The sequence below is a fragment of the Falsochrobactrum ovis genome (assembly GCF_003259955.1).
Lineage (GTDB): Bacteria > Pseudomonadota > Alphaproteobacteria > Rhizobiales > Rhizobiaceae > Brucella > Brucella ovis_A.
Genome location: NZ_QLMK01000002.1, coordinates 344,841 through 402,511, shown reverse-complemented (window position 1 = coordinate 402,511; position 57,671 = coordinate 344,841). Strand labels below are relative to the sequence as shown.

Here is a 57,671-nt window from a genome sequence, read left to right as displayed (position 1 = left end):
CCAACTTCCGTCCAAGCAAGTCCAGTGACAACACCGATTTGATCTTCGCCGTCAATCTGACCGAACCGATAGCGTTCAACGCCGAGATAGTCGGAAAGATTTTCCTCAGTGATTTTTACTGATTTTTTCTTCGACTTGAGGATCTCTGTTACCGCCTTACGTGCCAACGTCATAAGCTCGCGTTCGAGATTACGTACACCTGCTTCCCGCGTATAAAGGCGGATAACATTGCGCAACGCTTCCTCGGTAACCGAGAACTCCTTCGGCTGCAACGCATGATCTTTAATCGCTTTCGGCAGCAAATGCCGCTTAGCAATCTCCAGCTTTTCATCTTCCGTGTAGCCAGCAATTCGTATGATTTCCATACGATCCAGCAATGGCCCCGGAATATTCATCGTGTTCGCTGTCGTGACGAACATGACATTGGACAGATCATACTCAACTTCGAGATAATGATCCATGAAGGTTGAATTCTGTTCCGGATCAAGAACCTCCAGCATAGCCGAAGACGGATCACCACGGAAATCCTGCCCCATCTTGTCGATCTCATCGAGCAAGAACAGAGGATTGGATTTCTTCGCTTTTTTCATCGACTGAATAACCTTACCGGGCATCGAGCCAATGTAAGTACGGCGGTGACCGCGAATTTCTGCTTCGTCGCGCACGCCGCCAAGCGACATACGGACATATTCACGCCCAGTCGCCTTGGCTATTGACCGCGCCAGCGATGTTTTACCTACTCCTGGAGGGCCAACAAGACAAAGGATTGGACCTTTAATTTTCGTGGAGCGCGCCTGCACAGCCAAATATTCTACGATGCGTTCTTTGACCTTTTCCAGGCCAAAATGTTCAGCATCGAGTATGCCTTCGGCAAAGTTCAAGTCATGCTTGACTTTCGACTTCCTTCCCCAAGGAATTGAAAGCAGCCAATCCAGATAATTGCGCACTACCGTTGCTTCGGCCGACATGGGGCTCATGCTACGGAGTTTTTTCAGCTCGGCTTGCGCCTTTTCACGCGCTTCCTTGGACAGTCTTGTCTTAGTAATGCGCTCTTCAATTTCGGCGACTTCATCCCGGCCGTCCTCACCGTCACCGAGCTCCTTCTGGATCGCTTTCATCTGCTCGTTGAGATAATACTCACGCTGCGTCTTTTCCATCTGACGTTTGACGCGGCTACGAATGCGCTTTTCGACCTGCAGAACCGAAATTTCCGCTTCCATAAAGGCAAGCGCTTTCTCAAGACGCTCCCTTACGGAGAGCAGCGAAAGCATTTCCTGCTTCTCGATAAGCTTGATCGCAAGATGAGATGCGACCGTATCGGCGAGCTTCGAATAATCGTCGATCTGGCTGGCCGAACCGACAACTTCCGGTGAAATTTTCTTATTCAGTTTGACGTAGTTTTCGAAATCCGCCACGACGGAACGTGCGAGTGCTTCGATTTCTACCGGGTCTTCCTCAGGCTCATTAAGCGTGACTGCATAAGCCTCGTGATAATCTTCCCGATCAGAAAACTTTGTGATTTCCGCGCGTGCAACCCCCTCAACCAACACCTTAACGGTGCCATCGGGCAGTTTAAGCAGCTGCAACACATTCGCAATCGTACCGATCTCATAGATCGCGTCGGCTGCTGGATCATCGTCGGCTGCGTTCTTTTGCGTTGCCAGCAAAATTTGTTTGTCTACCCCCATCACTTCTTCAAGCGCACGGATCGACTTTTCCCGCCCGACAAACAACGGCACAATCATATGAGGGAAAACAACAATATCGCGCAATGGTAAAACGGCATACAGCCCGTCTTCACCACCCGCCGGTGCCTTCGGTTCAATAACTGTCATTTCAAGTCCTTTCACAGGTCATTCGACCCGATTGCCACGCCTTCGTCCCCTAATTCAAAGGCAGATCATAAAGCGTGCTTCGGTCCATACTTGGAGAGTCGAATCCTTTAATTCAAGCGGTGCTGATAGAATCGTCAGCTATCCTGCGCTGTCCCGTCCATTTGTACAATAACAGCTTGTTGCGTTGAGGCAGTTGCACACGGCAATCTGATAGCATTGACGACATTGAACACACCTTGTGAATTAAACGCAGAAAAGGCCGCTTCCGCGGCCCCTCCGGCAACATTATGTCAAATCATGCTGACGCATTTTCTTTCTCATCCTGCCTTTCGGCATAGATATAGAGTGGCCGTGCGCTACCGTCTACCACATCGCCCGAAATCACAACTTCTTGAACGCCATCCAAAGTGGGCAGTTCAAACATTGTATCGAGAAGAATTTTCTCCATGATCGACCGAAGCCCACGCGCACCGGTTTTGCGTTCCACTGCCCTATTGGCAATTGCGCGCAAAGCTTCGTCATGGAAGCTCAGCTCAACATTTTCCATATCGAAAAGTCGCTGATATTGCTTCACGAGAGCATTCTTCGGCTCGGTCAGAATTCTCACCAGAGCATCGACATCCAGATCTTCAAGCGTGGCGATAACAGGCAAACGCCCCACAAATTCTGGGATAAGGCCAAATTTCAGCAGATCTTCCGGCTCAAGCTCGCGGAAAATATCTCCGATACGGCGTTCATCGACCGATTTCACCGTTGCGCCAAAGCCAATCGAAGTCTTTTCACCACGAGCGGAAATAATTTTATCCAGCCCCGCAAAAGCTCCACCACAAATGAACAGGATATTCGTAGTGTCCACCTGCAAAAATTCCTGCTGTGGATGCTTGCGACCACCCTGTGGCGGAACCGATGCTACGGTGCCTTCCATGATCTTCAGCAAAGCCTGCTGCACACCTTCACCGGAAACATCCCGTGTTATTGACGGATTGTCCGACTTGCGGCTGATTTTATCCACTTCGTCGATATAGACGATACCACGCTGTGCGCGCTCGACATTATAATCAGCCGACTGAAGTAGCTTCAGAATAATATTCTCGACATCCTCACCAACATAGCCCGCTTCGGTCAATGTGGTAGCGTCAGCCATCGTGAATGGCACATCAATGATGCGTGCCAGGGTCTGCGCGAGATATGTTTTACCGCAACCCGTCGGACCTACTAAGAGAATATTCGACTTGGCAAGTTCAATATCATTGCTCTTGCTCTGATGCGCCAGACGTTTGTAGTGATTGTGCACAGCCACCGAAAGAACACGCTTAGCGCCCTGCTGTCCGATGACGTAATCATCCAGAACAGTCATGATTTCTTGCGGCGTTGGGACACCTTCACGCGACTTTACCATCGAGGTTTTATTTTCCTCGCGGATAATGTCCATGCAAAGTTCGACACATTCATCACAGATAAATACGGTCGGGCCTGCAATCAGCTTACGAACTTCATGCTGGCTTTTGCCACAAAACGAGCAATAAAGCGTATTCTTTGCATCGCCGCCGTTGCTGACTTTGCTCATTGCAGTTTCCTTTCAATAAACCAGAATGAAGGTCGATTCCTCGTTGATTCATTCTGATCGTTTTTGGTTCGGGCTTCGTGTCGTCACCGAATCTTCCCGACCGAAGAAGATTATTTGGTGACTGTTGCAGAACCTACGGCGAGGAACAATCGTAAAACAACCTTCCCCGCCAATTCCGCTTGCTGGGGACAAATCTAACGCCCGAACCCCAACACTTACTTAACGATAGTCGTTAACATCCACGTACGACTAAGAAATAAGCCACTTTTGTGGCGATTCCTATTAAAAATCAGGAAATTTGAAAATGAGTCCTTACTCAGTCTCTTCAACACCTGATTCGCGCGATTCAATCACTTTATCAATAAGGCCGAATTCAAGTGCCTCTTGCGCTGTCATAAAATGATCACGATCGAGTGTACGCTCAATGGTTTCGTAATCCCGACCAGTGTGCTTCACATAAATCTCATTAAGGCGGCGTTTCAATTTGATAATATCTTGAGCATGGCGCTCAATATCTGAAGCCTGCCCTTGAAAACCTCCTGAAGGCTGATGGACCATGATACGCGCATTTGGAAGCGCATAACGCTGTCCAGTGGCACCAGCGGTCAACAATAACGAGCCCATCGATGCTGCCTGCCCCATGCAAAGCGTGGAAACCGGCGGTTTGATGAATTGCATCGTATCGTATATCGCCATTCCCGAAGTCACTATGCCGCCGGGCGAGTTGATATACATGTTGATCTCTTTTTTCGGATTTTCCGCTTCCAGAAACAACAGCTGCGCACAAACCAGCATCGACATTCCGTCTTCCACCGGGCCGTTTACAAAAATGATGCGCTCTTTTAGCAAGCGTGAGAAAATATCATAGGCCCGCTCACCACGGTTGGTCTGCTCAACCACCATAGGCACGAGGTTCATGACGGTTTCGATAGGGTCTCTCATTATGGCCTCTGGGTATTTATCGCGATAAGATGATTTGAATCGTCAAGTGTCCATACATAGGGCCTTGCGCCCCTATTCCGCAAGATGCTGTTCAACCTTCGTCCAATTCCGGACCGTCAGACTGGTTGCTTCGCATATCGTTAAGCATTCTTTGCGCATTTTCGGTGAGCGTAACTTGAATCCGAACCGCGCCATCCTCCAGATCGTCACGCCTTATGTCGCTGCCATGCTGATAAATCCAATCTAACAAATGCAGCTCAAACGGCGAAAGAACGAGTTCTGCTGTAATTAATTTCCCAGCGATACGCGTTTCGATCACGGCAAGCAACTTGTCAACACCTTCACCGGTTAATGCCGACACCGGAATTGGCCGGACCTCATCACTCCCGGCTGCTGCAAGTCGCAATGCGGTTTCGCGCCCGGATTCATCAAGATTATCAATTTTATTCCAAACCTCGATTAATCGCTTTTGATCATTTGCTTTGATCCCAAGGCTGCTCAGGATCGTTTCAACATCTTCCGATTGCGCAGCATTATCGGGATCCGATATGTCCCTCACATGTAAAATCAGATCGGCTTCCACAACTTCTTCCAACGTGGCCCGGAACGCCGCCACCAGATGGTGAGGAAGATTTGAAATGAAACCGACCGTATCTGATAAAATGACCATTTCACCATGCGGCAAACGGATGCGGCGCAATGTGGGGTCTAGCGTAGCAAACAGCATGTCTTCGGCCAGCACATCCGCGCCAGTCATCCGGTTAAACAAAGTTGATTTTCCGGCGTTGGTGTATCCAACCAAAGCTACGATAGGATGCGGCACTTTTCGGCGTTTCTGCCGATGCAGATTGCGGGTCCGCACGACCGTTTTAAGCTCCCGTTGGATGCGTAGAATTTTTTCCTGAATTATGCGCCGGTCAGCTTCAAGTTGAGTTTCACCGGGACCACCAAGAAAGCCACTACCACCGCGCTGACGCTCCAAGTGGGTCCAACTTCTAACCAAACGCCCCTTTTGATAGTTAAGATGGGCCAACTCCACCTGAAGCGTACCTTCCTTGGTACGCGCACGTTCACCGAATATTTCTAAGATAAGGCCAGTCCGGTCTATAACCTTGATGTTCCACTCTTTTTCTAGATTACGTTGCTGAACAGGGGTAAGCGAATGATCAACAATGACGAGCTCAATATCGCGCTCTTTGATCATCTCTGCTATTTCCTCAACCTTGCCGACGCCCAACAGGGTCGCAGGTCGAGGCATATTCACTATGATAGCTTCGGCAAATACAATATCTAAATTAATAGCTCGGGCCAGCCCCTTGGCTTCTTCAAGCCGAGCATCATTAGATCGTTCAAAACGGGGTTTGGTGGTTTCCTCGCCAGCGATATTTGAATTAAAGCGCTCAGGCAGTATCGGAACGACAACCGCTGCTTTTGTCAGCGGATTTTTCAAGCCGTTTGCATCTTTGGCCTGATGCGTGGACGGCGTATTATTATCCTCGAATTTGGACAAGCAAATTTACTCCGGGTGCAGGAAACTGAAATTGCAGATAGGGCGCTCTGCAAGATGTTTCAAACCAAAGTGACCCGAAGCTGCTATCGCGGCCATAAATCCGATCGAATTTCGGCCGCGATATGAAGCGAAACTGGATATCAGGCTTCTTCGCTTTCAAACATCTGCACAGGCTGACTGGGCATAATTGTAGAAATTGCGTGCTTATAAACTAGTTGCGAATGCCCATCTCGGCGCAAAAGAACGCAAAAATTGTCAAATGACGTGACAATTCCGGTTAGTTTCACGCCATTAATAAGAAAAATCGTCAGAGAAATTTTCTGTTTACGTACAGAATTTAGAAAGAGGTCTTGAAGATTTTGCGATCGTTCAGCCATTTTTTTTATTCCTTTTAATCGATCAGCAGTCGGCTCATCTTATTAGAAGATGAGCGTTCGCGCACATATAAATCAAGTTAGAGGAGCGCGCAAATCCTCAACCTGATGCGGTTGCTGTAGATATCAACTGCTTCGCTAGTTGAATCGGTTAACAGGCTGCCATTTTTAAAGCAACCGTGATTTGTATATCCACGCCCCGAAAAAGATCATTCAGGCTTCTATCAACGGGTTTATCCCATTTCGTATTGTTGATCCTGCTCGATAAGTTGCGATCGCGGTAAGCGATCAATCGCCCACTGATAAAAACTCCCCTGCTCTAACCGCACAACTTGCGGATGTTTCTTATGAATATGAAATCCGATAAAATCCGGATGGTTGAGCGGTTCTAACCCATAAGCCGGATCATAGATGCGCGTCGCTTCCTTACCCACCCAATAATAAAAATTTTCTTGCGGGGCCGCATCCTTGAAGATCGAGTATTTTCGGGCAAGCCTAGAAATTCCGTCATTACCGAACACGGTAATCCCAATCGCTGCGGGCGTGATCTCTTTGCCCGTTAAACGATAATAGAATGGGCTTAACCTGCCTCTCCGGATACCAAGCCAATCTGGTAAAGGGTCCGTGCCTCTCATATAGGCTTCAAATTCACCTATGATGGGATGATCATGCGGAAAATAAAGTGCCGAAACGCCAACGCGAGAACGATTTTCTCGTGCCAGATAAGGCTTTGTCGGATCAGGATGAAACTGTTTAACCAAATAGACATCGGTATCCAGCCACACACCTTGGCTATGTTTCATCAGCATAATACGAAATATATCGCTGAACTGGACGATGGTAATCCGGTTTTTGAAATTAGGATAAGAAGGATCCAACCGCTTAAATGCTGATCTCGGCAAAATGCGTGAAGCATCATGCAGTTCGACACCCTGCGGCACGTTTTCAATAGTATCGTAAGCGAAGAGTTTGACCTTCTGCCCGGTCATCACCATTGATGCAAGACAAATACGGTCAACCTCGCGCAATCGAGGCCCATACCAAAATGTGCATATATCCATTACTGCCCCCCAGAATCAGAAGAACTCGAGACTTACGCGGAACATCTGCTCTACATCTCTGATCGAATCCGATAGTGCAAAAATGACTACTCGGTCTTTGGGTCTGATGTGGGTATCCCCATTAGGCTGAATAACCTTCCCATCTCGAAGGATGGCACCAATCCGCAAACCTTTCGGCAGATCAAGTTCACGCAACGGACCACCGACAAGTGACGATGTTTCCAGAGCGTCAGCTTCGATGATTTCAGCGTTATCACGATAGACACTGTAAACAGCGCGAATACGCCCACGCCGTACATGTTGAAGAATTTTTGATATGGTGACTGCTTTGGGATTAATATAAGCATCAATGCCCACCATATGGGTAAAATCCTGATAGGCGACATTATTGATCAACGCCATATTTGCCTTACACCCAAGGCGCTTAGCCATGATGCTAGATAAAATATTTACCTGATCTTGGTTCGTCAGTGTCACCATAAGGTCAGCATCATCCACATCCGCCTCTAGCAACAAAGCCTGATCAAGAGCACTACCATGCAAAACCATGGTGTGGCTTAGCTGATCGGCAATCGCAAATGCGCGTTCCTGCTGGCTTTCGATTAATTTTACCCGCGTCGGCCATTTTCTTTCTTCAATGGCTTTTGCAACATAAAGCCCTACATTACCACCCCCAGCAATAACGATCCGCCTCGCCTCCGGCGTTTCATGTCCAAAAAGCGAAAGCGTGCGTCGTACTTGCTCCTGAGTGGTAATTACATAAGCCAAATCTCCCGCATGAAGCTCATCGGACGAACGCGGTATGAAAAGCCTATCTTTTCGCACCACACCAACAACGGTCGCAGACAGATCTGGAAATAGGTCAGATAATTGCTTAAGCGGCGTATTGATCACCGGGCATTCGTTGAGGCACTCAATAGCTAGGCCAATGATCTTTTCATCGGCAAAGCGCAAAACGTCGGAAGCACCTTGCAAAGCGATCCGACGCAAGACAACTTCAGCGACTTCAAGCTCAGGAGAAATTATGACGTCAATCGGAAGATTTTCGCGAAGAAATAGATCCTGATATTCCGGATGCAGATAAGAATGCGCACGGATGCGCGCAATTTTAGTCGGGACATGAAAAACCGAATGCGCGACCTGACAAGCCACCATGTTGACTTCGTCAGATAAGGTAACTGCAATCACCATATCCGCTTCATCCGCACCCGCTGCCGCGAGCACGTCTGGCTGGGATCCATGCCCCACATAACCGCGTACGTCGAGCGTATCTCGAACAACTTCAATATGCTTGGCCGAAGTATCAATGACTGAAACGTCATTTTCTTCGGCTGCAAGACGTTCGGCAATACCATACCCGACCTGTCCTGCACCACATACGATTACCCGCATGGTCGTTCCGCCTAACTTAGATTTTCAATCTCATTAAAATTATTGGCTACAGGCAGAAAGGGCACGGAATCTCTTAAACTCCAAGCGATTTAAGCTTGCGATGCAGTGCCGAGCGCTCCATGCCGACAAATTCCGCTGTTCGCGAAATATTGCCCCCGAAACGATTTATCTGGGCAATCAAATATTCCTTCTCAAAACGTTCTCTCGCTTCCCTTAACGGAAGCGCCATAATGTGCTGATCTGCTTCCGTGGGAGCCCGTGGCAATGTATCTCCGATTTCGGCAGGCAACAAATCAGCGGTAACCGGCTCATCCGGATTATCGCCGCGTGCAAGAATCATAAGGCGTTCAACATTGTTTCTTAGCTGTCGAATATTCCCAGGCCAACTATGTGCCTGCAAAACCGCCATCGCATCGGCACCAATTTGTCGCGGTTTAATGCCGGTTTGCTCAGCAATTTGAGCCATGAAATATTCGACCAGCGCGGGAATATCTTCACGTCGGGAAGCAAGCGGCGGGACATGCACAGGAACCACCGACAAACGATGATAGAGATCTTCCCGGAAAGTGCCCTCTGCAATCATCCCTTCCAGATTTTGCGCGGTAGATGAAATAATGCGGACATCAACTTTCACACGTTTCGTACCGCCCACCCGTTCAAACTGCTGATCCACCAAAACCCGAAGAATTTTATTCTGGGTTTCCCGCGGCATATCTGCAATTTCATCCAGATATAGAATACCGCCATGCGCTTCTTCCAGCGCACCGACTTTGCGTTCTCCTCCGTCCATTTCGGTACCGAACAGCTCTATTTCCATCCGCTCCGGTGTGATCGTTGCAGAATTCACCGTCACAAACGGACCATTCGCCCGGCTAGAACTCGCATGAATGACACGCGCCGCTAGTTCCTTCCCGGCTCCAGACGGCCCGGTAATCATGATGCGACTATTTGTTGGCGCGACCCGTTCAATTGTCTGCCGCAACTGATTGCATGCAAGCGAGGTTCCAATCAGGTCCAGATTGTGGCCACCACGTTTTCGCAAATTCGAAACTTCCCGTTTGAGCTTGGAAGTCTCTAACGCCCGTTCAGCGACAAGAATCAGCCGATCGGCCTTGAATGGCTTTTCGATAAAATCATATGCACCGCGCCTGATTGCGGATACTGCCGTTTCAATATTGCCGTGACCAGATATCATCACCACTGGCAAATCAGGGTGCTGTTTCTTGATCTCATCAAGCAGTGCCAGACCGTCTAGACGACTTCCTTGCAACCAAATATCCAAAAACACCAGACGGGGCACACGATCATCGATTGCGGCCAGCGCACTGTCCGCATCAAAAGCTGTTCGGGTTTCATACCCTTCATCGCTCAAGATACCAGCTACCAGTTCCCGAATATCGACTTCATCGTCAACGACAAGAATATCCGCTGCCATATCAAACCACCTGTCCACTCGTTCTGTTCGCCTGAACTTCCTCATCCGATTGGTCGGAGGGAGCTTCAGGAAAAATCATGCGTATCAATGCGCCGCGGCCACCAAAAAAGTCTTCTGGCGCATCGTGCAATTCTAAATAACCACCATGCTCTTCAACGATTTTTCGCACAATCGCGAGCCCCAATCCTGTGCCTTTTTCGCGAGTTGTCATATAAGGCTCTAAAAGTTTCTGCCGGTCGTCACCCGGCAATCCTTTGCCATTATCGATAATATCGACGGTCAAATGCCCGTTAGATTTATATGCTCTGACAAGAATATGCCCCTCACCGCGCTCTTCTTTCGGCACGGCATCAATCGCTTCGCTTGCATTCTTTATGACATTGCCGAACGCCTGTCCGAGCATACGACTGTCAAAAGTACCCAGAAGCTCGCAATCTTCAAACTCATTGGTAAATTGGATGTCCTGCCGGCTGACTTCAATCAGGAATGACGCCTCTCTTAACGCATCTCGCAAATCCATAATCCGCATATCGGGCTTTGGCATACGGGCGAAAGCAGAAAACTCGTCGACCATCCGACCAATATCGCCGACCTGACGGATAATCGTCTCCGTACACTGATCAAACACTTCGCGGTCTTCAGTAATTACCTTCCCATAACGCCGGCGAATACGCTCTGCAGAAAGCTGAATGGGTGTAAGCGGATTTTTGATCTCATGCGCAATACGCCGAGCGACATCTGCCCAAGCAGAAGATCGCTGCGCCTGCACAAGATCGGTAATATCGTCAACCGTTACAACATAAGAATGATCGTCTGTTTCAGCGTCTTCAACAGTCACCTGCACATTGAAGGTACGCGCCGCATTTGCGCGTGTCATTGTCACCTGTTCTCGATGCATGATGCGCCCGGCACTGCGGGCCAATTCAAAAGCCTGCCCTATCTCCGGTGCGATGCTGCTGAGATTTTTGCCAATTGCTTCCTGAGAACTGACGCCGAACATTTGCTCAGCTGAGCGATTGAGAATAGAGATCGACCCATCCGTTTCAATCCCGATCACACCCGCAGTTACGCCTGATAAAACTGCCTCGGAGAAGCGGCGCCGTTCATCAATCTGCGCATTGGCAAAAAGCAACTCGTTCCGCTGACTTTTGACCTCAGCAACCATATTGTTAAAAGTATCAGACAGCGCGCCCACATCTCCATCTGATGCACGTACGGGCACAAAAATATCAAGATTACCTGCGGAAACCTCATCTGCCGCACCGATCAACAATCGGATCGGGCGAACGAGCCTGTCTGCCACGGCGATCCCAGTCCAGATTGCCGAAAGTAGTACAATAAGCGTCAAGCCAAAATAAAGCAGTGCAAAGGCGATCTGGGTTGGAATGCGGTTCGCGTCCATTTCCTGATAGCGCTTTGTATTCGCCTCCATCAGATGCATCGCCTCCAGCACCTGCTGATCAACCGTGCGAACTGTATAAAGATATAGATCCGGTATTTCGCGCATCTTGATAACAGCGCCCACAAAATTACTGTTTCCGGGCGGGATAATTACCGGCTTTCCATCAACAGCTGTGGCAAGGGCATCTTCTGTAGGCGGCGGCAAACGCACCTGAATACCTATGTCGCTTCTTACGACAATGTCACCGTTTTGCCGTACGAGAAAAGCACCTAACAAACCCCGTCCAGCCGTCTGAAGTGACATAAAGCGCACAAATCCGCCGCGATCCAGACTGAACATGGTCCTTTGAGCATCAAGCTCCTGCAACATCGAATAGGATGTGCTTTGCAGATTAAGTGCAGTCTCTCTTATATAAGCGGATGACAGGCTTTGTGATGAGCTGACAATATCGCGTGTATTGGTATCAAACCACCGATCAAGCCCCAGATTAAGGGTCACTGACGCAACAATAGCTACAACAATCGCTGGCACTGCAGCAATCAGAGAAAAAAGCGCTACTATTCGGACATGAAGCCTTGATGCAGCCTTCCCCAGCCGCCGGGCGGTGATAATGCGATAAATTTCCCGACATATTAGCAGAATAAGAAAACAGATCAGCGCGACATTAATGATCACAAGCGCCAGCGTTACGCCACGATCAGGCGTTATGGGTGTAATCCCAATCAAAATTGCAAAAGAAATAGATGCTGTTATCAGCGCTGATACAACGGTAATAATGCCAGGCAGCGCGAGAAGCCTGCGCCCCTCCCCACCCGATTGTTGATCAGATTCATTAATATCCGTCATCAGATTCGCTGTTTTCATGTTAACCATGTTAACCAATTCCGTTGCATCTATGCAACATATTGTGGCGAAAATGCAACGATATTTTGAGAGACCTACAGTTTTGGGCTGCGATATATATTTACTCCTAATTCGCGAATTTTCTTGCGCAAAGTATTTCGGTTGAGCCCCAATATTTCCGCCGCTTTAATTTGATTTCCTCGCGTTGCGGTTAGACAGGCTAAAATTAACGGATATTCAAACTCGGCCAACACTCGATGATAAAGACCGGGCGGCGGCAATCCGTCTCCAAAAGAAGCAAAATAGCGTTGCATATTCTGCTCGACGACCTGTGAAATGGTCACCTGATCAAAATCAATCGATAACCCTACACCACTGTCCGGTTTTGATAAGTCATGCCGAAGTTCCGCTTCAATAATTTCGGGCGTAATTTCTTCTTGAGGATATAGCGCCGCCAGACGCCGGACCAAATTTTCCAACTCACGCACATTACCCGGCCAGCAATATTGCCGCATGATATCCAGTCCCGCGGCATTAACCCATTTTTCCGGCAACCCCTCTGTGGCCACTCGCTTGAAAAAATGCCTCACGAGATCTGGGACATCCTCGCTACGCTCGCGCAATGGAGGTAACCGCAATGGAACCACGTTCAGGCGATAGTATAAATCTTCGCGAAAAAGCCCCTGCGCAATCAGTTGTCGAAGATCTTTATTCGTGGCTGCCACAATGCGAACATCGGTTTTGACCGGGATTCGTCCCCCGATACTCGTAAATTCACCCTGCTGCAGGACACGAAGTAAGCGCGTCTGCGCATCCATTGGCATATCGCCAATTTCATCGAGGAATAAAGTTCCACCATTCGCCTGCTCAAAACGGCCTATGGCACGGTTTTGCGCACCCGTAAACGCACCTTTTTCATGCCCGAACAATTCCGCTTCAATCAATTCACGCGGGATAGCGGCCATGTTAATTGCAACAAACGGACCTTTGCGCCGGCGTCCATATTCATGCAGCGCACGCGCGACCAGTTCTTTCCCCGTGCCCGATTCACCTGTCACCATTACCGTCAGATCAGTCTGCATCATGCGCGCAAGCAAGCGATAGATTTCCTGCATGGCAGCCGAACGGCCAACCAGAGGCATATTCTCCATCTGGTCATCGCCATGATTTAACGCTGGGCGGGTTTTGGGTTCGGCCAAAGCGCGGCGGATAATGTTAATCAATTCCGTTAAATCAAACGGTTTTGGCAGATAATCATAGGCTCCCGCCTCTGAGGCCCGGATCGCCGTCATGAATGTATTCTGTGCGCTCATGACAATAACTGGCAAATCGGAACGCATCTTTTTAATGCGCGGCAGCAAATCAAAAGCATTTTCATCGGGCATCATAACATCGGTGATCACCAAGTCCCCGTCGCCCGCTGAAATCCATCGCCATAATGAGGACGCGTTCGAAGCAACTCGCACCTCATAGCCCGCACGTGAGAGCGCCTGATTAAGAACCGTACGGATTGCAGCATCGTCATCTGCAACAAGAATAGTGGCTTTCTCAGGCTTCGAAATCATTTTTAGGTCCTGACCGAGATAATTCAAATTCTTTTATTTCAATATCTTCTGTCAAATTCTTCCAACATGGCATAAGGATTTTGAACTTCGTCCGCAACGGATGAGCGTCACACTCAATCACCCCACCGTGATCACCAATGATTTTTGCAACCAATGCCAATCCGAGGCCCGAACCTTTAACCTTGGTGGTTACGAAAGGCTCGAAAAGATGCGGCAGCATGTCCGCAGGAACCCCCGAGCCATTATCTTGCACGCAGAATTCCAAAGGCAGGGCAACCCGATCCCGCGCACCCGGCACCTGTAATTTAATGCCCGGCTTGTAAGCGGTGGAAAGTGTAATTTCTCCATCCTCTCGGTCACCAATTGCTTCTGCGGCATTTTTAATGAGATTGAGAAACACCTGAACTAGTTGATCACGATTAGCATAGACCGGCGGCAGCGACGGGTCGTAATCTTCAATAAAGCGGATATTCCGCGCAAAACCATTTTGCGCAATCGCTTTTACGTGATCAAGCACCACATGAATATTCACTGCGCTACGCTCTATGGGGCGTCCGTCTGAGAATATTTCCATGCGATTAACAAGCTTAACAATCCGATCCGTTTCTTCGGTAATCAGGCGTGCCAATGCCCGGTCATCTCCTTCGACCACTTGTTCAAGCAACTGCGCAGCTCCCCTTATACCCGAAAGAGGATTTTTAATTTCATGCGCTAGCATAGAGGCAAGACCTGCAACAGAACGTGCAGCACCTCTATGCGTCATCTGCCGATCAATTTTCTCGGCAATGGTTTGCTCTTTGAACAAAATGACAACCGCACCGGGCTTCTCCATGACAGGCGCGACATAAAGATCAACAATTCGTTCTCCCCCTAGCTTGGGCGAAGACACATCTACGCGATATTCATTTATCGGAACCTGGGTGCTCCGCACCTTATCAATCAATGATAATAACGGACTGCCCAACGGCAGAAATGAGTCCAAACTGTTACGTGCCAATATAGCGGAACCGGAACGAAAAAATTGTTCTGCATCTAGATTGGCAAAAGTAATGCGATTATCTGCACCAAGCATAATCACGGGCTGACTGATTGCATCAAGCACTACGGATGCAACATTATCCCCTTCGCCTCTGCGGCGCATCAGGCAACCCTACGCTTTGGAACGCTTAGTTCCGCTTTTTGATGAAAAATAGTTTCAAGCTCTCTAACTACCTCGGCAGCATCGTTCAATGTCATGATCTTCGCCCGCGCAGCCGGCGCAAGGGTATTTCCAATGTGACGATCAAGATACCAGCCTAAATGTTTTCGAGCATGCCTTATGCCGGTTTTGATGCCATAATGGTTTAGCATATCTTCATAATGACTTATAATATATGCTAAAATATGCTCTATCGATTTTGGCACCGCATCGCTTCCTACAATGCCGCCTGCCAACCATGGCTGGCCATAGGATGCCCGACCCACCATTATCGCATCCGCTCCGGATTGCTGTAAAATTGCGCAAGCATCATCTTTATTTGCCACATCACCATTCGCTACCAGCGGTATTTTTACCGCCTCTCGAACAGCCCTGATAGCGTCCCAATCCGCTTTGCCTTTGTAAAACTGGCATCGGGTGCGGCCATGGACCGTAACCATGGCAATACCCGCATCTTCGGCACGCTTTGCCAATTCGGGTGCATTTATGCTGTTTTCATCCCATCCCAGACGCATCTTAAGCGTCACCGGAACTTTTACAGCGGCAATCGTCGCCTCAACCAAAGTCATAGCGTGATCTAGATCGCGCATCAGTGCAGAACCGGAATAACCGCCTGTCACCTTTTTCGCCGGACATCCCATATTAATATCGATGATGTCTGCGCCCTCTCCTTCGGCTATTTTTGCAGCTTCCCCCATCCAGTGGGCCTCTCGACCCGCAAGCTGAACAACATGGGTGCCAAGACCTTCGCCGGATAGGCGCAACATGCTTTCTTTATGCCGATTACAAAGCTCTGCACTTGCAACCATTTCGGAAACAACCATTCCCGCACCTGCCTGCGCTGCTCGCTTTCTGAAAGGAAGATCCGAAACGCCTGACATGGGCGCAAGAAAAACGCGATTTTTCAGCGTCACCCCGCCAATATTCAGAGGCTGCGATAAAATTTCCACCGATTTGCCTATTTGGTATGCATTAAAATATTCGCCCATAGTTTAATCATATGGGTCAACTGGCGCAAGAAAAAGCCCAATTGAATCGCAAGAAACCGTTTGATGACTGGCATTTCAATTCGCAAGGCATTATTCCGCTTACACAAACTTTTTTGTCGGGGCTAAAAAAATTTCTAAAGTAGCAGCAATAATCGTGGCAGCAGGCCGCGGAGAGCGCGCCGGTCAAAGCATTGAAGGGCCAAAGCAATATCGTCGTATCGGCGGTCAATCCGTTTTGACACGCACATTATCTACATTTGTGGAATCAGAATTGATCGATGAAATCGTGCTCGTCATTCATTCTGATGATGTTGATTTGTGCAAACAGGCAATCAGCCCATATATAAAACGGATTAAAATTGTGCTTGGCGGTGCAACCAGACAGGATTCGACACGTCTTGGTTTGACGGCACTTGAAGATTGCCCTCCACAATATGTGCTCATCCACGACGGAGTGCGGCCATTTATTTCCCAAGAACTTCTTCACACCATCGTGCTAAATCTTTGCCCTGATACTGGAATACTTCCCGCGCTCGCAGTTTCAGATACGCTCAAACGGGCCTCTAAAGAAGGAACCGTTATCGAAACTGTATCGCGTGACGGACTATTTGCCGCGCAAACACCACAGGCTTTTCCGTATAAACAAATCTTTGCGGCGCATAATCTTGCCTTTGAAAACGAGCGAACAGATTTTACCGATGACGCTGCAATTGCCGAATGGTACGGCCTTCCGGTCCGCATTGTGCAAGGCTCAGCGGATAATATAAAGCTCACATGGGCCAAAGATATAGAGCTGGCTGATAAACGTTTGAGGCAGAATATGAGTAAGTTTCCTGACATCCGCACTGGCAACGGATATGATGTTCATTGTTTCGAGCCGGGCGATCATATCACTTTGTGCGGCGTCAATATTCCTTTTACCAAAAAGCTCAGCGGCCATTCCGATGCCGACGTCGCGCTGCATGCGCTTACCGATGCTCTGCTTGCAACGTGCGGCGCTGGCGATATTGGCACCCATTTTCCGCCCTCAGACCAAAAATGGAAAGGCGCTGCCTCACATATTTTTGTTGAACATGCTGTGAAACTGGTACGAGAAGCCGGCGGTCGTATTGCCAACACAGACATCACTATAATTGCCGAAGAGCCTAAAATCGGACCGCACCGAGCAACCATGACAGCATCTTTAGTTAATATGCTTGGAATTAGTGCTGACCGTATTTCGGTTAAGGGAACTACCAACGAAAAACTCGGTTTTATAGGTCGTGGTGAAGGCATTGCTGCTATCGTCACCGCTACCGTAATTTATCCAGGTGAGGTTCCCGAATGAGATTGATTGCAGAAAAAAAGGCGACGAAAGTTCTCGATGCATGTCGTGACCGCAACGTAATGCTAGCCACCGCGGAATCCTGCACTGGCGGTTTAATCGCAGCCGCGCTGACCGATATTGCCGGGTCGGCAGATGTGGTTAAATGTGGTTTCGTCACCTATTCCAACGAAGCCAAAACTCAGATGATTGATGTGCCCGCCGAACTCATCAAAGAAAAAGGGGCTGTGTCAAAAGAGGTAGCGATAGCGATGGCAGAAGGAGCATTAGCACGCTCCCAAGCTGGTATTGCTGTTGCTGTCACGGGGATTGCAGGCCCCGGCGGCGGATCATTAGAAAAACCGGTTGGTCTGGTTCACATCGCCTGCGCTTGCGATAAAGAACCTACCGAGCATCGCGAATTTCGGTTTGGCGATAATCCACGTGAAGAAAATAGGCACGCAACTGTTTATGCCGCGTTGGATCTTATTCTTGAGGTTTTGGAAAAGTAATCAGGATATGCCGTAAATTTCATCGGCACGTTTTTCGAAGGCCTCAGAAAACTTTTTAAATGCCAGATCAAACATCGTACCCATCAATAGACCCAATGTCCGGCTCTTAAATTCATAATCAATGAAAAACTGAACATCACATTCCGCCCCATCGCCGACCGGTATAAACGTCCAGCGATTGTCCAAATATCGAAACGGTCCGTCGAGATATTTGACGTCGATAATATTGTGCGACGGGCTTAACAAGACCTGACTCGTGAATGTTTCACGGATGAGTTTATACCCCACCGTCATATCCGCAATGAGCAAAGACTTCTCGTCACGCTCCTTGCGTGTGCGAACTGTCAACGCTTCGCACATCGGTAAAAAAAGCGGATATTTTTCAACGTCTGCAACCAGGGCAAACATTTGCTCTGCCCTGTGCTTGACGCGCCTGACCGTAGTAAATTGAGGCATAAGTTACGAAACTCGTATTGCGTTCTGGGCTTCCCGGGCGGCCTTAAGTTTTGCGAAATCCTCACCAGCATGATGCGATGAACGCGTCAATGGGCTTGAAGCCACCAAGAGGAAACCCTTAGTACGCCCAATGGTTTCAAAAGATTTGAATTCATCTGGCGTCACAAAACGGATTACCGGATGATGCTTGCGCGTCGGCTGGAGATATTGACCAATGGTCATGAAATCCACGTCTGCCGAACGCAAATCGTCCATCAGCTGAAGAATTTCATTTCGTTCTTCGCCAAGTCCGACCATGATTCCCGACTTCGTAAAGATAGTGGGATCAAGTTCTTTAACCCGTTGCAACAGGCGAATGGAGTGGAAATAACGCGCGCCAGGGCGAACTTTGAGATATTTGGACGGTACAGTTTCAAGATTATGATTGAACACGTCCGGGCGTGCCTTGACCACAATTTCAAGCGCGCCTTCCTTGCGCAGAAAGTCGGGCGTAAGAACTTCAATTGTCGTTTTTGGCGTAGTGGCACGGATAGCATGAATGACATCAGCGAAATGCTGAGCGCCGCCATCGGCCAGATCGTCACGGTCGACCGAAGTGATAACCACATGGGTCAATCCCATTTGCTTGACTGCCTTGGCCACATTTTCAGGCTCATTGGGGTCAAGCGGCATAGGTATCCCGGTTGCGACATTGCAAAACGCGCAAGCGCGGGTACATATTTCACCCATAATCATAAAGGTTGCGTGCTTCTTTTCCCAGCACTCACCAATATTCGGGCAACCAGCTTCTTCACACACTGTCACCAGCTTATGAGAGCGCACAATATCGCGCGTTTCTGCATAACCGCGCGAAACAGGAGCTTTGACACGAATCCAGTCGGGTTTCTTCAGGATTTCACTATCCGGACGATGAGCCTTTTCAGGATGTCTTAGACGCCCGCTCTGGTTGACCGTGTCAAGAACTGTAACCATGCTGTTTCCTGCCTATCCGGAGCTTTTTCATCAATGGACCTGAAATGCTCCTAATTTGGTCTGGTCCTAATCCCTAGCCTCAAACCTGTCAACTTGAGTGGGGCTCATCGCCGTGTAGCCAGCCCCAACGCACGAAATACCAATGCCCAGATCAAACCGAAGATAAAACCGCCAAGACCTAGCGCAAACGTAATTGACCAGACTCCCAACCAGCCCGAAAGTGCGCTTCCATTGATCGATATGGTGTTTCCCGCAAGCAGGCTCAAGGTACCAGCCATAAAGCCTAACCCTAGCCCGCCTAATGTGCACCATTTGAGCGTGGGCAAGGCGGCTCGCCGCCATGGCCCTCCATTTTCGATCAAAGATAGCTGACCTTTCTTTAGGCGTTGATCACCCGGCCATAGGCATCCAATACGCTTTCCTTCATCATCTCGGAAAGGGTCGGATGTGGGAAGACCGAATGCATCAACTCTTCTTCAGTCGTCTCAAGGTTCATGGCAACCACAAAACCTTGAATGAGTTCTGTCACTTCCGCGCCTACCATATGAGCGCCGAGCAATTGCCCAGTCTTTTTGTCAAAGATCGTCTTGACCAGCCCCTGATCTTCTCCCAGCGCAATGGCCTTGCCATTTGCTGAGAAGGAATATCGGCCAACTCGAATATCAAGCCCCTGCTCCTTAGCCTTAGCTTCTGTGAGGCCAACCGAAGCAACTTGTGGATTACAATAGGTGCAACCCGGTATCATTGCTTTGTCGAGAGGATGAACATTCGGCAAGCCAGCGATCTTTTCGACGCAGATCGTACCTTCATGCTCAGCTTTATGCGCCAACATTGGTGGTCCTGCTACGTCGCCAATCGCATAGATGCCTTCGACATTGGTTTTGCCATAGCCATCAACAGCTATGCAACCGCGATCCTTCTTAACGCCAAGCGCTTCCAGACCGAGATTTTCAATATTGCCCTGCACACCAACAGCCGAGATCATGCGATCAACGGTGAGTTTCTCAACCTTGCCGCCCTTGGTCTCAATATGCGCGGTGACTGAATCCGCGCCCTTTTCAACCTTGGTGACCTTGGCTTCGGTAATGATTTTGAGACCGAGCTTTTCTAAGCGTTTACGTGCAAAAGCGGCGATCTCAGCATCTTCTACCGGCATAATTTGCGGCATTAATTCGACAACTGTGACGTCAACGCCCATCGCATTATAGAATGACGCAAATTCAATTCCGATAGCACCCGAACCCATAACCAGCATGGATTTTGGCAGTGCCGGAGGAACCATCGCTTCGAAATAGGTCCAGATCAGCTTGCCATCTGGCTCAATGCCTGGCAGCGAACGCGGCCGGGCACCCGTTGCAACGATCACATGCTTTGCCTTGTAACTGCCCTCGCCCAAAACGCCCTTCGGCACCGGGTTTTGCGGCAGCATCGGTTCTTTCGAAGTTTTCGAGACGGAAATCTCCGCAGGATTGGAGCCGCTAGCCCCCTTCACCAGTTTGGCTTCGCCCCAAATGACGTCAATCTTGTTTTTCTTCATCAGAAAAGCGACACCGCCATTCAGGCGCGCAGAGACACCGCGAGAGCGCTGCACCACAGCCTCAATATCAGCTTTAATTGAGCCTTCCAGTGTAAGACCATAATCCTTGGCGTTTTCGCCCAGATGCAGCACTTCAGCCGAGCGAAGCAGCGCTTTGGTTGGAATACACCCCCAATTAAGGCAAATTCCACCCAAATGCTCCCGCTCAACAATTGCCGTTTTAAGCCCCAGCTGCGAAGCGCGAATTGCGGTTACATAACCGCCTGGTCCTGATCCGATAACAATTACGTCGTAGACTTCGGCCATTTTCTTGTGCCCTTATTTCTCAAAGACGGAAACGCCGCGCATCCTATATGACACGCGGCGCTTAACCTGATCAGACCAGCATGCCCATCGGATTCTCAATATGGCGCTTAAATGCCTGGGCAAGCTCTGCCGCCAGCGCACCATCAACCGCCCGATGATCGGTGGAAAGTGTCACAGACATAATAGTCGCCACCTTGATCTCACCGTTCTTGACCACAGCGCGCTGTTCACCCGCACCAATTGCGAAAATAGTGGCATGCGGTGGATTGATGATCGCCGCAAAATCCTTGACGCCGAACATGCCAAGGTTGGAAACAGCAGTCGATCCACCCTGATATTCTTCTGGCTTCAATTTGCGATCCCGCGCACGCTTTGCGAGGTCTTTCATCTCGTTTGAAATCGTCGAGAGCGTTTTGGTGTCCGAGTGACGCACAATAGGCGTAATCAAACCACCCGGAATTGACACAGCCACGCCTACATCTGCGCGCTTATGTTTGATCATACCGCCTTCGGTCCACGACACATTCGCATCGGGAATATCACGCAGTGCCAAGGCCGTAGCCTTGATAACTAGATCATTGACAGAAAGTTTGTAGGCCGGAACCTCGCCTTTTTCAGTCTTGATCATGGGCGCAGCAGCATTGATCTGCGAGCGTAGCGCCAACAATGCATCGAGTTCGCAATCAATCGTCAGGTAGAAATGCGGTACTGTCTGTTTGGATTCAACCAGACGACGCGCAATGGTTTTGCGCATACCGTCATGCGGTACCAGCTCATAGGAGCCTTCTTCAAACAGCTTGAGGATAGCATCATCTGACATTGGCTTTGGTGCAGTTGGGGTCGCAACACTCTGCGCAGCTGCAACCTTAGCACCACCCGAAGCAATCGCTGCTTCGACATCGCGCTGAACCACACGGCCACGTGGCCCTGTACCCTTCACCGCCGCTATGTCAATGCCTGCATCTTTGGCGATGCGACGTGCAAGCGGAGATGAGAAAACCCGTTCGCCCTTCTCGGCAGCATTATTTGCAACCGGTGCGGCTGGCTCAGCCTTTGCAGGAGCTGGAGCCGGCGCGTCTTGCTTTTTGGCTTCAGCCTTGGGGGCTTCGCTCTTAGACGCTTCGGGCTTTGCTTCGGCTTGCGTGGCCGCAGCTACATCGGCACTCTTAGCGGCTTCTGCAATATCTTCGCCTTCTTCAGCAAGAATTGCGATCAGCGCATTCACCTTGACGCCTTCGGTTCCGGCAGGAACCACGATTTTTGCTATTGTGCCTTCGTCGACAGCTTCGACTTCCATCGTCGCTTTATCGGTTTCAATCTCGGCGATAACATCGCCGGATGAAACCTTGTCGCCTTCCTTAACCAGCCATTTTGCCAGATTGCCTTCTTCCATTGTCGGAGAAAGTGCTGGCATGGTGATATTTATCGGCATGTCCCGTTTCCTCCTCAGGCGGTGTAGGTCACGGCTTTCACCGCTTCCACCACTTCTGCAACTGTCGGCAAGGCGAGTTTTTCGAGATTTGCCGCATATGGCATGGGCACATCTTTACCTGCAATCGTCAAGATTGGCGCGTCAAGATAATCGAAAGCCTGCTGCATAACGCGAGTAGCAATCTCAGTACCAACGGATGACTGTGGGAAGCCTTCTTCCACTGTCACCAGACGCCCCGTCTTTTTCACAGATTCCACAACAGTTGGAATATCCATCGGGCGAATGGTGCGAAGATCGATGATCTCAACATCAATACCCATCTGGGCAAGCTCTTCAGCGGCCTTGACCGAATAGGTCATGCCAATGCCGAACGAAACGATAGTCGCGTCCTTGCCCTGCTTATGAACCCGCGCCTTGCCGATTGGCAGGACGAAATCATCCATCTTCGGCACATCAAAATGATGGCCGTAAAGAATTTCGTTTTCGAGGAAGATAATCGGATTCGGATCGCGAATCGCGGCTTTAAGCAAACCTTTGGCATCAGCAGCCGTGTAAGGCATGACTACTTTCAGACCGGGAATATGACCATACCACGCTGCAAAACACTGCGAATGCTGTGCTGCAACGCGAGCAGCCGCACCCGAAGGTCCACGGAACACCATGGGCGCCCCCATCTGTCCGCCCGACATATAAAGGGTTTTGGCTGCCGAATTCACGATCTGGTCAATCGCCTGCATTGCAAAGTTGAATGTCATGAATTCAACAATTGGCTTGAGACCAGCCATGGCTGCACCGACACCAACACCAGCAAAGCCATGTTCTGTGATCGGCGTATCTACAACGCGACGTGGGCCGAACTCGTCCAGCAACCCTTGGGTTATCTTATAAGCACCCTGATATTCGGCAACTTCCTCGCCCATGATGAAAACATCTTCATCCCGGCGCATTTCTTCAGCCATCGCATCGCGCAGCGCTTCACGCACCGTCATCGATACCATTTCCGTTCCTGCGGGAATATCGGGATCTGATGCCACTTCAAGCTTAGGAGCAGCGGGAACTTTATCGGCCGTTTTCTCTTCGGCCTTTGGCTCTTCCTTCACTTCTTCCTTAGAGGCTTCGGCTTTTGCCGCCGGTGCTGACGCAATATCATCAGCGCTTTCGCCTTCACCGAGTAAGACTGCAATAGGCGTATTGACCTTCACGCCTTCTGTGCCTTCTTCAATGAGGATTTTACCAATTGTACCTTCGTCTACGGCCTCAACTTCCATTGTTGCCTTATCGGTTTCGATTTCCGCAATAACATCACCGGAAGCGACTTTATCACCTTCCTGCTTGAGCCATTTGGAAAGCTTGCCCTCTTCCATGGTCGGAGAAAGGGCGGGCATGAGAATTTCTACTGGCATGACTACACCTTTCTCGAATTAGAGCAGAATATCCGTATAGAGCTCGGAAACATCCGGCTCTGGGTCGTTTTGAGCAAACTCGGCAGAATCAGCGACAATCTCGCGAACCTGTTTGTCGATTTCCTTCAGCTCTTCTTCGGTAGCCCAGCCTTTTTCGATCAAGCGATGCTTCACCTGCTCAATCGGATCTTGTTCCGAGCGCATTTTTTGCACTTCTTCCTTGGTGCGATATTTCGCCGGGTCAGACATAGAGTGACCACGATAGCGATATGTTAGCATTTCAAGGATGATCGGACCTTTACCGGAACGAGCCCAGTCGGACGCGAAATCAGCAGCAGCTTTCACCGCACGAACATCCATACCATCGATCTGAATGCCAGGAATATTGAAGGAAACACCCCGCTTGGAGAAATCAGTTTCAGCGGAAGAGCGCGAAACAGATGTACCCATCGCATAACGGTTATTTTCAATAATATAGACGACTGGAAGCTTCCATAGCGCGGCCATGTTGAAGCTTTCATAGACCTGGCCCTGATTGGCGGCGCCATCACCAAAATAGGTCAAAGAAATATTATCATTGCCACGATATTTGTTCGCAAAGGCCAAACCGGTACCCAGCGGCACTTGAGCGCCAACAATCCCATGTCCACCATAGAAACCTTTTTCTTTGGAGAACATGTGCATCGAGCCGCCCTTACCCTTGGAGTAACCTCCACGGCGTCCAGTCAGCTCAGCCATCACGCCACGCGGTTCCATACCGGTAGCCAGCATGTGACCATGATCACGATAGGAAGTGATAACCTGATCACCTTCCTTTAGCGCCATTTGCATGCCAACAACAACGGCTTCCTGACCAATATAAAGATGACAAAAGCCACCAATAAAACCCATGCCGTAAAGCTGTCCGGCTTTTTCTTCAAAACGCCGAATCAACAGCATTTCACGATATGCATCCAGTTCCTGCTGTTTGTCGAATTCAACAGGCGCAGGTGCTTTGAGTGCAGGTGTGGAAGACGTCTGCTTTTTTCCGGCAGAAGCCTTGTTAGCCCTCGGTGCCATATCTCGCTCCCTAAAGTGTCGATCTAATGTGACGTTATACAGCCATCATTCAAGATACAATATGCAGCAAGAGCATAGCTGCTATGCTCTCAAGCCCTTAAAATCACATAATAAAAAGGGCATTAACCGGTTTTTGGTTAATTGCATTATTTTTCCTTGGGGATGATTATCGTTATCTCGTCAGCATGTGAGAGATTAAGCGCACGGCGGGCATACTCGTCAAGCATATCCTTTTCTATAGAACCGTCGCGCAAGAGTGCGACTCGCTTCTCTAATGCTTCCCGCTCAGCAGTAATTTTCTCAAGTTTTTGATTTAGAAAGGATTTTTGTTCCTCGAGCTGCAGCCGTGAATATAGCCCGAACTCACCATTATAAGCGTGAAAACCAAAATAACTCAGGAATGCAGCCGTCAAAATGGGCAGAACGAAACGCCCTCGAATAGATTTGCGTTTCTGCTTGGTCCACATTCAAGCTTTCCTTTCAGTCAAAAATCACCGCCGCTGAATCATATAGTTTAGGTTCGCGCCAGCCTATCAAGCATCATTTTGCTTAACAGAGATTTACCATAACCCCATTCCGAGCAAATATTGCGCTAGCCCCAAATGGCAAGCACCAGAATCATAAATGCAGCCGGCACTGCCATTTAATTAGCTTCTGGCTGGATTTGTTGGCGTGCTGAAATGGCACAACTCTATTGCGACGGTTAGATGAGAATCGACCCACCAATCAGACATCCACTATGGTCGAGAACCCACCATAGATCATTCTTTTGCCATCAAATGGCATCGATTCGCCCATTTCTTTCATACGAGGATCAGACATAATTTTCGCGTTTGCAGCATCTCTTGCAGCCTTGTCCGGATATTCGAACCACGAGAAAACGACGACCTCATCCGACGTGGCTTTTACCGCGCGCTGGAAATCCGTAAGTTTACCCTCTGGCACATCATCGCCCCACGCCTCTACGATGCGCGTTACACCAAATTCTTTAAATAACGGGGCAGCCCGCTCGGCATGTTGACGATATTTTTCCTTATTAGCTTTTGGTACAGCAACCACAAAACCTTCTATATATGCCATTTCTCTCTCCCATTTTGTTTTCTTGTTGAGTGCTAAGAATGCATCCCAGCTGGTCAAGCTGAATTTATATTGATATCAACATATTTTAATGCGGTCAATTTAGTAATTTTCGATTATAATATTGAGATGTTTGATCGTGAAATCTCTTAAAACCAACGCGCCCCAAGCTGACCCAAAGCCTTAGCGTCGTGGAACAGCCAGATCATCAAGCCAAAGATACAGGTTCAATAACCAGCAAATACATTTATTAAAACAAAACCCCGCCAAAAAATGACGGGGTTTTCAGCAGTCTGGCGGCGATCAATTGACCGCCGCTTTTTCTATTTTATAGTACTTATAGAAACTTCAGAGCAGCACGGCCTGCATAGCGAGCGCTGCTTCCAAGCTCTTCTTCGATGCGGATAAGTTGGTTGTACTTAGCAGTACGGTCGGAACGGGCGAGCGAGCCAGTCTTGATCTGCCCGCAATTTGTAGCAACAGCCAGATCCGCAATGGTCGCATCTTCGGTCTCGCCTGAGCGATGCGACATCACGGCCGTATATCCGGCTTTATGCGCTGTTTCGACAGCATCCAATGTTTCGCTCAACGTGCCAATCTGATTCACTTTGACCAGAATGGAGTTTGCAACTCCCATCCGAATACCATCACGAAGTCGAGCAGAGTTGGTAACGAAAAGATCATCACCGACCAGCTGGCACTTATCACCAATGAGTTCGGTAAGATATTTCCAACCATCCCAATCGTCTTCCGACATTCCGTCTTCAATGGAGACGATCGGATAATCAGCGGCGAGCTTGGCCAGATATTCTGCCTGCGCCTTTGGATCGCGGGTCTGCCCTTCCCCTTCGTAAACATAATTACCATCTTTGAAGAACTCGGTTGCAGCGCAGTCCAGAGCGATTGCAATATCTTCGCTAGGTTTAAAGCCTGCCTGCTCAATGGATTCCATGACAAAATCTAGAGCTGCCTGGGCACTCAACAAATTAGGAGCAAAGCCGCCCTCATCCCCAACATTGGTGTTGTGGCCTGCATCCTGAAGGCGCTTTTTAAGCGTGTGGAATACTTCCGCGCCATAACGTACCGCTTCGCGGATAGACGACGCACCAAGGGGAAGGATCATGAATTCCTGAAAATCGATTGGGTTATCCGCATGCGCACCACCATTGATGATGTTCATCATCGGAACCGGCAGAATATGGGCATTCACGCCTCCGACATAACGATAAAGCGGAAGACCCGTGGACTGCGCAGCAGCTTTTGCAACAGCCAGCGAAACACCGAGAATAGCATTAGCGCCAAGGTTAGCCTTGTTTGCCGAGCCATCGAGTTCGATCAAAGCGTTGTCGATCAAAAGCTGATTTTCAGCTTCCATACCGGCTATTGCATCAAAAATCTTGGTGTTGACTGCTTCTACCGCTTTTTCAACACCCTTGCCGAGATAACGGGCCCCGCCATCGCGCAATTCAACTGCTTCATGTGCACCGGTCGACGCACCTGAAGGCACAGCCGCCCGTCCAAAAGCACCGTCTTCTAGAATCACGTCGACTTCGACTGTCGGATTACCGCGACTGTCGATTATCTCACGGCCAACGATGTCGATGATTGCAGTCATAGGAGCAAGTCCTTCCATATAGATTGCCTCGCGTTTAACGCGTGGCCATTAAAGAAATCCGGTTGATATCTTCATTACAGAAAGCAAAGGCATAGGAAAATCCCTAGCTTGCGTAATCCGGTCTATTTTTTAAAGAGCTTTGGCGATGCGATCAAAAGCTAACAGCTTTTCAAGCAGTTCGCTCATCCCGTTGATCGGCACCATATTGGGACCATCCGATGGTGCATTGTCAGGATCATCATGCGTTTCGATAAACACACCTGCAACACCAACCGCCACAGCCGCACGTGCTAGTGTTTCAACAAACTCGCGCTGTCCGCCCGATGAACCACCTTGCCCGCCCGGTTGCTGTACCGAATGGGTCGCATCGAAAATAACCGGTGCACCAAAACCAGCCATGATCGGCAGTGAACGCATGTCTGAAACAAGCGTATTATATCCAAATGAAACGCCCCGTTCTGTCGCTAAAACATTCGGATTGCCGCTTTCAGTAATTTTTGCCAGAACGTTTTTCATGTCCCATGGCGCAAGAAACTGACCTTTTTTAACATTGATAACCCGGCCGGTTTTTGCGGCCGCAATCAAAAGATCCGTCTGACGGCATAAGAATGCAGGTATCTGCAAAACATCAACGACTTCCGCCACCTGCGCGCATTGTTCTTCATTATGAATGTCGGTAAGAACCGGAAACCCGAATTCCTTCTTAAGATCGGAAAAAACTTCTAAAGCTGCTTCCAATCCAATCCCACGCTTAGCGTTGAGCGACGTACGATTGGCCTTATCAAAGCTTGATTTATAAATCAGTCCGATACCCAGCTTTGTCGTAATCTCTTTCAGGCGACCAGCTATTTCAAAACTATGTTCGCGGCTCTCCATCTGGCAGGGACCTGCAATAAGGGCAAGCTGAGCCGCATTGGAAAGCGTAACATTGCCGACTTGAACGGTAGAATTGGCAGTCGTCATGGTCTGGAACCCCAAAATAAGCGTATAAAGCTTGCCTTATCTGGCGCAGCCATTCGCCAAATGCAAGCTGCACAAATGAAACGCGCCCCGATAGGGGCGCGAAAGTTTAAACAAGCCGGCTCTGATCTATTGCCGCCGCTATAAAAGAAGCGAAAAGAGGATGTGGCTCAAATGGCCGTGATTTCAGCTCCGGATGGTATTGAACCCCGATAAACCATGGATGGTCGGTATATTCGACCGTCTCTGGCAGCACACCATCTGGCGACATGCCGGAGAAAACCAGCCCACACGCCTCAAGCCTGTCCTTATAATCCACGTTCACCTCGTATCGATGGCGGTGACGTTCTGAGATATTAGTCGTGCCATAAATATTCGCGATGCGCGTATTTGGCTTGAGCGTCGATTCATAAGCGCCAAGACGCATAGTACCGCCCAGATCACCTGATTTCGTGCGCTTCTCGAGCATATTGCCCTTAAGCCATTCAGTCATCAGACCCACAACAGGCTCACTGGTCGGGCCAAATTCTGTTGATGAAGCTTCCTCAATACCTGCAAGATTGCGAGCCGCTTCAAGACAGGCCATCTGCATGCCAAAGCAAATTCCAAAATATGGAACTTTGCGTTCGCGCGCAAACTTTGCTGCCAGAATTTTGCCTTCAGCCCCACGTTCGCCAAAGCCACCAGGAACAAGAATACCGTTCACCTTTTCAAGATAAGGTGATGGATCTTCATTTTCAAAGACCTCAGCTTCAATCCAGTCAAGATTGACTTTCACTTTATTGGCAATGCCGCCATGCTGCAGGGCCTCAATCAGCGACTTATAGGCATCTTTAAGTTCGGTATATTTACCAACAACAGCAATGGTGACCTCGCCTTCCGGATTATGGATGAGATGAGAAATTTCTTCCCACCGTTCCATCCGCGGCTTGGGCGCCGGATCTATACCGAAGGCAGCCAGAACTTCTGAATCAAGCCCTTCTTTATGATACGCAATCGGAACATCATAAATCGATGCCACATCAAGCGCTTGGATAACAGCGCTCTCACGCACATTACAGAAAAGCGAAAGCTTGCGGCGTTCTGATTCTGGAATTTCCCTGTCAGCACGGACCAGCAGCACGTCAGGAGCAATGCCAATCGAACGCAGTTCCTTGACCGAATGCTGTGTAGGTTTGGTTTTAAGTTCACCTGCAGCTGGAATATAGGGCATCAAGGTTAGATGCACATAAACCGCGTTGCCACGTGGAAGTTCATTGCCCAACTGGCGAATGGCTTCCAGAAACGGCATGGCTTCAATATCGCCAACTGTGCCGCCGATTTCACACAGAACGAAATCAAAATCTTCATTGCCTTCCAGCACGAAGTTTTTAATCGCATCGGTGACATGCGGAATCACCTGAACTGTCGCGCCAAGATAATCGCCACGACGCTCTTTTTCGATGATATTGCGGTAAATGCGCCCGGTCGTGATATTGTCCTGCTGATTGGCCGGACGACCGGTAAACCGCTCATAATGCCCCAAATCAAGGTCCGTCTCCGCACCATCGTCGGTGACGAATACCTCTCCATGCTGATAGGGCGACATCGTGCCTGGATCAACATTCAGATAAGGGTCGAGTTTACGGATACGCACGCGGTAACCGCGTGCTTGGAGGAGTGCAGCCAATGCTGCTGCGGCAATGCCTTTTCCTAGGGAAGAAACCACGCCGCCTGTGATGAAAACATATCGCGCCATGGGCTTATGTCGTTAGACCCTTCTGATTGATTCCGCCACTAAAAAAAGCAATGCCGGAACTTTTTTAAGCACTTTCGTGCACCTTGGTATCATTTCTCGGTGAACTGTGCAGACAAATGGAGCATAGGCTCCAGCGAAAAACGCGCGATGCGCATACAAAAAGCCGGGACAATGCCGGCTTTTCGGGAACTCATTTCAACTGTTAAAGAACGACCACTTCTGTGCCTAGCTGAACTCGGTTGTAAAGATCCATGACGTCTTCATTTGTCATGCGGAAACAACCATTCGATGCAGGGCTACCAATCGTCCATGGCTGTGTCGTACCATGAATACGAATATAGGTATCCTTGTGCCCCTGAAACAGATACATCGCACGCGACCCGAGCGGATTTCCCGGTCCGCCATCCATTCCGTTTTTATAACGCGAATACTGACCTGGATTGCGTTCTATCATGTCCTTAGTCGGAATCCAGCGCGGCCATTCACGCTTGGCATTAACCGTAGCCTTGCCCTTAAATTCCAGCCCCACCTTGCCGACAGCGATACCGTAGCGCCGCGCAGTAGTTGGAGTTTCGACAAGATAAAGAAAATATTTGGAAGGATCGATGACAATGGTCCCGGGCTTATAGCCGCTAAACGGTACCGTCTGCGCCTGATAGCGCGGATCGATATTATAACGCTTCAGCGCAACCTTTTTGGGGCTTTCAGATTTCTTCGATGCCTGCCGAGATTTTGTTGCCGTCGGCTTTGCTTCAGCCGCCAAAGGCGAAGCCCATGCAGACGTTACTAACCCCATGCAAAGACTCGTAATACCAGCCATCAAAATAGAACGTGAAATCATGATCTTTCCTAAACCCGGCCGATCGAAAGCGTGTCTGTCAACTTGCGACAGACATTAGCTCCTTACGTAACAGAAATAGCTGCGGCAATGATGAAACAACCGTTCCATGACGATTAATCCATCCCTATTGCCAGCTTGCAACAGTTTGGAAGAACACTGTTAACAAAAAGAAAACCGGCCAGATGGCCGGTTCTCAAAAATCTCTAAATTCTCGCGATTACTGCGAGTCTGGAACTTGGTTGGTCGAGCCCGCGGGCGCAGTCTCTTGAGCCGGAATATCGTTTCTATCATTCGACGATGGACCACCCAGTTGATCTAGAATGCCACCGCCCGATGCACCGTCACCCGATGGCTGTGTCTGCGTACCGGTGGATGCAGGAATACGGTTGAGAATATCCGTTGGACGCTCGCCTTTAAACGCCATGATCCCCAGAATGAGGGACGTCGCAAAGAACGCAGCACCCAAAATAGCGGTTGTGCGAGTAAGCGCGTTGGCTGCACCCCGCGCGGTCATAAAGCCGGAACCTCCGCCGATGCCAAGGCCACCGCCTTCAGAGCGCTGGATAAGCACCACACCGACGAGCGCCAGAACGATCAACAAATGAATGACAATGACTACAGTCTGCATAGGTACGGTCTTTATGTCTCAAAACTAATGTCATCCAGAACGCGAGTCGTTACCGGACGAAGATACAAACGGTTAAAGCGGGTGTTTACACCCAATCATGAGATATTCCAACCCCCGCATTTCAGTTAGATTTGCAAGGATGCGGGATCACAAATTACGATAGCACTCGCATATGGCAAGGAAATCGTCTGCTTTCAAGCTCGCTCCGCCAACCAGCGCTCCATCCACATCCGCAACGCCAAGAAGTTCAGCTGCGTTGGATGGCTTGACCGACCCGCCATAAAGCAAGCGAATATGTGCGCCATTTGTGCCAAATCTCTCAGCGAGTTTTTCGCGCATAAATGCGTGAACTGCGCGCACATCTTGAACAGTTGGCGTCTTTCCTGTGCCGATCGCCCAAACTGGCTCATAGGCTACAATTGTATTCTCAGCATTCGCCCCCTCAGGAAGAGAACCCGCCAGCTGGGCATCGATCACCTCAAGCGTGTTTTCAGCCTTTCGTTCCTCTGCCGTCTCTCCTACGCAAATAACCGCAACCAATCCTGCCTTCCATGCAGCCTGGGCCTTACAGCGCACGATTTCGTTGCTCTCGCGATGATCCGCCCTGCGCTCTGAATGTCCAACGATCACGTGACTTGCGCCCGCCTCTTTGAGCATTTCAGCAGAGATATCTCCGGTATGGGCGCCAGACGAGTTTTGATGACAATCCTGCCCACCCAAAGCCACCGCTTCCCCTTCAAGGGTTTTTGCTGCACGAGAGAGCAATGTGGCAGGAACACAAATGAGAGCATCGAGTTTTCGCCCTAGATCGGAACTCAGCCCCGCCGCAATTGCTCGCAATTCGGTCAGAGATTCTCCCGTTCCGTTCATTTTCCAATTGCCAGCTACTAATGGACGAATTCCAGGTGTCATCACATTTCTCCTCGCTCTGAGCGTTCTCCGCGTCGCAAATCATCGCCACCTGCGCTAATTTTGTGCTTTGACTAAGCGTAATTGCCTTTCAATGCAATCTTCAGCGCTCGGTTATTCAATGAGATCTTGCATCAAGACGGTGCTTGAGGTTATCCCCTGACAAGGCTTAACTGTTAGCCAAGCTTTAGTTTTGTATTCAGAGGATTTCAGATGCTCGACAGCATGCGTGATGCCGCCCGTTCCTGGGTCGCCAAACTATTACTTGGCGTGCTCGTGTTAAGCTTTGCCGTTTGGGGCATTACTGACGCTTTCCAAGGCGATCTTAATGGAAGCGCCGCATTGCAAGCGGGCGACTCTAAAGTTAGCGCTACCGATTATCGCTTTGCTTATGAGCAGCAACTAATTCGCCTATCCCGACAATTTGGCCAACAACTGACGCGTGATCAGGCAAAAGCACTTGGTATTGAGAATCAAGTTATTGCACAGCTTGTTGCGGGCGTGGTTCTGGACGAACAGGCGCGCAAGATGCAGTTGGGCCTTTCCAAAGACGGTATTGCGCGGCTGACCGCTGAGGATCCGTCTTTCCATGACGCAAGTGGAAATTTTAATCGCAACCAGTTTAATGCAGTTTTGCGTCAGGCAGGAATACGTCCAGAAGATTATCTCACCGGCCGTGCCGAGGCCGCTCGCAGGCAGCAAATAGTAGAAGCTGCGACGGACGGTATCAAAATCCCCGATACGATGCTCAAAGCTCTTGCGCTTTATCAGGGTGAAAGCCGCAGTGCAGATTATATAACACTTGCCATTGAATCTGAAGAAAACATCCCAAACCCCTCTGACGAAACGTTAAAAGCATATTTTGACGCCCATAAAGACGAGTACCGGGCCCCGGAATATCGAAAAATCTCCTATGTAAAGCTACAGCCAGCTGATATTGCCGATAAATCGGCTGTCACTGAGGAAGAAATCACCGAATATTATGAACGGAATCAGTCACGCTTTGGCTCCGCTGAAAAGCGTACCATTGAACAGCTAAATTTCTTGGATGAAGCCGCTGCACAGGCCGCACTTGAAAGAATCAAAGCTGGTGCGGATTTTGTTGAAATTGGCAAGGAGCAGGGTCGTAATGAGTCCGACTTATTGCTGGGAACCTTTGAAAAAGAAGCTCTGCCTGATCAAGCAATTTCCGATGCCGCTTTTGCCCTAGCTGAAGGCAGCGTCAGCGAAGTGGTGAATGGTGCATTTGGTCCAGTCATCCTGCGTGTCACCAAAGTTGAACCCGCGCATGTGAAATCAATTCAAGAGGTTGAGGACGAAATCCGCACAACGATTGCAAACGATATTGCAATCCGCAGCCTCAATTCTGTCCACGATAATTATGAACAGGCGCGCTCAGATGGCGCCAGCATGGCTGAGGCTGCTTCGCGCTTGAACCTCAAAACCGTAACGATTGAAGCCGTCGATGAGCAAGGTCTTGATCCCAACGGAAACCAGGTTGACCTACCGCAAGCTGATTCGTTCCTGACCAGTGCATTTGACGCCGATCAAGGCTTCGATAACGACGCGCTTTATCTCGGCAACAATGGTTATGTCTGGTACCAGGTCGATGAGGTGACCCCGGCCCGTGAGCGCACGTTGGATGAGGTGAAAGAAAAAATCGTTTCAGCCTGGAAAGCGGAAGAGGCAATTGCCCGCCTCACCGCCAGAATGAGCGAGCTCAAAAAGCGCCTGGATGACGGCGAGACGCTTGATGCCATAGCCGCTGAGCTGGGAACTGAGAAAATAACCAAGCGCGGAATATCTCGCAGCACGAATGACGCAGATTTTGGCTCCAATGCTACGGCTCAGGTTTTCCGTGGTGCAAATGGTCATACCGGCACGGCTGTTTTACCTTCCGGTGACGGTCAGATCCTTTTCAAGGTAACTGAAGTAACCGAACCGACCGCTGCTGGTCCCGAAGCCATTTCCCAAGAACAGCAGAATTTTCTTTCAACACGACTGGGCGATGACATCCTTGAGCAATTTGTGGGCGAGCTGCAAAAACAATATCCGGTTAGGGTGAACCAGAGCGTTATTAACAATGCCCTTTCATTCTAATCGAAAATAGGTGCGAATATTATGGCCGACTTAAAACAACATATTGCTAAGGCTGCTTCCGGTTCGTCCTTGACTTTTGATGAGTCAAAAGCCGCATTCGACATCATGATGTCTGGCCGGGCCACGCCTTCGCAGATTGGTGGTTTTTTGATGGCCCTTCGCGTTCGCGGCGAAACCGTACCGGAAATTGCCGGAGCGGTCGCGTCTATGCGCTCGCGTATGTTACCCGTATCTGCCCCGGCTGATGCGGTTGATATTGTGGGTACCGGCGGTGATCAATCCGGATCGTATAACGTCTCTAGCTGCTCGGCATTTGTGGTAGCTGGCGCGGGCGTTCCGGTCGCCAAACATGGTAACCGTGCGCTCTCGTCACGCTCAGGCGCTGCGGATACTCTCTCGGCGCTCGGCGTTAATATCGAGGCCGACGCAGAAACAATCAGCCGCTGCATCCATGAAGCTGGCCTTGGCTTCATGTTCGCCCCAACGCATCATTCAGCCATGCGCCATGTTGGTCCGTCCCGAATAGAGCTTGGCACCCGGACTATTTTCAACATTCTCGGACCGCTCGCTAATCCAGCCAGTGTGAAACGTCAGCTTCTCGGCGTCTTTTCTGAACATTGGCTTGAGCCACTTGCCCACGTACTCAAGGAACTCGGATCAGAGCATATCTGGGTGGTTTATGGTGACGGTCTTGATGAAATGACCACCGCGGGAACCACCAAGGTGGCCGCACTTGAAAACGGAAATGTCCGCACATTCGAAATCGAGCCTGAAGATGTTGGGCTGACCAGAGTTAGCCTTGAAGCGCTTAAAGGCGGCGATGCCGATGAGAATGCTAAGGCACTTCTGGACGTTCTAAAAGGCAAACATAATGCCTATCGTGATATTGTTTTGCTCAATTCAGGCGCTGCATTGATCATCGCGGGCAAAGCAGAAGAACTTAAAGAAGGCATTGAGCTTGCCGCTCGTTCGATCGATAGCGGTGCGGCCTTAGCCGTGCTCCAAAAGGTTATCACTGTCACCAATGATCGCCCGAGTGACCAAAGGAATTAAATATGTCGACTGATATTCTGCGCAAAATTGAAGCCTATAAGCGCGAGGAAATCGCTGCTGCCAAATCGCAACTACCACTTGCAGAAGTCAAGGCACGTGCAAATGACCAATCAGCACCGCGTGGATTTTTACAGGCATTGGAAGACAAACGCGCAGCAGGCGAATTTGCTCTCATCGCTGAGATTAAGAAAGCAAGTCCGTCCAAAGGTTTGATTCGTGAAGATTTCAACCCGGCAGAATTGGCTAAAGCTTATGAAGTTGGCGGCGCTGCCTGTCTGTCGGTTTTAACCGACACGCCGTCATTCCAGGGCGCGCCAGAATTTCTGGAAGCTGCACGCAATGCATGTGCCCTACCCGCCCTGCGCAAAGATTTTCTGTTTGATACCTATCAAGTATTTGAAGCGCGCAGTTGGGGTGCCGATTGTATCCTGATCATTTTGGCCAGTGTCGACGACGATCTGGCCAAGGCGCTGGAAGAAACTGCCTTTGAACTTGGCATGGACGCGTTGATCGAAGTGCATGACGAGGCTGAAATGGAACGGGCGTTGAAGCTCAATTCACGCCTAATTGGAGTAAACAATCGAAATCTGCGTACATTTGAAGTGGACCTCGCCGTTTCAGAGCGTCTTGCAAACTTGGTGCCTTCCGACCGTCATCTGGTGGGCGAAAGCGGAATCTTCACCTATGCCGATTGCTTGCGCTTGAAAAATTCAGGCATTGGCACATTTCTGATCGGCGAAAGCCTTATGCGCAAAGACGATGTTGCCTCCGCCACTCGTGAATTGCTGACTGGTAAGGCATAAATCATGTCCAGTAAACTTACCCATATCGACCATACCGGCGCAGCTAATATGGTCGATGTTGGCGATAAGGACGAAACCGTGCGCATCGCTACCGCAACAGGCGCGGTAAGGATGAAACCTGAGACGCTGGCATTGATCCTTGAAGGAAATGCCGCCAAGGGCGATGTGCTGGGTGTTGCGCGGACAGCTGGAATTATGGCGGCCAAGAAAACCGCCGATCTTATACCGCTCTGCCATCCCCTTATGCTGACAAAGGTTTCAGTCGATATTGAACCCGATCCCGCTCTGCCGGGTCTAAATGTACAGGCCACCGTCAAGCTCAAGGGCCGTACGGGGGTTGAGATGGAAGCCTTGACCGCGGTTTCGGTAGCCTGCCTCACCATTTATGATATGGCAAAGGCCGTCGATCGCCACATGGAAATAACGGATATTAAGGTAACCGCGAAAAGTGGCGGCAAATCCGGCAATTGGAAAGTCTGACTTTCCCCTTAGCGGAGGAATGCAATGCCCCTTCTTTCAGTCGATGATGCACTCAAAATCATATTGGCGGATGCAAATCCGTCCGCCTCTGAACGACTTCCACTCCAATCCGCTGGCGGAAGAATTCTTTCAGAACCTGTTTCCGCAAAGCTACTGCAGCCGCCCTTTGATTGCTCGGCTATGGATGGATACGCAATCATTGCACCAGAAAACTCGGCCTATCCGGTTACGTTCGAGATCATCGGCGAATCAGTCGCTGGAAGCCGGTTTGAAGGCAACCTGACCGAGGGACAAGCCGTACGGATATTCACCGGCGCGCCTATGCCGGCGGGGGCAGACACTGTCGTCATCCAGGAATATACAGACCGCTCTGGAAATTCACTGATCGTGCATGAAGGCATTGAAAAAGGCCGACATATCCGAAAGGCGGGCCTCGATTTTGCTCCCGGCGATATCGTACTCGACGTCGGAAAAGAGCTCGACAGCACCGCTCTTTCTCTCGCCGCCGCAAGCGGCAACGCGGACCTATCAGTATTCAAAATGCCCCGCATCGCGATTCTCGCCACGGGAGATGAATTGGTCTCGCCCGGCACGATTCCCGGCCCAGATCAGATTGTAGCGTCAAACAGCATTGGTATTGCTGAAATCGTTCGCACAAGCGGTGGTATAGCGCAAGATTTGGGTATTGTGAGCGATGAACTCACCTTGATCGAATCAGCTATCAATCAGGCGCTTGATAGTGACATCGATATTCTCGTAACGATTGGGGGAGCCTCGGTCGGAGATCGAGATCTAGTCCATACGGCGTTGCAAGCTTGCGGTGTTGAGCTCGGCTTTTGGAAAATCGCAATGCGGCCTGGAAAGCCGCTCATGTACGGTCATCGAATGCGCGACAATAAAGCTGTGTGCGTAATCGGCTTGCCCGGCAATCCGGTTTCAAGCCTTGTATGTAGTCTGGTATTCTTAAGGCCCTTGATTTCAAAGCTCGCGGGACGCCGCCAGACCGAGCCAGACCTGACCGCCCGCCTGGGTACTGCCCTGCCAGCTAATGCGTTTCGTCGCAATTTCATTCGTGCTGCACTGCGCAAAGCTGATGATGGATCATGGATTGCTACGCCGCATCCAATTCAAGACTCATCAATATTAACCGCTATGGCCAACTCACAAGCGCTCATTATTCGTGAAGAAAACGCTCCGCCAGCTTCGGCAGGAGACTTCTGTCGAATTTTACCACTTTGACGTGCCTGAATAGGAAATCCCCACACGTGTACATAAGCAATCGTTAATAGTTTTAAAACTATTGCAGAACAAGAATGGAACATATAGTGTTTGTTCTGTATTTGTTTTGATTGATTCTTGGCCGGGAGGGTGTCGCATGTTAACCCGCAAACAGCACGAGCTATTGCAGTACATACACGAGCGTCTTAAGGAAACAGGGATTCCGCCTTCCTTCGATGAAATGAAAGATGCGCTCAACCTTGCTTCTAAATCAGGCATTCATCGCTTGATAACGGCGCTGGAGGAACGAGGCTTCATTCGCAGACTTCCCAATCGCGCGCGTGCATTGGAAGTGTTGAGATTGCCTGATTCTATCGCTCCGGGCTTGAACGCAGCGAAAAAATTTTCCCCTTCGGTAATTGAAGGTAGTTTGGGAAAAGCCCCGCCAGCGCCTGCTCAATCGTCAGCAAGCAGCGATAAGGCAGACAGTCCCATTTCCGTACCGGTTATGGGTCGTATAGCAGCCGGTGTCCCGATTTCAGCCATTCAAAATCAAACCCATTCTTTGAACCTTCCACCCGAAATGGTCGGCCCTGGCGATCATTATGCGCTTGAAGTCAAAGGCGATTCGATGATTGAGGCCGGTATTTTTGATGGCGATACGGTCATTATCAGACGCGGAGATACCGCTAACCCCGGTGAGATCATCGTTGCGCTGGTGGATGATGAAGAAGCAACGCTCAAACGTTTTAGGCGCAGAGGAGCATCTATTGCGTTAGAAGCTGCCAATCCCGCCTATGAAACGAGAATTTTCGGTCCAGATCGGGTTCAGGTTCAAGGTAGGTTGATCGGTCTGATACGCCGCTATTGAACGCCCACTTTGGGCAGCATTAAAGATTGACGCTCGCGAAATTCGAACACCTGCCTGCCTGTTTGCAACCCTGATCTGTTGCTTATGCAGGCGGGAACTCGCGAGCATCTCACACTATTTTGTCAAACGTGTAAGCAGTTATTGCGCCGTTTTCTTTCGATTATCTCGCTCGGCTAGCCCCCGTGCAGGCCGTGAAAAAAGCCTGTGTAAATGCCAAGGCCGGATCGGCACATCGACGGCAAAAGTCAATTTGTCATCGTAGTGATAATTCTGCCCGGGCTCAGACGCGCTCATTGCACGCTTTTTGTCTGGTAACACTTCATCTGAATATGAAATAGAAACGGATCGGCTCGATGCGAGCCACATTTCTAACGCTCCTTTTAGTGCTATCTCTTGTTTGCCTATCACCCGGCTGTTTATCGCGTTACATGTGGGCTTTGGCCCGGATATTGCGAGTATCACCACATCGCCAATATTGCAGGCAATTTCCCTCTTAGCTGGATCAGACGTATAGGCCAGCATGCGTCCATCTTTCAAAAGGATGGTGCAAATATCTTCCTCGCAAGTAAAAACCCTGTGGTCGGTTTCGGTACCTGCATTAAATTTTTGTGGCGGAACAAAACGATCAATCAAATAAGCCGACTTCCAATTCTCGGCCGTGAAATTGGCTGGTCTGTTGCGGTTAATTGCAAAGTTTCCGTCATTTAACCGGACTGCGACCAAACGAGCATCTTCAGACACTAAAATGTCTGGCAAGGGCGTGCGCATAAATATGATAAAACCGCCAACCACCAATGGAAGCGCAATCAATCGTAGTCGAGACGTGAACACGACTAAAATCACTAAGGCCACAGTCCAAACTAGAAGCGCACTCTTCGGAATCACCCCCGGATTACCATCAGGCGAAATCTGCGCCACGAAGCTCGCTATCCGTCGAACAAGCTCAATGCCAAACCCCATGATTTGCAATGGCAGCCAATCAAGATGAAACGGCATCATCAGAAGCGAAAACACGCCGAACGGCATCACAAGCACTGAAACAACCGGAAGCGCCAATACGTTACCAATAATCCCAAAAGGTGCAGTGTTATTGAAATGATAGGCTGCGAAAATTCCACTCGCGGTTCCTGCAACCAGAGATGTACCGGCCGTTGCCAGTGCTGGACTAATAATTTTGGCAGTGATTCCCTGTTTCAGAGCGCCGCCATTTTCAATCAATACTTTTTTGCCGGCCATACGGTTACCCCACCACGCGAATGCAGCAATGAGAGCGGCCGTTGCCGAGAAAGACATTTGAAAACTTGGCCCGAGAACCTCGTGGGGGTAAATTAAGATCATCGCTACGGCCGCTATAGCTAAATTGCGCATGCTAATCGCGGCACGATCCAACAAAAGTGCGCATAACATTACGGCGATCATAATATAGCTACGCTGGGCCGCCACATCCGCGCCTGACATCGCAAGATAAAAAGTGCAACTTAAAAGTGATAAAAACGCGGCGTATTTTTTGACCGGATAGCGCGCACTAAATGCCGGAAACAGAGCAAATATATACCGAAGCGAAAGCATTACCACACCTGCGGCGAGCGCCATATGCAATCCCGAGATAGAAAGGATATGCGCAAGTCCAGACAGCCGAAGATCCGCATTGGTTTTCTCACTAATACCGGCCCGCTCGCCAGCAATCAGCGCTGCGGCCACGTGGCCGTTCTCCCCTTCTAGAACTTCGTTTATCCTCTCAGAAATTCTTACTCTGAGCGCCGCAATAGCCTGTAAAAATTTATTCGTAATACCTTCCACTTCTGGGATGGTGATTAATCGCGGAACCCCTAAAAAAAACCCGTTTGCACCGATCCCATTGAAATAAGCATGAAAAGCAAAATCATAGCTTCCGGGCCGTACCGGCCCCGATGGAACGCGTAATCGCGCATATCCCGTTAAACCGCTGCCAATGCGCGTATTGGCGGGTAGATCTCGTGCGGTAATTCTTATGCGATTAGGCGCGTATTTTAGTTTTGGTTTTTCAGTCTGGAGAACGTCCAGAGTAACCCGCCAAGTTTCATTATCGCGATATTCAATCCCCACGACTCTTCCAGTTATCAGCGTTGCAACATCTGAGCCGAGCATAGGTGTATTTTTACGCCCAGTTTCAAATTTCCCTGCACTAGCGCCGAGCGCCACAGCGATAGCAAGAGTGAAAATCTGAGCCAGCAAAAACTTTTTTCTGACTAGAACACGAATAAAAATCAGAGCCACCAGAATGGATAGAATTTGCAACCAGTCCGGTTCAAAAGTCAGATTGAAATATGTAACTGCTCCCACGCCGGCGGAAACCGGAAACAGTAAAAAGAACAATCCACGCGCTATTTCGCTATTAAAAGCAACGCTAGCAGACTTACTGCCCGCCAAAACACTATCAAATAGCCGACGAGAACTATTCTTGCTTTCTTTCGGAGGTTTAACGAACTCGTCATCGTCCAAAAAGACCGGCCAGGGTTCGGCAATTTTCGAATTCGTATGTGCGTCAGGCCAGCTCTTTACAAGCGCCCGCTCATCAATTTCCTCCGTTTCGCAACTGCCCGTCATGCCCCCGCCTGACTGCAAAAAGTGCAGTTACCCTCCGCCAACTGTTCGTTTAAGACGAGTATAGCCCTTGCGCACAGCGCTGCCTATGGTACATGAACTCAAACGAAAATCGAGTGGGATCGCAATTCCAGTCCCACTTCTTGTCGGCCTTTGGTCGATAAGTGAATGATTAAGAACGCCCCTCTTGCGTGCATAACTTGCCGCTCGACGCAACAAATCTGGAGCCGTCATGTCGAAACCGGTCATCACCCGTTTTGCCCCCTCGCCCACGGGTTTCCTTCATATTGGCGGGGCTCGGACCGCACTTTTCAATTGGCTTTATGCTAAACATAAAGGCGGAAAGATGCTTCTTCGCATCGAAGATACGGACCGGGAACGCTCAACGGACGCAGCAACAGCGGCCATTCTGGACGGCCTAACTTGGCTTGGTCTTGATTGGGATGGTGATGTAATTTCGCAGTTCGAAAGGGCTCCTCGTCATCGCGAAGTCGCAGAAGAGCTCGTTGCATTAGGCAAAGCCTATTACTGCTACGCAACGCCGCAAGAACTAGAAGAAATGCGCGAGAAAGCACGTGCCGAAGGTCGCCCGCCGCGCTATGATGGCCGTTGGCGTGACCGCCCGGCCTCTGACGCCCCCGCAGATGTTAAGCCGGTTATCCGCATAAAAGCGCCTCAGGAGGGGGAAACGGTCGTTTATGACGCCGTACAAGGAGATGTGCGCTTTCCCAACAAAGATTTAGATGATTTCATCATCTTACGTTCCGACGGCACGCCGACCTATATGCACGCCGTTGTTGTAGACGACCATGATATGGGCGTAACCGACATTATTCGTGGCGATGATCACCTCACAAACGCTGCTCGCCAGACTATAATTTATCAAGCGCTGGGCTGGGATATTCCGCGCATGGCTCATATCCCGCTCATTCACGGCGCAGACGGCGCCAAGCTTTCAAAACGTCACGGTGCTCTCGGTGTCGATGCATATCGTGCCATGGGCTATTTGCCACAAGCATTGCGCAATTATCTCGTCAGGCTGGGCTGGAGCCACGGTGACGATGAAATTATGTCGATCGAACAGATGATTGAGTGGTTCGATGTTTCAGACATTAACAAAGGCGCCGCACGTTTTGACTTTCAAAAACTCGAAGCCATTAACGGGGTCTATATGCGGGCCAGTGAAGACAAGGCACTTTTCGACGCCTTGATCGCTGTTTTACCCGAACTCGATGGCGGAGAAGAGCTTTTGACCGCACTGAATGATCAGCGTCGTGCGCAATTGCTAACAGCCATGCCCGGCCTGAAAGATCGCGCCAAAACTTTGAAGGAACTTGCTGACGGCGCAAAATTTATATTTGCGTCACGTCCGCTAGAATTGGACGAAAAAGCTGCCGCCCTGCTCAACGAAGATGGACGTGCGATTCTGAAAGCGATCTTGCCGAATCTTGAGGCTGTAGCCGAGTGGAATTTGGAAGCGCTTGATTCTTCAGTGCGTGCTCATGCGGAAGAGAATGGGCTGAAACTTGGTAAAGTTGCACAACCTTTACGCGCCGCACTCACCGGTCGAGCCACCTCTCCGGGCGTGTTTGACGTTTTAGTTGTGCTTGGTCGTGAAGAGTCTCTGGCAAGAATTCGCGATCAAATCGTTTAAGTTGCTAAATTTCACGCTCTCGTGACAAAAGCATTCAAATTTTCGGAAAATTCGCATTGCATCAAAAGATCATTGGGATAGTTTGGCCAGCGAAATCAACGGAATTTTACAGAGGTTAATGGTTTCATTCGACCTTAATTCTCGATTTTACGTAAGATAGAATATAAGACGTTTAGATATCTGCCGTTGTGGAAACGGCTAGGTGGACACGAAAGGAAACAGGATGTCAGCTAAGACAGCAAGCTTTACTCTCGACGGCAAAACAGTGGAACTGCCTGTAAGACAAGGCACTGTCGGGCCGGACGTCGTTGAGATCAGTCCGCTTTATAAAAATATGGATGCTTTCACCTACGACCCTGGTTTTACCTCGACAGCATCATGCGAATCGAAAATCACCTATATCGATGGTGACGAAGGCGTTCTGCTTTATCGCGGCTACCCTATTGAACAACTTGCCGAACATGGCGATTTTCTCGAAACTTGCTACCTATTGCTTTATGGTGAGCTTCCAACCGCGGCTCAGAAAGCTGACTTTGATTATCGCGTGACCCATCACACGATGATCCATGAGCAGATGACGAAATTCTTCACCGGCTTCCGTCGTGATGCTCATCCTATGGCTGTTATCGTTGGTTGTGTCGGCGCTATGTCGGCTTTCTATCATGATTCAACCGACATAACTGATCCGCATCAGCGCATGGTGGCCTCCATCCGCTTGGTGGCAAAACTGCCAACCCTCGCAGCCATGGCCTATAAATATCATATCGGCCAACCCTTTATGTATCCGAAGAATGATCTCGATTTTGCGGCAAACTTCCTCCACATGTGCTTTGCCGTTCCGTGTGAGAATTATAAAGTCAATCCGGTTCTGGCACGCGCTATGGACCGCATTTTCATTCTTCATGCCGACCACGAGCAGAACGCCTCTACATCCACGGTTCGTCTTGCTGGCTCTTCCGGAGCCAACCCGTTTGCATGTATTGCAGCAGGTGTTGCGTGCTTGTGGGGTCCCGCTCATGGCGGTGCAAACGAAGCGGCCCTTAACATGTTGGCAGAGATCGGTTCTGTCGATCGTATCCCAGAATTCATCGCACGCGCCAAAGACAAGAACGATCCTTTCCGTCTGATGGGCTTTGGACACCGCGTTTATAAAAATTATGATCCGCGTGCCAAGATCATGCAGAAAACCTGTCATGAAGTTTTGGGAGAACTGGGTATAAAAGATGACCCATTGCTGGACGTAGCAATGGAACTCGAAAAAATTGCCCTGACCGATGAATATTTCATCGAGAAAAAGCTCTATCCAAATATCGACTTCTATTCCGGCATCACCCTCAAAGCGCTCGGCTTCCCGACCGAAATGTTTACCGTACTTTTTGCACTCGCCCGTACTGTAGGCTGGGTCGCCCAGTGGAAGGAAATGGTAGAAGATCCGCAGCAGAAAATCGGACGTCCACGCCAGCTTTACACCGGCGCACCACAGCGCGATTACGTGCCTGTGGCAAAGCGTAAGTAATCTTTTTAAATATAAAAAAACCCGGTTTTAGCCGGGTTTTTTGTTTTGAGAATCTCTTTGCGAACTAAACTCAAAATCAGCGATTTCGACCGTTTTCTGCCAGATCAAGAAGAATTTTCGCCCCGATCTCACCCGAAGGCCGCTCTGTTTGCATAAGAGCTGCGACTTTATCGAACCCATCAAGCTGGGCCTGTCGTGCAGCTCCTTTACGCATCAAGCGTTCTACCTGGCGGGCCATCATTCCCGGCCTTACAAATTCGTTGAATAATTCAGGAACCACCGGCTCGTCCACCACGATATTGGGCAGCGCTGCGCTCCATATCGTGATTTTTGAAATAAGAAATTGCCGAGCAAACCAATCAGCCTTGTAACACAAAACGGTCGGTATACGAGATAAGGCAAGTTCCAGCGATACCGTTCCAGAGGCTGCAAGTGCCGCATCCACCTTACCGAAAGCTTCCCATTTGGCTTCTTCTCCCACTACAATTATAGGCTTAACAGCCCAATCGCGGGATGCTTCCCGAACCAGTTCTTCTATACGTGGTAGGGTTGGCAAAATAACTTCGAGCTTGTTAAACCGCTGCGCCAGTTCCTCTACTGTTTTACCAAACGGCTCCATCAGCATCTGAACTTCAGATTTTCGCGAACCCGGCAACAACAGCAATCGCCGCGCATCATCATTCCACCGCTGATTTTCTAAGCTTTTTTGTGATCGCTGCGCCGTCACAATGGGAGCATAGCTGCTAAGCCTATGGCCCACATAGGTCGATGCCGGTCCGTGAAGCCGTTTCATAACCTCGACTTCAAAAGGCAGAACCGTTAGCACGTGATCAACATAGGCTCGCATTGCTTTGGCACGCTGCGGCCTCCAAGCCCAGACGCTCGGCGCAACATATTTTACAATTGGAATAGAAGGATTCGCTGCGCGGATCTTTTTCGCAACTCGGTGCGTAAAGTCTGGACTGTCGATCAATAATACGCAATCAGGCCTAGCCGCGACAATCTCCCTGGAAATTTGTCGAATGCGCAATACAAGGCTAGGAAGACTTTTGAGTACTGCGCTCAGGCCCATTATGGCAATTTCTTGCGGATCAAAAAATGTTTTCAAACCGCGTTTAGCGAGATGATCTCCGCCCACTCCAATAATATCGACTAGCCTGTCCGTTTGTTTGCGTAGCGCATCTACCAGGTCGGCGCCCAGAATATCTCCAGATTCTTCGCCAGCAACAATTGCCAATTTCAACGGTCGGCTATCTGTGTTCACCCTGCCCGTCCTTCCCAGTTTGGCTAATCGTTTCTATAAAAATTTCCTTTTCATTGGCCGCTTTTATTGTCTCCGCCAGCCCCAGAATAAAAGTTCGTCCAGCTTCAACCGCTATACCATCAAGTCCGGCTCGAAAAATTCCTTCAACCGTCATCGGGCCGATAGCAGGCAAATCTGCGCGCTCATCTTGCTGGGGTTTCGCCATTTTGACAAGCACACCGCCCCGCTTTGGAATTCGACCAGCCTTGCGTAATTCATAGACCCGGTCGATCATCAAATCAGTGCCTTCAGCACCTTCGAGCGCGACCACGCGCCCGCCCGCAGCAATAGCCCCTTGCCCGACATCCAATTCACCAAGCCGCAACGCCGCATCCATCGCAAGAACGATATTCTCACGTGCTTTTTCATCCGGCTGTTTGTGAGTCAAAACACGCGCTGGCGAGGGAGATAAAAGATCAGGCACCACTTCATGTGCGCCAACCATTTTAAATCCAAACCGCTCCAATAGTCGCATGAAGGCGCGTAAAAGTGCGTCATCGCCTCGACCCAGTGCGCCCAAGACATATGGAACAGCCCGAAGCGTGGGCCAGTTCAATTTCAAATCGCTCAAATGCGGACGGTTCAAAATTCCGCCCGCTAAAACCACCTGCGATACAGAGGCCTTGCGCATGGCCCGAAGCAACATGCCAAAATCCATGACCGAAATTTCTTGATGGTCATATTTATACAGCTCGGGGTCGGCCTCGCCACGTATAGGAAGCACAAAAGGCGGATTACCATCCGCCTTCAAAGCCGCTGCTACGCTGATCGGTAAAAGACCGTTGCCAGCAATAATGGCAGTTTTACCAGTCATTACCGGACTTTTTTCACTCGTTGCCACTATCCATAATTCCTGCGCTACCTCGGTCAAGCGGAGGAGTGCAATAAGCGCGCTTTGTGCTTACCGAAATGAAATCAATCAAATCAATGACCGATGCCGATTCAGGAAACGCCTGCATCACATCCTCAGCACGTTCCCGCACCGGTTTTGAACGATCAAAAAGCATCCTAACTGCATGACGCAACTGGTGAATTTCTTGACGTTTCATACCCGAGCGCTTCATACCAATAATATTCAAGCCGCCAAGATATGCATGAACCCCAATTGCACTGCCATAGGGAATAAGATCATGCGCCAACGCCGCCATCCCGCCTACAAATGCGTGATGTCCGACACGAACAAACTGGTGAACCGCGGCTCCTCCGCCTAAAATCGCATGATGGCCAATAACTGTATGACCGCCAACCATCACATTATTAGCAAAAGTGACATGGTCTCCGACATCGCAATCATGGGCCACGTGAGCATAAGCCAGAAATTGGCAATTATCCCCAATCGACGTATAACCCCGACTGCTATCGGATCCTCGATGCATTGTCACACCTTCACGGATGAGACAATTAACACCTATATTGAGCGTCGTCGGCCCGCCCTTATGTTTGCCGTTCTGCGGGTCGCATCCTAAAATAGCATGCGGATATACTTTTCCGCCCGCTCCCAGTCTCACACCGCCTGTCGCTACGACATGGCTCATCAGTTCGCAGTTATCACCGATAACTGCGCCCGATTCAATGTAACAAAATGGGCCGATGGAAACGCCTTGACCGAGCTCCACCCCTTTTTCAACAACAGCAGTAGGGTGGATGATAGTTTCTTGCATAAGTGTGCTCACAGCTTCTCTTCCGCTACGCCAACCATGGCGGCGACTTCGGCTTCGGCAACTTTAACGCCGTCAACCTCGGCCGTGCATTCATATTTGGAGATGTTACCACGCTGTTTCAACTTCTTAACGTAAAGACGCAGCTGATCGCCCGGAACAACTGGTTTCCGGAACTTGGCTTTGTCAATCGTCATGAAGTAAACAACACTAGGCGCATTTGCACCCATATTCAGAACAGTAATTGCGCCAGCTGTCTGTGCCATGGCTTCAATGATCAGAACGCCCGGCATAATCGGCTTATTGGGAAAATGTCCCATAAAATGCGGTTCGTTGATAGTAACGTTTTTGATACCCGTAGCGGATACATCGCCCTGTATATCTACGATACGATCAATCAACAGAAAAGGATAGCGGTGCGGAAGTGCGCAAAGCACCGCTTGAATATCAGCGGCCTCCAGCGTCTTCTGTGGCATGTCATTCATCTGAGGATTGCTCCTTTCTCGATTGCCCGATGCTTCGGATGTTAGCAATATCCCGGAACCATTGTTTGATCGGCCGTGCCGGAATTCCGCCCCAACGTTCGCCGTCCGGAATGTCATTCATTACGCCACTTGCCGCAGCCACCTGCACCCGCGAGCCAATAACCAAATGATCCGCCAGCCCAACACGACCGCCGAGCATTGTTTGATCGCCAATGGTACAGCTTCCTGAAACGCCACAATGCGCCGCAATCAGGCAGAAACGGCCAATCCGCACATTATGAGCAATTTGTACAAGATTATCGATTTTGGTGCCCTCACCAATGATGGTGTCGCCAAGTGCACCCCGATCAATGGTAGAATTTGCCCCAACTTCCACATCATCCTGGATGATCACCCGCCCCAATTGCGGAACTTTTTCGACACCCGCAGGACCAGGAACATAGCCAAAACCATCCTGACCGATCTGAACACCCGGATGCAAATAAACACGATTTCCAATCAGTGCATGCTGAACGCTAACCCCCGGCCCCACATAGCTATCGCGCCCAACCTGACAATTCTTGGCAATAACAGCGGTTGCTGCAATCAGCGTACCCGCGCCAATGCTCGCATTCTTTCCGACAACCGCACCCGCTTCAACCGTCGCCCCCTCTTCGATATGAGCCGAAGGATGAACAAAGGCTGCGGGAGAAATACCGGTTTCGCCTAGCAAGCTCTCTGGTTTAACAGCGGACGGAAACAGCATTCGTCCAACCGCGGCAAAATCCCGATGCGGGCTCCGCGTGACCAATGCTGCGATATGTTGGGGCACGCTGTCCGCAACTGCCGGCGTGCATAACACACCTGCCGCTTTTATTTTTAACAATGATTCTGCATTTTTTTTGCCATCGACAAAGACGAGCGCGTCTTCCCCGGCATCATCTAATGATGCCAAGCGCACAACAGAACGCGGCGCAAGCTTCGGATCACGAAGGCTTGCACCGGTAAAATCTGCTACATCGCCGATCGTAATTTCGCGCGATGGCTTAAAGAAAACAGGATCTGCCATAAAAACACTTTCTTGCCTGGGGCTTGTAGCCCCAGGAAAAGGCAAATCAATCAAAGTAGTTTAAATGCGATTTACAAACCACTCTAACCATTCACCTTGACTATTCCCGTCCGGCAAAGCGAGAACCGCTTTGCCGATGAACGCTTAGAAGCGTGTGGAAACGCCAAAGTTGAAGTTCTGTACCTTATCAGTACTCGCTTTAGAAACCGGGAAGGCGTAGTCGAAGCGCAACGGTCCGAATGGTGACGCCCACATCAGGCTGAGACCAACCGAAGCGCGAAGCTTCTTATCATCGCCTTCTACGTCATTCGTATCATTTCCATAAAGCGTTGCCGCATCAGCAAACACCGCTCCGCGAATACCCAGGCTTTCCGGAACAACCGGCATTGGGAACTGAAGTTCTGCAGTTCCGGTAAAGTAGGTCGTGCCGCCAAGCCAGTAACGTCTGCCATCGCCGGCATCCTGATAAGGCCCGATACCATTGAACTTGAAGCCGCGGATCATCTCGCTGTTATTCTTGAACAGGTCGAATATGCGAACGCCATCGCTGTCAAATTCATGAATATAACCGGCACCAACGCCCAGCATACCAATAATATCGGCTTCCTGCATCAGCGTCTGATAATAGTTGCCTTTGAAGGTAGTCTTCATGAACTTGGCATCACCACCAAGCCCTGCAAACTCCTGTGTGAAGCGGCCAAACAAACCGTCACGCGGGTTTTTCATGTCGTCAATCGAATTATAGGTCAACGAATAGCTGACCGACGACCGCAACCAAGGGCTAAATTCGCCAGCCTCAATCAATGCTGGAGCATAATAATTTGGATCAGGACGACCATTGGGCCCACGTCTCGTCAGGTCATATTTTTCCTGCACAAGATTATAGGCAAGACCAACGGAGAAATTATCGGTAATCGGCAAGCCAAAGCGAATCGTACCACCTGTCTGCTCGACATCATAGCGACCGCTCGTATCGATCCGGTAAGAGCGACGGAAGACGTCAAAACCTGCAGATATACGATAGCCGAGGAAATAAGGCTCAGTAAACGACAGGCCGTAATTACGCATATCATCTTCACCAGCACCCGCGCTGATACGAATATACTGACCACGACCAAGGAAGTTACGCTCGGTAACTGCTGCCTCTACTGACGCACCAGGCGTTTCCCCACCCGTAGTATAACCACCACCGATCGAGAATTCACCGGTAGATTTCTCAACAACATCCACCACGAGCACCACCTGATCAGGCTCTGCTCCAGGGACAGTCGAGATATTAACCGTCTGGAAAAAATCTAGAGCTTCAAGACGACGCTTGGCGCGCTGCACCATCACCTGATTGAACGCATCGCCTTCATTCACATCAAATTCACGACGGATAACGAAATCGCGTGTCTTGTCGTTACCGCGGATCTCAATGCGCTCAATATAAGCGCGTGGACCCTGATCAACGCTATAAACAACAGAGATGGTCTGATTTTCAAAATCACGATCACCGCGAGGCTCAACCTTAGCAAAGGCATATCCACTGCCTGCCACACCTTCGGTGATTGCAAGAACCGTGTCCTCGATCTCCTTCGCGCTGTAAGGCTTGCCAGGACGAGTTTCGATCAAACGCTCAAGATTCTGAGTATCGACACCTTCAACCGTGCTTTCAACGCCCACATCGCCAAACGTATAGCGCTGCCCTTCATCCACGGTGATTGTGATCGTATATTCGTTCGTCGCCGGATCTAACACAGCGTCAGACGAAACGACACGGAAGTCCGCATAGCCCCTATTATAATAGAAGCGGCGCAGTGTTTCTTCATCAGCCTGCAGGCGACCTTCGTCATAAACGTCATTACGAGTCAACCAAGAAAGCGGGTTCGAACGCTTCGTGGATATGACATCGCGCAAACGACGCGAACTATAGGCATTATTGCCAGCGAAATTGATATTCGCAATCTTCGTCCGCGAACCTTCATTGATCTCGTAGACCACGTTAACACGGCCCTGACCAAGATCTACGGTGCGAGCATTTACCGTGGCATCGCTTCGGCCAATATGGGAATAGGCAGCTTTGATGGCTTCCTTATCCGATTCCATCGTCGCGGCATCAAATGGTGCGCGTGGCTTCAACTGTACTGCACGGCCAAGATCAGGATCTTTGATCTTTTTATTGCCCTGAAACAGCACATTATTGACCACCGACCGCTCACTGACCTGAACGACCAACGCGTTACCCGACTGATAAATACGAACATCGGAGAAAAGTCCAAGCGCGTATAGGCGTTTAACGGCAGCATCAATATCCGTACTGTTAAAAGCCTTGCCCGGACGAATATCTATATTGTCGCGAATGGTTTGCGCATCAATACGGGAAGCGCCGCGCACATCAATGCGGCTAACCACAGCGGCCTCAGCGACACTGGTTGATGCCAGCGAGAGCGCAGCCGTACCTGAAGCCACAAGAGCCACCGACATAGCGAGCGCCGAAGCCGCGCCAAAGAATTTAGAACTTGCCGTCATAGGCTTTCCGAACCTTCGTTTTTTCTGTCCCCGGGGCAATACCCAGAAAAGCACGTGTATCTAAAACCGTAATAGCCAGTTTTTCTATACAAGCAAGCACTGTGGTTAAAATCTGTTTACTTAAGCAGTCAACGTGACATCCAAGCCACGTGATTTTCGCTAATATGGTAAACGGATTCCTTCACTTTTCTGGTAGTCGCTCCCATTCCTCATTTTAATGTTCGCTAAGTCCGATCTGAGTCGGCCCAAGCATTCGACTGACCTCGCGTATAGTTTAACGAAACGCATTTGCCATCAACAACTCACCTATGGTCTAGCAGGCAAATAGGTCATTGAAAAGCACGAACCCCATGAATCCCATGACAAAGAGAAAACCGACCTTATAAAACAGTTCCTGAGCACCAGCAGAAACAGGGCCGCCTTTAATCGCTTCTATTGCATAAAACAGCAAATGGCCTCCATCAAGCGGCGGAAGCGGAAAAAGATTGAGAATGCCGATTCCTATTGAAAGCATTGCTGTGAGCTGGATGAGCCACGTAAAGCCCTGACTAGCAGCCTTACTCGCCATATCAGCGATTTTCACAGGCCCGCCAAGCTGACATTTATCCTCTCTTCCCACCGCAAAGCGTTTGAAAAACTCACCGGTCCGGCTGATGATAAAACCAGTTTCGATGATGGCTTGCTTCACCGATTCGAGCGGACCATATTCAACAAGACGGAAATTTCCCACATCTTGAGTTGTCTGCACGCCGATCACACCCAGCCGAATTTTATTACCAAGCGGATCAGTCCGTTCCGTCAATTTAGGCGTAGCTTCAAGTTCCAGCAACTTACCATCGCGCTCAACCGTGAAAACAAGGTTATCCCCTGCCCGTCCGGATACAATGCGCTGAACATCCGAGAAAGTTTTTATCGCATTGCCTTCCACACTCACAAACCGGTCACCAGGTTCAAAACCTGCTTCCGCAGCAGGACTATCTGGCTGTACTGATGCGACCAGTGGATCTGCAATCTGTTGGCCATACAAGCCAAAGAAAACACTAAAAATCACAATGGTGAGAATGAAATTGAACGCAGGTCCCGCAAATACGGTCGCCGCCCGCTTCCAAACCGGCTGTGTATGAAAAGCCCGGCTCCGATAAGCTGTGCTGAGCTTAGAGTGATCGACGTCGACGGGGGAGCTTGTCGCGCTCTCATCACCAACAAACTTCACATAACCGCCTAGCGGTATCGCTGAAAGCTTCCATCTTGTTCCGTGCCGATCGGTAAACCCGATTAGCTCGGGACCAAATCCTACCGAAAACGCAGTGGCTCCAATACCACACCACCTGCCGACCAGATAATGGCCCATTTCATGCACAAACACGACAATTGTCAGCACAAAAAGAAAAGGGACAATCGTACCGATAAGCAGGCTTTCGCTACCGAAAACATAGGCTAAGGCGTCCTGCAAAATATTACTCCTGACCCCTGTCAAATGCCACTAAAGCTAATAAAGAAAGCAGACGGGGCATCAGGCCCCGCTGCGAATGCACCAAACAGATATAAAATTGCCGCAGCCACGACAAGCCCGTCAACTCTGTCAAGTACGCCACCATGTCCCGGCAAAAGCCTGCCTGAATCTTTCGCACCGAATTGGCGTTTGACCCATGATTCTGCCAGATCTCCTATTTGGGAAACGATAGACAGCAATAGCGCCAGCGCAGCAAAGCGCCAATCGGCTCCCGGCAGCAAAATCAAAGCTACAATGTAGCCTCCGATCATGGCGGCAATCGCACCACCAATCGCACCGGACCACGTTTTGTTTGGTGAAAAACGTGGTGCTAGCTTCGGTCCACCGATAGTACGGCCACTGAAATACGCAGCGATATCTGTTGACCATACCACTGTGAACAGAAAAATTATCGCTGTGAAACCGAACGGTTCGTCGCCTCGCAAAAACGAAAGCGAAATGGCCGAGAAGCCCGCATAAAACAGGCCAGCAGCCGACCAAGCCCGACTACCAGACCACTGGCTGAGAATAAGCACCGCGCAACCAGCCAGAAGCGCCCCAATAGTGACAAAAGCACTTTGCTCCGTGAAAATAAGCGCGCTTACAAAAACAAGCCAACCCCACCCGACAATGCGTGAAAATGCGGTTTGTTTGGTCGTGGTTAAACCGAGCCACTCATAAAACATCGCCAGAGCAATTGCGATGGAAAACAGCTTGAATCCCTGCCCTCCAACGAATGTCAACCAAAGAGCGACAGCCGCAAGCACCACCGCCGTCAAAATACGGATTTGAAGGTTAGACATCAGTTATTTCCAGCGCTTTAATTCTAGCAAAATAAAGCGCCATCCTCCCTCCAGGAATTTCTGTATAGGCGTAAATTTCAACTGCCATCATGAATGAATAACTTTTGCAGGAGCCCAATTGTGATCATTCATCCTGCGACCCCTTTAACCGAAGAAAGTGCTATAGAAGCCTCGCGCTTCTCCGCTCTTGCCTCGGTATCAACTCCACCATAGCGCCGCTCACGCGCGCTAAAAACCTTGTAAGCACTATCGAGCTCCGCTTCTGTAAAATCCGGCCAATAGCAGGATAAAAAGAGAAACTCCGCATAGGCGGCCTGCCACAACAGAAAATTCGACAGGCGAATTTCACCACTTGTACGGATGATCAAATCCGGATCTGGGATACCCGCAGTATCCAGATTAGCTGATATCAGTTCAGCTGAAATCGACGTCGGGCTGAGCAAACCGGCAGCAATATCGCGGCCAATTCTTTGCATCGCCCGCACCAGTTCATCTCGCGCACCATAATTGAACGCAATGATAAGATTAAGGCCATCATTATTACGCGTCAGCGTCTCTGCCTCAACCAAGAGTGCACGTATGTCTTTTTCAAGTCCATCACGTTCCCCAATGATTCGAACGCGAACATTGTGTCGATGAAGATCCGCTAGGTCACGCCGCACAAAATGTTTCAGCAGCCCCATAAGTTCGCCGACCTCGCCACTGGGACGCGACCAGTTTTCGGAAGAAAATGCAAACAGCGTGAGAAATCCCAAACCACGTTGGCTGGCAGCAGATACAACTTTGCGCAAAGCATCGACGCCGGCACGATGGCCGGCGCTACGTGGTAAGCCCCTTGCCTTCGCCCAACGGCCGTTACCATCCATAATGATGGCTATGTGGCGCGGATCTGACATGGCGGCGCTCCCTTCCCAAGATCTGCAGGCTATACCTGCATAATCTCGCCCTCTTTCACCGCAACGATTTTATCCATTTCGGCAATAGTATCGTCTGTCAGCTTCTGTACTCGTTCTGCAAGCACGCGGCCTTCATCCTGACTAATTTCGCTGTCTTTCTCCAGCTTTTTCAGCTGGTCCATACCGTCGCGGCGAACATGACGCACGGCAATGCGACCTTGCTCTGCATATTGATGGGCAATCTTGACCAGTTCCTTGCGGCGCTGTTCATTGAGTTCCGGCAGTGGAATGCGCAAAGTTGTACCATCAGTAATCGGGTTTAACCCAAGACCCGAATCGCGAATAGCACGCTCAACGGCTCCAACCATGGTTTTATCCCAAACGGACACCGAAAGCATCCTTGCTTCCGGAACGCTGATATTTGCGACCTGATTGATCGGCATCGTGGAGCCATAGGCCTCAATTACGATCGGTTCGAGCAGGCTGGCAGATGCGCGACCAGTCCGCAATCCACCCAGATCATGTTTAAGCGCATTCACTGCGCCCTCCATGCGTCGCTTCAGATCATTAATATCAAAAACATCGCTCATGCATGTTCTCCTTCAGATGCGACAAGGCAACGATCGGTTTGGCGATCAATCATCTGTGACGATCGTACAGCGTCCCCTGCCTTGCAGAATTTCGGCCAAACCGCCGTTTTCATGGATAGAATAAACTATTATCGGAATGTCATTCTCACGCGCAAGGGCAACTGCGGCTGTATCCATGACTGCCAATCCACGGTCAAGAACTTCCTTGTGCGTCAAGCGGTCAAAGCGTGTCGCATCCGGGTTTTTCTTTGGATCAGCTGAATAAATTCCGTCCACTTGCGTGCCCTTGAGAAGCGCATCCGCACCGATTTCTGCTGCGCGCAGCGCTGCTGCCGAGTCGGTCGTAAAAAATGGATTGCCCGTTCCGCCAGCGAATATGACAACTTTGCCTTCGTTCATATAAGCAGTCGCTTTGCGCTGGGAAAAACTTTCGCAAATTTCTGGCATGGCAATCGCCGAAAGAACAACTGCCTCAACGCCCACGCGATGCAAAGACGTACGCAAAGCAAGAGAGTTAATCACCGTCGCAAGCATCCCCATATGGTCACCGGTCACCCGATCCCCACCTTTAGAGGCTACCGCAACACCTCGGAAAATATTTCCGCCACCGATGACGACGCCAACTTCAACTCCGAGTTCGCGCGCCTGCTTGATATCACTCGCAATACGATCAGCGACCGAAACGTCAATGCCAAAACCCTGCTTCCCCATTAACGCCTCGCCTGAGGCTTTCAAAAGGACACGCTTATAGGCTGGATTGACGGACATGAGCTGCTCTCCGCGAAAATGGCTAACTGAACTGTTTGGGTTCCGATACACGAAGGGCACCGCGTTGTCACGCGATGCCCCTCATAATCAAAAACCTTTTTAGGTTAAAGTCATCAGCTCTTCACTGCAGCCGCGACTTCAGCAGCAAAATCGGTTTCTTCTTTCTCAATACCTTCGCCAAGAGCGATACGCACAAAACCAGTGATCTTAGCTGGTGCGCCAATCGCCTTTTCCGCTTCCTTAAGCGCAGCTTCCACCTTCAGATCAGGATTGATGACGAAATCCTGCGAAAGAAGAACAACTTCCTCGTAGAATTTGCGCATACGGCCTTCAACCATCTTCTCGATGATATTGTCTGGCTTACCCGACTCACGCGCCTGCTCGATAAAGATTGCCTTTTCGCGCTCTACTGCCGCCGGATCGACATCCTCATTGGTCAAAGCCAGCGGATTGATAGCAGCAACATGCATAGCAACCTGACGACCAAATGCGGTTGCAGCTTCAACATCGCCGGTGGTTTCAATTGCCACCAGAACGCCGAGCTTTCCAAGTCCATCGGCTACACCATTATGAACATAGGTCGCAACAACGCCCTGCTCAACTTCCAACGCAGCCGAGCGACGGAAAGCGATATTTTCACCAATCGTAGCGACTGCATCTTTTGTTGCCTGCGTAACCGACTTTCCGTCCACATCTGCTTCAGCAACAGCTTCAGTAGAACCATCGGTCGACAATGCTGCATCAGCAATTTTACGAACCAGATCCTGGAACGCGTCATTACGTGCAACGAAGTCGGTTTCCGAGTTAACTTCAACGACAACAGCTTTGTTGCCCTTGGAAACGACGCCAACAAGACCTTCAGCAGCGGTGCGGCCAGCTTTTTTGTCAGCTTTAGACATGCCCTTAGCGCGCAACCAATCCACTGCTGCCTCAATGTCACCATTGGTTTCAGCCAAGGCTGCTTTGCAGTCCATCATG

At 49.9% G+C, this 57,671-nt stretch carries 49 protein-coding genes and 1 pseudogene (2 of these 50 cut by a window edge); 10 read left to right on the top strand and 40 right to left on the bottom strand.

The annotated features are described in order from the left end of the window. The 12 genes from lon to dusB all read right to left on the bottom strand — a co-directional run. A protein-coding gene (lon, locus tag C7374_RS05585; RefSeq protein ID WP_111574611.1) for an endopeptidase La crosses the window boundary here: on the bottom strand, positions 1-1,835 show its 5' portion. 589 nt of this gene lie to the left of the window's left edge; the window shows 1,835 of its 2,424 coding nt (coding positions 1-1,835); the start codon lies at positions 1,833-1,835; its stop codon lies off the left edge, out of view. A 295-nt stretch (positions 1,836-2,130) separates the two neighbouring features. Further along, a complete protein-coding gene (clpX, locus tag C7374_RS05580; protein WP_111574610.1) occupies positions 2,131-3,402 on the bottom strand; it encodes an ATP-dependent Clp protease ATP-binding subunit ClpX in 1,272 nt (423 codons plus the stop codon). A gap of 312 nt (positions 3,403-3,714) precedes the next feature. Then, entirely contained in the window at positions 3,715-4,344 is a 630-nt protein-coding gene (gene clpP, locus C7374_RS05575; protein ID WP_111574609.1) for an ATP-dependent Clp endopeptidase proteolytic subunit ClpP, read from the bottom strand. A 91-nt stretch (positions 4,345-4,435) separates the two neighbouring features. Then, positions 4,436-5,794 (bottom strand): GTPase HflX, encoded by a 1,359-nt coding sequence (hflX, locus tag C7374_RS05570; protein ID WP_245412587.1) that lies wholly within the window; start codon positions 5,792-5,794, stop codon positions 4,436-4,438. 200 nt (positions 5,795-5,994) lie between these two features. Next, positions 5,995-6,231: an RNA chaperone Hfq gene (gene hfq, locus C7374_RS05565; protein WP_111574607.1), complete on the bottom strand. Its 237-nt coding sequence runs from the start codon at positions 6,229-6,231 to the stop codon at positions 5,995-5,997. 230 nt (positions 6,232-6,461) lie between these two features. Beyond that, positions 6,462-7,289 carry a glycosyltransferase gene (locus tag C7374_RS05560; RefSeq protein WP_111574606.1) on the bottom strand — a complete coding sequence of 276 codons (828 nt, stop codon included), beginning with the start codon at positions 7,287-7,289 and terminating at the stop codon, positions 6,462-6,464. 15 nt (positions 7,290-7,304) lie between these two features. Continuing rightward, positions 7,305-8,681 (bottom strand): Trk system potassium transporter TrkA, encoded by a 1,377-nt coding sequence (trkA, locus tag C7374_RS05555; RefSeq protein ID WP_111574605.1) that lies wholly within the window; start codon positions 8,679-8,681, stop codon positions 7,305-7,307. A 73-nt stretch (positions 8,682-8,754) separates the two neighbouring features. Then, positions 8,755-10,116 (bottom strand): nitrogen assimilation response regulator NtrX, encoded by a 1,362-nt coding sequence (gene ntrX / locus C7374_RS05550; protein ID WP_111574604.1) that lies wholly within the window; start codon positions 10,114-10,116, stop codon positions 8,755-8,757. Position 10,117: 1 nt separating this feature from the next. Beyond that, entirely contained in the window at positions 10,118-12,424 is a 2,307-nt protein-coding gene (locus C7374_RS05545; protein ID WP_111574603.1) for a sensor histidine kinase NtrY-like, read from the bottom strand. A gap of 32 nt (positions 12,425-12,456) precedes the next feature. Next, positions 12,457-13,926, bottom strand: a complete 1,470-nt coding sequence (gene ntrC / locus C7374_RS05540) for a nitrogen regulation protein NR(I) (protein ID WP_111574602.1) — start codon at positions 13,924-13,926, stop codon at positions 12,457-12,459. Further along, positions 13,910-15,067 carry a two-component system sensor histidine kinase NtrB gene (locus C7374_RS05535; protein WP_111574601.1) on the bottom strand — a complete coding sequence of 386 codons (1,158 nt, stop codon included), beginning with the start codon at positions 15,065-15,067 and terminating at the stop codon, positions 13,910-13,912. The genes ntrC and C7374_RS05535 overlap by 17 nt, the downstream gene beginning before the upstream one ends. Continuing rightward, positions 15,067-16,074 carry a tRNA dihydrouridine synthase DusB gene (gene dusB, locus C7374_RS05530; protein ID WP_210205071.1) on the bottom strand — a complete coding sequence of 336 codons (1,008 nt, stop codon included), beginning with the start codon at positions 16,072-16,074 and terminating at the stop codon, positions 15,067-15,069. The genes C7374_RS05535 and dusB overlap by 1 nt, the downstream gene beginning before the upstream one ends. 102 nt (positions 16,075-16,176) lie before the next feature. On the opposite strand from dusB, the pseudogene C7374_RS05525 reads away from it, so the two are divergent. Together C7374_RS05525 and C7374_RS05520 are read left to right on the top strand one after the other, a co-directional pair. Continuing rightward, positions 16,177-17,440 (top strand): annotated as a pseudogene (locus C7374_RS05525) (bifunctional 2-C-methyl-D-erythritol 4-phosphate cytidylyltransferase/2-C-methyl-D-erythritol 2,4-cyclodiphosphate synthase). Next, positions 17,437-17,928, top strand: a complete 492-nt coding sequence (locus C7374_RS05520; protein WP_111574598.1) for a CinA family protein — start codon at positions 17,437-17,439, stop codon at positions 17,926-17,928. The pseudogene C7374_RS05525 and the gene C7374_RS05520 overlap by 4 nt, the downstream one beginning before the upstream one ends. Here C7374_RS05520 and C7374_RS05515 read toward each other — a convergent pair whose 3' ends face one another. The 15 genes from C7374_RS05515 to tpiA form a co-directional block, all read right to left on the bottom strand. Further along, the gene (locus C7374_RS05515; RefSeq protein WP_111574597.1) at positions 17,929-18,384 is read right to left on the bottom strand and encodes a type II toxin-antitoxin system RatA family toxin; all 456 of its coding nucleotides are present in this window, start codon (positions 18,382-18,384) and stop codon (positions 17,929-17,931) included. A 3-nt stretch (positions 18,385-18,387) separates the two neighbouring features. After that, a complete protein-coding gene (lipA, locus tag C7374_RS05510) occupies positions 18,388-19,356 on the bottom strand; it encodes a lipoyl synthase (protein ID WP_111574596.1) in 969 nt (322 codons plus the stop codon). 104 nt (positions 19,357-19,460) lie between these two features. Then, complete coding sequence (locus tag C7374_RS16140; RefSeq protein WP_170130215.1) at positions 19,461-19,634, bottom strand: hypothetical protein; 174 nt, start codon at positions 19,632-19,634, stop codon at positions 19,461-19,463. Between the two features lie 101 nt (positions 19,635-19,735). Continuing rightward, positions 19,736-21,199, bottom strand: coding sequence for a dihydrolipoyl dehydrogenase (gene lpdA / locus C7374_RS05505; protein WP_111574595.1), 1,464 nt, complete (start codon positions 21,197-21,199; stop codon positions 19,736-19,738). A gap of 70 nt (positions 21,200-21,269) precedes the next feature. Then, complete coding sequence (locus C7374_RS05500; protein WP_111574594.1) at positions 21,270-22,631, bottom strand: pyruvate dehydrogenase complex dihydrolipoamide acetyltransferase; 1,362 nt, start codon at positions 22,629-22,631, stop codon at positions 21,270-21,272. A gap of 14 nt (positions 22,632-22,645) precedes the next feature. Beyond that, positions 22,646-24,034, bottom strand: a complete 1,389-nt coding sequence (locus tag C7374_RS05495) for a pyruvate dehydrogenase complex E1 component subunit beta (protein ID WP_111574593.1) — start codon at positions 24,032-24,034, stop codon at positions 22,646-22,648. Between the two features lie 18 nt (positions 24,035-24,052). Further along, the gene (pdhA, locus tag C7374_RS05490) at positions 24,053-25,093 is read right to left on the bottom strand and encodes a pyruvate dehydrogenase (acetyl-transferring) E1 component subunit alpha (protein ID WP_111574592.1); all 1,041 of its coding nucleotides are present in this window, start codon (positions 25,091-25,093) and stop codon (positions 24,053-24,055) included. A gap of 146 nt (positions 25,094-25,239) precedes the next feature. Next, positions 25,240-25,560 (bottom strand): FtsB family cell division protein, encoded by a 321-nt coding sequence (locus C7374_RS05485; RefSeq protein WP_111574591.1) that lies wholly within the window; start codon positions 25,558-25,560, stop codon positions 25,240-25,242. 259 nt (positions 25,561-25,819) lie between these two features. Next, a complete protein-coding gene (locus tag C7374_RS05480) occupies positions 25,820-26,173 on the bottom strand; it encodes a DUF1428 domain-containing protein (protein ID WP_111574590.1) in 354 nt (117 codons plus the stop codon). Between the two features lie 334 nt (positions 26,174-26,507). Beyond that, positions 26,508-27,785: a phosphopyruvate hydratase gene (eno, locus tag C7374_RS05475; protein WP_111574654.1), complete on the bottom strand. Its 1,278-nt coding sequence runs from the start codon at positions 27,783-27,785 to the stop codon at positions 26,508-26,510. A 129-nt stretch (positions 27,786-27,914) separates the two neighbouring features. After that, a complete protein-coding gene (gene kdsA / locus C7374_RS05470; RefSeq protein WP_111574589.1) occupies positions 27,915-28,748 on the bottom strand; it encodes a 3-deoxy-8-phosphooctulonate synthase in 834 nt (277 codons plus the stop codon). A 106-nt stretch (positions 28,749-28,854) separates the two neighbouring features. Further along, complete coding sequence (locus C7374_RS05465) at positions 28,855-30,483, bottom strand: CTP synthase (protein WP_111574588.1); 1,629 nt, start codon at positions 30,481-30,483, stop codon at positions 28,855-28,857. Between the two features lie 202 nt (positions 30,484-30,685). Beyond that, a complete protein-coding gene (locus C7374_RS05460) occupies positions 30,686-31,324 on the bottom strand; it encodes a L,D-transpeptidase (RefSeq protein ID WP_111574587.1) in 639 nt (212 codons plus the stop codon). Positions 31,325-31,541: 217 nt separating this feature from the next. Further along, entirely contained in the window at positions 31,542-31,952 is a 411-nt protein-coding gene (gene secG / locus C7374_RS05455; protein ID WP_111574586.1) for a preprotein translocase subunit SecG, read from the bottom strand. A gap of 147 nt (positions 31,953-32,099) precedes the next feature. Continuing rightward, positions 32,100-32,864 carry a triose-phosphate isomerase gene (gene tpiA / locus C7374_RS05450; RefSeq protein WP_111574585.1) on the bottom strand — a complete coding sequence of 255 codons (765 nt, stop codon included), beginning with the start codon at positions 32,862-32,864 and terminating at the stop codon, positions 32,100-32,102. A 210-nt stretch (positions 32,865-33,074) separates the two neighbouring features. On the opposite strand from tpiA, the gene C7374_RS05445 reads away from it, so the two are divergent. The 6 genes from C7374_RS05445 to lexA all read left to right on the top strand — a co-directional run bounded on the left by C7374_RS05445 (position 33,075) and on the right by lexA (position 39,386). Continuing rightward, positions 33,075-34,961, top strand: coding sequence for a peptidyl-prolyl cis-trans isomerase (locus C7374_RS05445; protein ID WP_111574584.1), 1,887 nt, complete (start codon positions 33,075-33,077; stop codon positions 34,959-34,961). A gap of 21 nt (positions 34,962-34,982) precedes the next feature. Continuing rightward, a complete protein-coding gene (gene trpD / locus C7374_RS05440; protein WP_111574583.1) occupies positions 34,983-36,014 on the top strand; it encodes an anthranilate phosphoribosyltransferase in 1,032 nt (343 codons plus the stop codon). 2 nt (positions 36,015-36,016) lie between these two features. Next, positions 36,017-36,817 carry an indole-3-glycerol phosphate synthase TrpC gene (trpC, locus tag C7374_RS05435; protein ID WP_111574582.1) on the top strand — a complete coding sequence of 267 codons (801 nt, stop codon included), beginning with the start codon at positions 36,017-36,019 and terminating at the stop codon, positions 36,815-36,817. Positions 36,818-36,820: 3 nt separating this feature from the next. Continuing rightward, positions 36,821-37,297: a cyclic pyranopterin monophosphate synthase MoaC gene (gene moaC, locus C7374_RS05430; RefSeq protein ID WP_170130214.1), complete on the top strand. Its 477-nt coding sequence runs from the start codon at positions 36,821-36,823 to the stop codon at positions 37,295-37,297. Between the two features lie 24 nt (positions 37,298-37,321). Next, positions 37,322-38,536: a molybdopterin molybdotransferase MoeA gene (locus tag C7374_RS05425; protein WP_111574580.1), complete on the top strand. Its 1,215-nt coding sequence runs from the start codon at positions 37,322-37,324 to the stop codon at positions 38,534-38,536. Positions 38,537-38,672: 136 nt separating this feature from the next. After that, positions 38,673-39,386 (top strand): transcriptional repressor LexA, encoded by a 714-nt coding sequence (lexA, locus tag C7374_RS05420; RefSeq protein WP_111574579.1) that lies wholly within the window; start codon positions 38,673-38,675, stop codon positions 39,384-39,386. Between the two features lie 138 nt (positions 39,387-39,524). Here lexA and C7374_RS05415 read toward each other — a convergent pair whose 3' ends face one another. After that, on the bottom strand, positions 39,525-41,972 hold the full coding sequence (locus C7374_RS05415) for a ComEC/Rec2 family competence protein (RefSeq protein ID WP_111574578.1): 2,448 nt from the start codon (positions 41,970-41,972) through the stop codon (positions 39,525-39,527). Between the two features lie 229 nt (positions 41,973-42,201). Here C7374_RS05415 and gltX point away from each other — a divergent pair, with 229 nt between their 5' ends. Further along, a complete protein-coding gene (gltX, locus tag C7374_RS05410) occupies positions 42,202-43,623 on the top strand; it encodes a glutamate--tRNA ligase (RefSeq protein ID WP_111574577.1) in 1,422 nt (473 codons plus the stop codon). Positions 43,624-43,846: 223 nt separating this feature from the next. After that, positions 43,847-45,139, top strand: coding sequence for a citrate synthase (gene gltA, locus C7374_RS05405; protein ID WP_111574576.1), 1,293 nt, complete (start codon positions 43,847-43,849; stop codon positions 45,137-45,139). A 76-nt stretch (positions 45,140-45,215) separates the two neighbouring features. Here gltA and lpxB read toward each other — a convergent pair whose 3' ends face one another. The 12 genes from lpxB to tsf form a co-directional block, all read right to left on the bottom strand. Beyond that, on the bottom strand, positions 45,216-46,403 hold the full coding sequence (lpxB, locus tag C7374_RS05400; protein ID WP_111574575.1) for a lipid-A-disaccharide synthase: 1,188 nt from the start codon (positions 46,401-46,403) through the stop codon (positions 45,216-45,218). Further along, positions 46,390-47,256, bottom strand: coding sequence for an LpxI family protein (locus C7374_RS05395; RefSeq protein WP_111574574.1), 867 nt, complete (start codon positions 47,254-47,256; stop codon positions 46,390-46,392). Before C7374_RS05395 ends, lpxB begins: the two co-directional genes overlap by 14 nt. Before the next feature lie 13 nt (positions 47,257-47,269). Next, entirely contained in the window at positions 47,270-48,103 is an 834-nt protein-coding gene (gene lpxA / locus C7374_RS05390; protein WP_111574573.1) for an acyl-ACP--UDP-N-acetylglucosamine O-acyltransferase, read from the bottom strand. Between the two features lie 8 nt (positions 48,104-48,111). Continuing rightward, positions 48,112-48,585, bottom strand: coding sequence for a 3-hydroxyacyl-ACP dehydratase FabZ (gene fabZ / locus C7374_RS05385; protein ID WP_111574572.1), 474 nt, complete (start codon positions 48,583-48,585; stop codon positions 48,112-48,114). Continuing rightward, entirely contained in the window at positions 48,578-49,633 is a 1,056-nt protein-coding gene (lpxD, locus tag C7374_RS05380) for a UDP-3-O-(3-hydroxymyristoyl)glucosamine N-acyltransferase (protein ID WP_111574571.1), read from the bottom strand. The genes fabZ and lpxD overlap by 8 nt, the downstream gene beginning before the upstream one ends. Before the next feature lie 144 nt (positions 49,634-49,777). Then, entirely contained in the window at positions 49,778-52,144 is a 2,367-nt protein-coding gene (gene bamA, locus C7374_RS05375; protein WP_111574570.1) for an outer membrane protein assembly factor BamA, read from the bottom strand. A gap of 313 nt (positions 52,145-52,457) precedes the next feature. Then, positions 52,458-53,597 carry an RIP metalloprotease RseP gene (rseP, locus tag C7374_RS05370; protein ID WP_111574569.1) on the bottom strand — a complete coding sequence of 380 codons (1,140 nt, stop codon included), beginning with the start codon at positions 53,595-53,597 and terminating at the stop codon, positions 52,458-52,460. Positions 53,598-53,617: 20 nt separating this feature from the next. Continuing rightward, positions 53,618-54,439, bottom strand: coding sequence for a phosphatidate cytidylyltransferase (locus C7374_RS05365; protein WP_111574568.1), 822 nt, complete (start codon positions 54,437-54,439; stop codon positions 53,618-53,620). Between the two features lie 128 nt (positions 54,440-54,567). Then, positions 54,568-55,335, bottom strand: coding sequence for an isoprenyl transferase (locus C7374_RS05360; protein WP_111574567.1), 768 nt, complete (start codon positions 55,333-55,335; stop codon positions 54,568-54,570). A 29-nt stretch (positions 55,336-55,364) separates the two neighbouring features. Then, positions 55,365-55,925 carry a ribosome recycling factor gene (gene frr / locus C7374_RS05355; protein ID WP_111574566.1) on the bottom strand — a complete coding sequence of 187 codons (561 nt, stop codon included), beginning with the start codon at positions 55,923-55,925 and terminating at the stop codon, positions 55,365-55,367. Between the two features lie 45 nt (positions 55,926-55,970). After that, positions 55,971-56,693 carry a UMP kinase gene (pyrH, locus tag C7374_RS05350; RefSeq protein ID WP_111574565.1) on the bottom strand — a complete coding sequence of 241 codons (723 nt, stop codon included), beginning with the start codon at positions 56,691-56,693 and terminating at the stop codon, positions 55,971-55,973. Between the two features lie 113 nt (positions 56,694-56,806). Further along, a protein-coding gene (gene tsf / locus C7374_RS05345; RefSeq protein WP_111574653.1) for a translation elongation factor Ts crosses the window boundary here: on the bottom strand, positions 56,807-57,671 show its 3' portion. The gene runs 53 nt beyond the window's last position; 865 of the gene's 918 nt are visible here — the last part of the coding sequence; its start codon lies off the right edge, out of view — the gene reads right to left on this strand; its stop codon occupies positions 56,807-56,809.

What these genes read in the sequence shown, in the direction of transcription:
- C7374_RS05535 (WP_111574601.1), bottom strand. Translation starts at nt 15,067, where the DNA reads ATGCGCCGCAGAGGCGAAGGGGATAATGTTGCATCCGTAGTGCTTGAT.
- C7374_RS05425 (WP_111574580.1), top strand. Translation starts at nt 37,322, where the DNA reads ATGCCCCTTCTTTCAGTCGATGATGCACTCAAAATCATATTGGCGGAT.
- gltX (WP_111574577.1), top strand. Translation starts at nt 42,202, where the DNA reads ATGTCGAAACCGGTCATCACCCGTTTTGCCCCCTCGCCCACGGGTTTC.
- C7374_RS05560 (WP_111574606.1), bottom strand. Translation starts at nt 7,289, where the DNA reads ATGGATATATGCACATTTTGGTATGGGCCTCGATTGCGCGAGGTTGAC.
- lpdA (WP_111574595.1), bottom strand. Translation starts at nt 21,199, where the DNA reads ATGGCCGAAGTCTACGACGTAATTGTTATCGGATCAGGACCAGGCGGT.
- lpxD (WP_111574571.1), bottom strand. Translation starts at nt 49,633, where the DNA reads ATGGCAGATCCTGTTTTCTTTAAGCCATCGCGCGAAATTACGATCGGC.
- pyrH (WP_111574565.1), bottom strand. Translation starts at nt 56,693, where the DNA reads ATGTCCGTCAATCCAGCCTATAAGCGTGTCCTTTTGAAAGCCTCAGGC.
- C7374_RS05500 (WP_111574594.1), bottom strand. Translation starts at nt 22,631, where the DNA reads ATGCCGATAAATATCACCATGCCAGCACTTTCTCCGACAATGGAAGAA.
- C7374_RS05445 (WP_111574584.1), top strand. Translation starts at nt 33,075, where the DNA reads ATGCTCGACAGCATGCGTGATGCCGCCCGTTCCTGGGTCGCCAAACTA.
- pdhA (WP_111574592.1), bottom strand. Translation starts at nt 25,093, where the DNA reads ATGGCACCGAGGGCTAACAAGGCTTCTGCCGGAAAAAAGCAGACGTCT.
- hfq (WP_111574607.1), bottom strand. Translation starts at nt 6,231, where the DNA reads ATGGCTGAACGATCGCAAAATCTTCAAGACCTCTTTCTAAATTCTGTA.
- tpiA (WP_111574585.1), bottom strand. Translation starts at nt 32,864, where the DNA reads ATGACACCTGGAATTCGTCCATTAGTAGCTGGCAATTGGAAAATGAAC.
- lexA (WP_111574579.1), top strand. Translation starts at nt 38,673, where the DNA reads ATGTTAACCCGCAAACAGCACGAGCTATTGCAGTACATACACGAGCGT.
- C7374_RS05395 (WP_111574574.1), bottom strand. Translation starts at nt 47,256, where the DNA reads ATGACTGGTAAAACTGCCATTATTGCTGGCAACGGTCTTTTACCGATC.
- C7374_RS05365 (WP_111574568.1), bottom strand. Translation starts at nt 54,439, where the DNA reads ATGTCTAACCTTCAAATCCGTATTTTGACGGCGGTGGTGCTTGCGGCT.
- trpC (WP_111574582.1), top strand. Translation starts at nt 36,017, where the DNA reads ATGTCGACTGATATTCTGCGCAAAATTGAAGCCTATAAGCGCGAGGAA.
- C7374_RS05360 (WP_111574567.1), bottom strand. Translation starts at nt 55,335, where the DNA reads ATGTCAGATCCGCGCCACATAGCCATCATTATGGATGGTAACGGCCGT.
- fabZ (WP_111574572.1), bottom strand. Translation starts at nt 48,585, where the DNA reads ATGAATGACATGCCACAGAAGACGCTGGAGGCCGCTGATATTCAAGCG.
- C7374_RS05520 (WP_111574598.1), top strand. Translation starts at nt 17,437, where the DNA reads ATGAGATTGATTGCAGAAAAAAAGGCGACGAAAGTTCTCGATGCATGT.
- lpxA (WP_111574573.1), bottom strand. Translation starts at nt 48,103, where the DNA reads ATGCAAGAAACTATCATCCACCCTACTGCTGTTGTTGAAAAAGGGGTG.
- C7374_RS05465 (WP_111574588.1), bottom strand. Translation starts at nt 30,483, where the DNA reads ATGGCGCGATATGTTTTCATCACAGGCGGCGTGGTTTCTTCCCTAGGA.
- ntrX (WP_111574604.1), bottom strand. Translation starts at nt 10,116, where the DNA reads ATGGCAGCGGATATTCTTGTCGTTGACGATGAAGTCGATATTCGGGAA.
- clpX (WP_111574610.1), bottom strand. Translation starts at nt 3,402, where the DNA reads ATGAGCAAAGTCAGCAACGGCGGCGATGCAAAGAATACGCTTTATTGC.
- kdsA (WP_111574589.1), bottom strand. Translation starts at nt 28,748, where the DNA reads ATGACGACTGCCAATTCTACCGTTCAAGTCGGCAATGTTACGCTTTCC.
- frr (WP_111574566.1), bottom strand. Translation starts at nt 55,925, where the DNA reads ATGAGCGATGTTTTTGATATTAATGATCTGAAGCGACGCATGGAGGGC.
- C7374_RS05495 (WP_111574593.1), bottom strand. Translation starts at nt 24,034, where the DNA reads ATGCCAGTAGAAATTCTCATGCCCGCCCTTTCTCCGACCATGGAAGAG.
- secG (WP_111574586.1), bottom strand. Translation starts at nt 31,952, where the DNA reads ATGCAGACTGTAGTCATTGTCATTCATTTGTTGATCGTTCTGGCGCTC.
- clpP (WP_111574609.1), bottom strand. Translation starts at nt 4,344, where the DNA reads ATGAGAGACCCTATCGAAACCGTCATGAACCTCGTGCCTATGGTGGTT.
- moaC (WP_170130214.1), top strand. Translation starts at nt 36,821, where the DNA reads ATGTCCAGTAAACTTACCCATATCGACCATACCGGCGCAGCTAATATG.
- C7374_RS05415 (WP_111574578.1), bottom strand. Translation starts at nt 41,972, where the DNA reads ATGACGGGCAGTTGCGAAACGGAGGAAATTGATGAGCGGGCGCTTGTA.
- trkA (WP_111574605.1), bottom strand. Translation starts at nt 8,681, where the DNA reads ATGCGGGTAATCGTATGTGGTGCAGGACAGGTCGGGTATGGTATTGCC.
- C7374_RS05515 (WP_111574597.1), bottom strand. Translation starts at nt 18,384, where the DNA reads ATGCCTCAATTTACTACGGTCAGGCGCGTCAAGCACAGGGCAGAGCAA.
- ntrC (WP_111574602.1), bottom strand. Translation starts at nt 13,926, where the DNA reads ATGATTTCGAAGCCTGAGAAAGCCACTATTCTTGTTGCAGATGACGAT.
- eno (WP_111574654.1), bottom strand. Translation starts at nt 27,785, where the DNA reads ATGACTGCAATCATCGACATCGTTGGCCGTGAGATAATCGACAGTCGC.
- trpD (WP_111574583.1), top strand. Translation starts at nt 34,983, where the DNA reads ATGGCCGACTTAAAACAACATATTGCTAAGGCTGCTTCCGGTTCGTCC.
- C7374_RS05460 (WP_111574587.1), bottom strand. Translation starts at nt 31,324, where the DNA reads ATGATTTCACGTTCTATTTTGATGGCTGGTATTACGAGTCTTTGCATG.
- C7374_RS05480 (WP_111574590.1), bottom strand. Translation starts at nt 26,173, where the DNA reads ATGGCATATATAGAAGGTTTTGTGGTTGCTGTACCAAAAGCTAATAAG.
- gltA (WP_111574576.1), top strand. Translation starts at nt 43,847, where the DNA reads ATGTCAGCTAAGACAGCAAGCTTTACTCTCGACGGCAAAACAGTGGAA.
- lipA (WP_111574596.1), bottom strand. Translation starts at nt 19,356, where the DNA reads ATGGTTACAGTTCTTGACACGGTCAACCAGAGCGGGCGTCTAAGACAT.
- bamA (WP_111574570.1), bottom strand. Translation starts at nt 52,144, where the DNA reads ATGACGGCAAGTTCTAAATTCTTTGGCGCGGCTTCGGCGCTCGCTATG.
- C7374_RS16140 (WP_170130215.1), bottom strand. Translation starts at nt 19,634, where the DNA reads ATGGCTGGTACCTTGAGCCTGCTTGCGGGAAACACCATATCGATCAAT.
- C7374_RS05485 (WP_111574591.1), bottom strand. Translation starts at nt 25,560, where the DNA reads ATGTGGACCAAGCAGAAACGCAAATCTATTCGAGGGCGTTTCGTTCTG.